Source organism: Rhizobium sp. CG5 (genome assembly GCF_023701945.1).
Taxonomy (GTDB): Bacteria; Pseudomonadota; Alphaproteobacteria; order Rhizobiales; family Rhizobiaceae; genus Allorhizobium.
This window is the reverse complement of sequence record NZ_JABAEF010000009.1, coordinates 113,772-171,442: the sequence shown is the minus strand read 5'-3', so window position 1 is coordinate 171,442 and position 57,671 is coordinate 113,772. Positions and strand designations below refer to the sequence as shown.

Here is a 57,671-nt window from a genome sequence, read left to right as displayed (position 1 = left end):
CCACCGGTCGCAGCCCCATCCTGGGCCTCGGCGAAATCGAGATAGACGAACTCAGCGCCCATGCTCTCGATCTGCTCGGCCACTTCAGGGCGAACGTCGAAGGCATAGGTGATGGCACCGAGCGAGGTGGCCGTGCCGATCGCCGCAAGACCGGCGACGCCGGCGCCAATGACCAGAACCTTGGCGGGCGGCACCTTGCCGGCAGCCGTCACCTGGCCGGTGAAGAAGCGGCCGAAATTGCTGCCGGCCTCGATCACGGAGCGATAACCGGCGATATTGGCCATCGACGACAGCGCATCCATCTTCTGGGCGCGGCTGATGCGTGGCACCATATCCATGGCGATCACATTGGCACCGGTCGACTTGGCCTGTTCGAGCAAGTCCTTGTTCTGGGCCGGATAGAAGAACGAAATCAGCGTCTTGCCGGACGAAAGCCGCTCGACTTCCGCCGGTTCCGGCGGACGCACCTTGGCAATCACGTCAACCGTTGCAAACAGCGCTGCGGCAGTCTCCACCACCTCTACTCCGGATGCACGATACGCATCGTCGGAAAAGCCGGCCGCTTTGCCGGCTCCCGTTTCGATGACGCAATCATAGCCCAGCTTCTTCAGCTGGACCGCGCTGTCCGGGGTCATGGCGACCCGCGCCTCCCCTTGAAAAATTTCCCTTGGCGAACCGATTTTCAAGCCAATCTCCCCTTAGTCCAAGACAGTCATTTCAGTGAACTTTAGTCATCATTTCAAAGCGGACACGATCAGAAGGCGCCCCGTCTGTCCAGCCCAATCCGCCCGCATAATGGCGGTTTTTCCCCGCCAACGGGACTGATTTAACAGGTTTACGGCGTCTGTCGCAAAAAATGCAGATTACGTCCGAAATGCGACGATGCGCCATGGCCCGCCCCCCGGTTTTCCGCGGCGACGGGATGGGCAAATGGCGCTGAAAATCCAATGCGCTTTGGATCCGTCAGGCCCCGTAACACTCACTCCCCACGCCGTGTCATGAACTCGTGCAGCACCAGATCGCAGAGCCGCTCGGCAACCGGCGTGCTGCGTTTGCCCTTGAGGGTGATGAGGTGATAGGGCGCAACGATGATCGGCGTGCGGATATCGAGCCGGCAGAGACCCGACCCCGTCGTATGGCGACAGAGCAGATCCGACACCTCGTTCGACATCGGCGCGATGGCATACGAGGTGGCGAGCATGGCGATCATCACCAGAAGTGACGTCGTGTTAACGATATCCGAAGGAATTGCCGCACCCGTTTCGATGAAGGCGTTTTCCACGGCCTGGCGCACCGGTGCACCAGGCCCCTGCATGACCCAGGAGAAATGCACCAGATCGTTCATCTCAAGTTTGGAGGCAAAGGCGAGCGGATGGCTCTGGTGCACAAGCAGGTCCACTTCTTCGATGCGGGCGTGGCGAACATCAAATTGCCGTGCATCCATCCCGGCCGGAATTCGCCCCAGAATGAAGTCCAGCTGGCCCGAGCGCAGGTCGGAAATCAGCTGACCGCTGGACCCCACGTCGACATGAATATCGGCAGTCCGGGCTTCGGCCTTCAAGGCCCGGATTGCCGGTACGATATAGCCGAGAGCCCCGCCGGTCACCGCTCCAACCCTAACCGAGCCGATCAGCCCGCGCTTGATCGCATCAATCTCGCGGGCCGCCTCGCGGAACTCTTCGAGAAGCCCATGCGCCCGTCTCGCAAGCGCCATTCCAACCGCCGTCGGCTCCATGCCTTTCGGCGTTCGGATGAACACAGCAGCGCCCACCAGCCGTTCGACATCGGCCAGCATCCGGGATGCCGCCGGCTGGGTAATCGACAGGTCGTGGGCCGCGAGACTGAGCTGGCCGGTCTCGGCAACAGCCTTGATCAAGCTAAAATGTTTGGGCTGCAAACGGCTGGCAAGCGTGTCGGTCATAGGTCACATATCAATGATGGTATGCAGTATGTCAAATAATTCATTTGATCGATATGCCCCGGACGATAAGAGTCGCGACCGGATCAAGCCGCACTGTCTGCGTGCTGGTTCTTTTTCGGGCGGCTGGCAGACGGAGCTGGGGTCGCCTGCAACATTGGGAGGTTCCTGTGAAAAAGTTCACCGCTATAATCGCGTCCATCGCTCTGGGCGCATCGCTTCTGTCCACCGCCGCATTTGCGCAGGACAAGGGCACCGTTGGCATCTCCATGCCGACCAAGACCTCGACCCGCTGGATTTCTGACGGTGAGACCATGGAAAAGCTGTTCAAGGAAGCCGGCTACACCCCGGACCTGCAGTTTGCCGATGACGACATCCCGAACCAGCTGGCCCAGATCGAAAACATGGTCACCAAGGGTGCCAAGGTTCTCATCATCGGCGCCATCGACGGCACGACCCTGTCCGACATCCTGCAGAAGTCTGCCGATGCCGGCGTCAAGGTCATCGCTTATGACCGCCTGATCCGCGACTCGGGCAATGTCGACTATTACGCAACCTTCGACAACTTCCAGGTCGGCGTTCTGCAGGCAACCTCGCTCGTCAAGGGCCTGAACCTCGACGCCGCAACTGAAGCCAAGAATGTCGAACTCTTCGGCGGTTCGCCGGACGACAACAACGCCTTCTTCTTCTATGATGGCGCGATGTCGGTTCTGCAGCCCCTGATCGATAGCGGCAAGATCGTCGTCAAGTCCGGCCAGATGGGCATGGACCAGGTCGGCACGCTGCGTTGGGACGGTGCCGTGGCCCAGGCCCGCATGGAAAACCTGCTGTCCTCGACCTACACCGACGCCAAGGTTGACGGTGTTCTGTCGCCTTACGACGGCCTGTCGATCGGCATCATCTCGGCTCTCAAGGGCGTAGGCTATGGTTCCGGCGACATGCCGATGCCAATCGTCACCGGCCAGGACGCCGAACTGCCGTCCGTCAAGTCGATCCTGGCTGGCGAACAGAATTCGACCGTGTTCAAGGACACGCGCGAACTCGCCAAGGTCACCGTCGGAATGGTGGAAGCCATCATCGGCGGCAAGGAACCGGAAATCAACGACACCAAGACCTATAACAATGGCGTCAAGGTCGTTCCGTCCTTCCTGCTGAAGCCGGTTGCCGTCGACAAGTCGAACGTCAAGGAAGTTTTGGTTGGCGCCGGTTACTACACCGAAGACCAGATCAACAACTAAGATCTGCAGTTTTTCCGGGGTCCGCGATCCGTCGCGGGCCCCTTTCTATCATGATGAGGGAGCTTGCATTGTCGGTCTGACCTGATCGTTAAGCAGGCTGGCGTGGAATTCTTGCACATGGACAAAATCATTCTCGAGATGCGGGGCATCACCAAGACGTTTCCGGGCGTCAAGGCCCTGGACAATGTCAATCTGAAGGTCCGCGAAGGCGAAATTCACGCGCTTGTCGGTGAAAACGGCGCCGGCAAATCGACCCTCATGAAGGTGCTGAGCGGCGTTTATCCAGCCGGCACCTATGACGGCGAGATCCACTTCGACGGCGAACTCCGTCGCTTCTCGACCATCTCCGACAGCGAACACCTCGGCATCATCATCATTCACCAGGAACTGGCGCTCGTCCCGCTCCTGTCGATTGCCGAAAACATCTTCCTTGGCAATGAAATCGCCACCAAGGGCGTCATCCACTGGCCGCAGACCTTCGCGCGCACCAAGACGCTGCTGGACAAGGTCGGCCTCAAGGATTCGCCGGCGACCCGCATTACCGATATCGGCGTCGGCAAGCAGCAGCTGGTGGAAATCGCCAAGGCGCTCTCCAAGAAGGTCCGCCTTCTCATTCTCGACGAACCGACGGCCTCGCTCAACGAAACCGATTCCGACGCGCTGCTGCAGCTGCTGATCGAATTCCGCAAGCAGGGCATGACCTCGATCATCATTTCGCACAAGCTGAACGAGATCAAGAAAGTCGCCGACAAGATCACCATCCTGCGCGACGGCGGCACCGTCGAAACGCTCGACTGTCACAGCGAAGATATCGGCGAAGACCGCATCATCAAGGGCATGGTCGGCCGCGAGATGGAAGACCGCTATCCGCCGCGGGTTCCCAATATCGGGGAAACGCTGCTGGAAGTGAAGAACTGGAACGTCTACCACCAGAACCATCGCGACCGGCAGTTCCTGCATGACGTCAATTTCAACGTCCGGGCCGGCGAAGTGGTCGGCATTGCCGGACTGATGGGTGCCGGACGCACCGAAACCGCCATGAGCGTGTTCGGCAAGTCCTGGGGCCACAAGATCACCGGCGATGTCTCGATGCGCGGCAAGCCGGTCGACGTCAGTACCATTCCGAAGGCGATCGACGCTGGCCTTGCCTATGTCACCGAAGACCGCAAACACCTCGGTCTCGTGCTGATCGATAACATCATGCACAATACAACCCTGTCGAACCTGAAAGACGTCTCGTCCAATGGCATCATTGACGACCGCAAGGAAGCCAAGGTCGCCACAGACTACCGCGCCAAGCTGCGCATCCGTTCGCATTCGATCTATCAGGAAACGGTCAATCTCTCGGGCGGCAACCAGCAGAAGGTCGTTCTGTCCAAATGGCTGTTCACCAACCCGGACGTTCTGATCCTCGATGAACCAACCCGCGGCATCGACGTCGGGGCGAAGTTCGAAATCTACTCCATCATCAACCAGCTTGCCGCCGAAGGCAAAGGCATCCTGATGATCTCATCGGAAATGCCCGAACTTCTGGGAACCTGCGACCGCATCTACGTCATGAACGAAGGACGTATCGTCGCTGAGCTTTCAAAGGAAGAAGCAAGCCAAGAATCCATCATGCGCGCCATCATGCGCTCCGGGGAGAAACATTAATGGTCACCGAAGCCAAATCCGAAACGTCCAAAACATCCGTCGGGGACTATCTGAGGAAGAACATTCGCGAATACGGCCTGCTTGTCGCACTCGTTATCATCATGGTGTTTTTCCAGATCGTGACCGGCGGCGTGCTGTTCAAGCCTGTCAACATCACCAACCTGGTGCTGCAGAACTCCTTCATCGTCATCATGGCGCTCGGCATGCTGCTGATCATCGTGGCGGGTCACATCGACCTGTCGGTCGGATCGATCGTTGCCTTCGTCGGCGCACTCTCGGCCATCATGCTGGTCAAATGGGGCGTGCACTTTGCCCTGGTCATTCCGCTATGCCTTATTCTCGGCGGCATGATGGGTGCTGCCCAGGGCTATTGGGTCGCCTATCAGAAGATTCCGGCCTTCATCGTCACGCTGGCCGGCATGCTCGTTTTCCGCGGCCTGACCTATCTCGTGCTGCAGAACCGTCCGATCGGTCCGTTTCCGAAGGAATTCCAGATCCTCTCGACCGGTTTCATCCCGGATCTGCTGTCCTTCTCGGATCCTGCGACCAGCCTGATCAAGAACTATTTTGCCCTTGTCGTCGTCCTGGTCCTCGTGGCTGCCGCCATCTATTCCGGCTTCCGCAATCGTCAGGTGAACGAGCAGCATGGCACAGAGAACGAACCCTTCGTGTTCTTTGCCGCGCAGATGGCGATCATCAGCATCGTTGCCGTCTTCCTCGGCTTCCAGCTGGCCACCTATCGCGGCCTGCCGAACGTTCTCGTCATCATGGGCGTGCTGATCGCACTCTATGCTTTCGTCACCACCCGCTCCACGATCGGCCGCCGTATCTATGCGATGGGCGGCAATGAGAAGGCGGCCAAGCTGTCCGGCATCAACACCGAGCGGCTGACCTTCTACACCTTCGTCAACATGGGCGTGCTGGCAGCCCTTGCCGGCATGATCATCGCCGCCCGCCTGAACTCGGCAACGCCGAAAGCCGGCGTCGGCTTCGAGCTCGACGTCATCGCGGCCTGCTTCATCGGCGGCGCCTCGGCGTCCGGCGGCGTGGGCAAGATCACCGGCGCGGTCATCGGCGCGCTCATCATGGGTGTCATGAACAACGGCATGTCGATCATGGGACTCGGCATCGATTACCAGCAGCTGGTCAAGGGACTGGTGCTGCTCGCTGCCGTGTTCTTCGACGTCTACAACAAGAACAAAGCAGTCTGAGGAAGCACGAACATGTATCTCTCGCAACTCAAGACCGGCGGCGTCATCAGCCGCGAAGGCGATGTCGCGCGGCTGGTGAACGGCGTGTCGAGCACCTATGATCTGGCGACAGCCGCCATTGCCGACGGCATCAGCCTTGCCCTCGCCGTCGAGCGGCGCGGCCTTGGCGAGACGGTCGATCTGGTAGCGCTGGCCGACAAGGGCGCGCTCGATTGTCCGGTGCGCCATCCAGACGCCGGCCACATGGCCCTGACCGGCACCGGCCTCACCCATACCGGCTCGGCCTCGGCCCGCGACAGCATGCATGCCGACACGGCCGGCATGAGCGACAGCATGAAGATGTTCCGCATGGGCATGGAGGGCGGCAAGCCCAAGCCCGGTGAAAAGGGCGTTCAGCCGGAATGGTTCTACAAGGGCACCGGCACGATGGCGGTTGCCCCAGGCGACCCCCTGGTTTCGCCGTCCTTTGCGCTCGATGGCGGCGAAGAGCCCGAGATTGCCGGCTACTATATCATCAGCGCCGACGGCACGCCGTTCCGCCTTGGCTTCTCGCTGGCCAACGAATTCTCCGACCACGTCACCGAGAAGATCAACTATCTGTTCCTGGCCCATTCCAAGCTGCGTCCGGCCTCTTTCGGTCCGGAAATGCTGGTCGGCGCCCTGCCGGACGAAGTGATCGGCACCTCGCGCATCTGGCGTGGCGGCGAAGTCCTGTGGGAAAAGCCCTTCCTGTCGGGCGAGGCGAACATGTCGCACACCCTCGCGAACCTGGAATACCACCACTTCAAGTACAGCCTGTTCCGCCAGCCGGGCGACCTGCACGTGCACATGTTCGGCACCGCGACCCTGTCGGTCGCCGACGGCATCACGACGCAAGCCGGCGATGTCTTCGAGATCAGCTCGCCGCAGTTCGGCCTGGCATTGAAGAACCCGTTGAAGATTGCGGAAGAAGACAATCTTCGCATCGAAATGCTTTGAGCTCCGGGCCGCCGTATCGCGGCCCATCACGACCGCATTGAACAGAATCGAGACACGCCATGAGCGCTTTCAAGCCAGCAGCCTGGCCCCGTAAACTCCGGTCGCAGCATTGGTATGGCGGCACGTCGCGCGATACCATCTATCACCGCGGCTGGATGAAGAACCAGGGCTACCCCCACGACCTCTTCGACGGTCGCCCTGTGATCGGCATCATGAACACCTGGTCAGATTTGACCCCCTGCAACGGCCATCTGCGCGACCTGGCCGAAAAGGTGAAGGCCGGCGTCTGGGAAGCCGGCGGTTTCCCGGTTGAGGTCCCGGTCTTCTCGGCCTCGGAAAACACCTTCCGCCCGACGGCGATGATGTATCGCAACCTCGCGGCCCTGGCCGTCGAGGAAGCCATGCGCGGCCAGCCGATCGACGGCGCGGTCCTGCTGGTCGGCTGCGACAAGACCACGCCATCGCTGCTGATGGGCGCCGCCTCGACCGACATCCCGTCGATCATGGTCACCGGTGGCCCGATGCTCAACGGTTATTTCCGTGGCGAACGGGTCGGCTCCGGCACGCATCTGTGGAAGTTCTCCGAAGCCGTCAAGGCCGGCGAGATGACCCAGGAAGAGTTCCTGGAGGCCGAAGCCTCCATGTCGCGTTCGACCGGCACCTGCAACACCATGGGCACGGCCTCGACCATGGCCTCGATGATCGAATCGCTCGGCATGGCGCTCTCCGGCAATGCCGCGATCCCGGCCGTCGACAGCCGCCGCCGCGTCATGGCGCAGCTCTCCGGCCGCCGCATCGTGCAGATGGTCAAGGACGATCTGAAGCCTTCCGACATTCTGACCAAGCAAGCCTTCGAGAATGCCATCCGCACCAATGGCGCGATCGGCGGCTCGACCAATGCCGTCGTGCATCTGCTGGCCATGGCCGGTCGCGTCGGCATCGACCTGACCCTCGACGACTGGGACCGCTGTGGCCGCGACATCCCGACGGTCGTCAACCTGATGCCATCCGGCAAATACCTGATGGAAGAATTCTTCTATGCCGGCGGCCTTCCGGTTGTCCTGAAGATGCTCGGCGAAGCCGGCAAGCTCCACAAGGACGCGCTGACCGTCTCCGGCGGCCCGATCTGGGACGAGGTCAAGGACGTGCGCAACTGGAACGAGGACGTCATCCGTCCCGTCAGCGAAGCCCTGACCCAGCAGGGCGGCATTGCCGTTCTGCGCGGCAATCTGGCGCCGAAGGGCTGCGTGCTGAAGCCGTCTGCGGCCTCGGTCCATCTGATGCAGCATCGCGGCCGCGCCGTGGTGTTCGAGGATATCGACGACTACAAGGCCAAGATCAACGACGAGGCGCTCGACATCGACGAGAACTGCGTCATGGTGCTGAAGAACTGTGGTCCGCGCGGCTATCCGGGTATGGCCGAAGTCGGCAATATGGGCCTGCCGCCGAAGGTTCTGCGCAAGGGCATCACCGACATGATCCGCATTTCGGATGCGCGCATGTCCGGCACAGCCTATGGCACGGTTCTGCTGCACACCTCGCCGGAAGCCGCCGTCGGCGGTCCGCTGGCGATCGTTCGCAACGGCGATATGATCGAGCTTGATGTCGCCAACCGCCGCATCCACCTCGACATCACCGACGAGGAAATGCAGCTGCGTCTGTCAGCCTGGCGTCCGTCCGTCGAGCCCCCGGCCAGCGGCTACGCCCGCATGTTCCACGATCATGTCGAAGGAGCCGATACCGGCGCCGATTTCGACTTCCTGAAGGGTTGCCGCGGCAGCGACGTCGGCAAGGATTCGCACTAAAGGATTGGCCTGGTTCCAAGTGAACCGGGCCAGCTTAAGCTTCTTTTGTTTTCGTTTGTCGTTTCGGGCAAACCGAACATCCCTGACAAACGCCAAGAACGGATTGGGATCATGACCGCAACGGATCGCATTGCACTGGCGCTGGCAGGCGTCGGCAAGATTGCCCGCGACCAGCACATTCCATCGGTAGAGAATGGCGGCGATTTCGTCATAGAGGCCGCCATCAGCCGCCATGGCAAGATCGACAGCGCCGAGAACTTCGAAAGCTATGACGCGTTCTTGACGGCACGGCCGGACATTCGCGCCATCTCGCTCTGCACGCCGCCGGAAGTGCGCTTCGACATGGCCAAGAAGGCGATCGCCGCCGGTCTCGACGTGCTGCTCGAGAAGCCGCCAGCTGCCACGATCGGCGAAGCGCAGGCTCTGGCTGAACTCGCCGACAGAGCCGGCGTCTCGCTGTTTGCCACCTGGCATTCGCGCTTTGCCAACGGCGTGGAGCCGGCCCGCGAATGGCTGTCCGACAAGACAATCGCCGGGATCGAGATCACCTGGAAAGAAGACGTGCGGCGCTGGCACCCCGGCCAGGCCTGGATCTGGGAAGCCGGTGGCTTCGGCGTTTTCGATCCCGGCATCAACGCGCTGTCGATCCTGACCGCCATCATTCCCGGCCAGACCCTTGTCGAAAAGGCATCGCTGTCCTTCCCCGCCAATCGCCAGCAGCCGATTGCCGCCAGCCTGCAGATGAGAAGTGCCGCAGGGGCGCCGATCACCGCTGAATTCGACTGGCGCCAGGAAGGGCCGCAGACCTGGGATATCGTCGTTACGACGGATCAGGGCACCCTGCGGCTCGCAAAGGGCGGTGCGGAACTCTATATAGACGAGACGCTGACCATCGAAGGGCCGGATCGGGAATATGCCCGCATCTACACGCGCTTTGCGGAACTGGTCCGCAGCCGGACCAGCGATGCGGATTTCCAGCCGTTGCGGCTTGTGGCCGACGCTTTCCTCACGGCAGAGCGTCACGAAGTCGAAGCCTTCATCGAGTAAAACGGCCCCGGCAGTCAGCCGGTGCCGGGGACCTTGATCGCAGACGAAGGCATTCGGCAGACGTGGCGGCCGACAAGGCCAGTCGCTCTGCGATAACCAAATGATTTGAAAGGATAGCAGGATGACGCTGAATTTGACCGGGAAACACCTGATCGCAGGAGAATGGGTCGAAGGCAACGGGACCTTCACCTCCAAGCCCGCCACTGGCGATGCGCACACCTTCTCCATCGGCACGCCCGACCTCGTCGACCGCGCCGTCAAGGCCGCCGAGCAGGCCTTTGCGACCTTCGGCTACTCGACCCGTGCCGAACGCGCTGCCCTGCTGGAAGCCATTGCCGAGGAACTCGACAAACGCGGCGAAGACCTGACCCTGATCGGCACGCAGGAAACCGGCCTGCCGGAAGCCCGCCTCAATGGCGAGCGCGGCCGCACCACGGGCCAGCTGCGCCTGTTCGCCTCGCATATCCTGAAGGGCGACTATCTGGACCGCCGCTACGATGCCGCCCTGCCGGATCGCCAGCCGCTGCCGCGCCCCGACATCCGTCTGATGCAGCGCCCGATCGGCCCGGTTGCCGTGTTCGGTGCCTCCAACTTCCCGCTGGCCTTCTCGACCGCCGGCGGTGACACCGCCTCGGCGCTGGCTGCCGGTTGCCCGGTTGTCGTCAAGGGTCATGAAGCCCATCCCGGCACCGGCGAAATCGTCGCCCAGGCCATCGACGCGGCCATCAAGCGCCTCGGCATCCATCCGGGCGTGTTCTCGCTCGTCCAGGGCGGCAGCCACGATGTCGGCATTTCGCTGGTCAAGCATCCGCTGATCCGCGCCGTCGGTTTCACCGGTTCGCTGGCCGGTGGCCGCGCCCTGTTCGATCTGTGCGTCAGCCGTCCCGAGCCGATCCCCTTCTTCGGCGAGCTGGGTTCGGTCAACCCGATGTTCCTGCTGCCGGAAGCGCTTTCCGCCCGTGGCGAAACAATCGCCAAGGGCTGGGCCGGATCGCTCACCATGGGTGCCGGCCAGTTCTGCACCAATCCCGGCATCGCCGTGCTGATCGAAGGCGCTGAAGCCGAGGCTTTCGTCGCCTCTGCCAAGGACGGTCTTGCCGGCGTCGCGCCGCAGACCATGCTGACCGACGGCATTGCCAATGCTTATCGCAAGGGTGCCGACAAGATTGCCGCGACTGCCGGCGTTCAGGCCGTGCTGACCTCCAGCTGCGACCTGCGCAATGCCACGCCCTATCTCTTTGCCACCACCGGCAAGGAATGGCTGGCCAATCACGAACTCGGCGAGGAAGTCTTCGGACCGCTCGGCGTCGTCGTCACGGTCAGCGACAAGGACGAGATGCTGAAGGTTGCCGAAAGCCTTGAGGGCCAGTTGACCTGCACCCTGCAGATGGACGATGGCGACACCGAACTCGGCCGTCGCCTGATGCCCGTTCTGGAGCGCAAGGCCGGCCGTGTGCTGGCCAATGGCTTCCCGACCGGCGTTGAAGTCTGCGATGCCATGGTGCATGGCGGTCCCTATCCGGCCAGCACCAATTTCGGCGCGACCTCGGTTGGCACCATGGCCATCCGCCGCTTCCTGCGGCCGGTCAGCTATCAGAACATCCCGGCCGCCCTGCTGCCGGAAGACCTGAAGTAAGGACGCCGCGACACGATGAGCGATCCGGCCGAAACCGCAGCGGGCACAGCTTATGTTGCGCTCGCAGACTGGGGAACCAGCAATTTCCGGCTCTGGCTGGTCGACCGTGACGGCCAAGTGCTCGGCGAATGCCAGTCGCCCGACGGCATGTCGGCCTGCGCCGCCGACAATCGTTTTGCCGCCGTGCTTGAGAAAAATCTCGCTGACCTGTCAGCACCTGCCTCCCTGCCGGTGGTAATTGCCGGCATGGCGGGTGCGCGCGCCGGCTGGATGGAAGCGGCCTATGTCGAGACCCCGGCACCGCTTGCCCATCTGCAGAACCATGCCGTCTCGCCATCCGCCTCGCGACCGGTCCATATCCTGCCCGGCCTCTGCCAGAAGGTGACGGGCCCGTTCGACGTGATGCGCGGCGAGGAAACCCAGCTTGCGGGCGCGGCCGCCACAGGCCATCCGACCGGCCTGTTCTGCCTGCCCGGCACCCATTCCAAATGGGTCGATATGCGCGACGGCACCGTATTGCGCTTCCGTACCTCGATGACCGGCGAACTCTACGAGCTGCTCAGCAAGCAGTCGATCCTGCGCCTGTCGATCGCGGCCACCGACCGCAGCACGCCAGACCATCCGGTGTTTGCCGAGGCGGTCCAGCAGGCGCTGGGCGAAGGATTTTCGTTGACGGCCAATCTGTTTTCCATCCGTGCTGCCGGCCTGCTGTCGACGCCGGTCGAAAACGAAGCCGCCGCCCGTCTTTCGGGCTTCCTGATCGGCGCCGAAATTGCCGCCATGCGCGATTTCTTCACGCCCGGCGATGCGGTTCACCTGATCGGCTCTGAGAGCCTGAATGCGCTTTACACCAAGGCCTTGGCTTTGGCCGGCGCAAAGCCTGAAACACTCGACGGCAGCGCCCTGGTGCGAAACGGCCTGTTTGCCGCCGCCCGTGCCCTGCTTGCGACCCACTGACAAAGGATAGTGCCATGACCCGCCAGACCATCGCTTGGCCGACGCTCGACCGCAATCTCGTCGCCATCCTGCGCGGCATAACGCCGGCCGATATCGAAAGCGTCGTGTCGGCGCTGCTGGAGGAAGGGTTCCAGGCCATCGAAGTGCCGCTCAACTCGCCGGAGCCTTTCACCTCGATCGAGATGGCCCGCAAGCTCGCCCCCTCGTCCATTCTGGTCGGCGCCGGAACCGTTCTGAGCCCGGAGGATGTCGATCGGCTGGCCGGCATCGGCGCCAACCTGATCGTCACCCCAAACACAGACCCGTCGGTGATCCGGCAGGCGGTCAGCCACGGCATGATCAGCATGCCGGGCGCCTTCACCCCAACCGAAGCGCTTTCCGCCATCAAGGCAGGCGCCTCGGCGCTCAAGTTCTTCCCCGCCAGTGTACTGGGTGCCGCCGGCATTTCGGCCATCAAGGCCATCCTGCCGGCAAATTTCCCGCTGGGGGCCGTGGGCGGCGTCGGCGAAAGCAATTTCGAGGACTATATGAAGGTTGGCGTTTCCTGCTTCGGCATCGCCACCAGCCTTTACAAGCCGGGCGAACAGGCAAGCTCCGTGCGCGCCAAGGCAAAGGCGCTGGTCGCCGCTTACGACCGCGCCAAAGCTGCCACGGCATCGAACGCCTGAAGTCTCCAGCGTCAATCGGCCCTGCCGCGGCAGGGCTGTTGCCCCTTGCCCTGATACCGCCAACCTGTTTGACTACAATCCCATGCCGCGCTCAGGACAGCGCGGCATTTGCCATCATCCCATGGAAGGAACGTGAAGATGCGGATCGTCCTTCTGGCTTTGGGATGGTTGATGGTGGCGATCGGCATTATCGGCGTCTTTCTGCCAGTCCTGCCGACGACACCTTTCATGATCCTCGCCGCCGCCCTCTTTGCCCGCTCCTCGCCGCGCTTTGAAAAATGGCTGCTGGATCATCCCAAATACGGCAAGCCGCTGACCGACTGGCGCAAAAGCGGCGCTATCTCACGCCCCGCCAAGATCGCCTCGGTATCGCTGATGAGCGTAAGCTTCGCCATCATGTGGTTCGCAAGTCCGCTTTCCGCCACCTGGCGCGGCGGCATCGGCCTGATCCTCATCGCCTGCGCGGCATTCGTGCTGACGCGTCCGGAACCGAGTGCCTGAACGCAAAAAGGGCGGCTCGATGGCCGCCCTCGTCAATGGATATCCGCAGTCTCAGTGATTATGGCGCGGCAGCTTTTCGGCCAGCTTGCGGAAATCGGCGGCACCTTCGATGACGGCGCCGTCGGACAACTGCGTCACCGTGCGACGATAGAGCATCTGCCACGGCGTCGCATCGGCGGGAACGGCCGGAATGCCGTCTGCCTTGCGCCGTTCGATCTCCTCCGGTTCGACCAGCATGTCGCAGCGGCCATTGTTGAAATCGATGCGGATAATGTCGCCGCTGCGCACATAGGCCAGACCGCCGCCGGCTGCACTTTCCGGCGAGGCGTTGAGGATCGACGGGCTGTCGGCCGTGCCGGACTGGCGACCGTCGCCGATGGTCGGCAGGCTGAGAATGCCTTGTTTGATCAGGTGATCCGGCGGCTGCATGTTGACCACCTCGGCCGAACCCGGCCAGCCGAGCGGGCCGGCACCGCGGATCACCAGGATCGTGCGCTCGTCGATATTCAGGTCCGGATCGTTGATGCGCTTGTGATAATCCTCCGACCCGTCGAACACCACCGCCTTGCCGTCGAACACACCTTCCTTGCCCGGCTCGCTCAGATAGCGTTCGCGGAAGCCGGCCGAGACGACGCTCATCTTCATGATGGCGAAATCGAACAGATTGCCCTTCAGCACCAGGAAGCCGGCACGCTCTTTCAAGGGCGCGTCGAACGGCAGGATGACCTCGCGGTCGGTGGATTCCCGGCCCTCCAGGTTTTCCGCCATGGTCTTGCCGGTGACCGTCGGACAGCCGCCGTCCAGCTTACCGACCTTGAGCAGTTCCCACATAATGGCAGGCACGCCGCCGGCCCGGTGGAAGCGCTCGCCGAGATAGGCGCCGGCCGGCTGCACATTGGCCAGCAGCGGAATGTCGAAGCCGTGGGTCTGCCAGTCCTCGGGATGCAGCTCGACGCCGGCATGTTTCGCCATGGCGGCCAGATGCGGCTGCGCATTGGTCGATCCGCCGATCGCCGAATTGACCCGGATGGCGTTCAGGAACGCCTCGCGTGTCAGAATGTCCGACGGCTTGATGTTCTGCTGCACCAGTTCGACAGCCCGCCGTCCGGTGCGATAAGCCATCTGGCCCCGTTCGCGATAGGCAGCCGGGATGGCAGCGCAGCCGGTCAGCGACATGCCGAGTGCTTCGGCCATGGCATTCATCGTCGAGGCCGTGCCCATGGTGTTGCAATGGCCGATCGAGGGTGCTGAATCGAGCGCCGACTGCAGAAATTCTTCGCGCGTGATCTCGCCGGCCGCAAACTTGCGCCGCGACCGCCAGATCACCGTGCCGGAGCCGACCAGGTCACCATCGTGCCAGCCGTCGAGCATCGGGCCGCCGGAAAAAACGATTGCCGGAATATCGACGGTCGAGGCCGCCATCAGCGCCGAGGGCGTGGTCTTGTCGCAGCCGGTGGTCAGCACAACGCCGTCGAGCGGGTAGCCATAGAGGATCTCGACCAGGCCGAGATAGGCGAGGTTACGGTCGAGGGCCGCGGTCGGCCGCTTGCAGTTTTCAAAAAGCGGATGGGTCGGAAACTCGATCGGTATGCCGCCGGCATCGCGGATGCCGTCGCGGACGCGCTTGGCAAGCTCGATATGGTGACGGTTGCAGGGATTGATATCGCTGCCCGACTGGGCAATGCCGATGATCGGCTTGCCGGAGCGCAGTTCCTCCGGCGTCGTGCCGTAGTTCATGAAGCGTTCGAGATAGAGCGCCGTCATGTCGAGATGATCGGGATTGTCGAACCAGTCCTGCGAGCGCAGACGACGCGGCGCCTTGTTGTCCTCAGCCATTATTTCCCCTCCCCGCCCTTGGCGGCATTCATTGCTTCCAGATGCAGCAGCAAGGCGCTGTGATCCGTATCACCGCCGCCACCCGCCACGAAATCGGAAAACTCGCGGCGCACCTGCTCGGTCAAAGGCAGGTCCAGCGAAAACAGATCGGCCATGGCCTTCACCGCATCGAGATCCTTCAGCTGGAACTTCGACGGTCCGCCGGGCACGAAATCGCGGTTGACCATGCGCGCACCATGCAGTTCGAGGATCCGGCTCTCGGCAAACCCGCCGCGGATCGCCTCGCGGAATTTTTCGCGGCTTGCTCCACCCGCCTCGACGAGCATCATCGCTTCGGCAACAGCGCCGATCGTGACGGCGACGATCTGTTGGTTGGCGAGCTTGCAGATCTGCCCGGCGCCGGACGGCCCGACATGGGTCACCCGGCCAAGCGCTGCAAACACGTCCGCAAGCCCTTCGATGACATCGGCATCGCCGCCAGCCATGATCGCCAACGTTCCGGCCTGCGCTCCGACCACGCCACCGGAGACCGGCGCATCGATATGGGCAATGCCAAGGGATGCGAGGCGGGTCGAATGGTCCTTGGCGACCGGCGGCGAGATCGAGCTGCTGTCGACGACGACGACGCCTCTGGCCAGAGCCTGCGCCACGCCGCCGTCAAACAGCACGGTCTCGACGGCCTTGCCGTCGCTGAGCATGGTGATGACGATGTCGCGCCCCTTGGCCGCCGCAGCGGCCGTGTCAGCAACGACAGCTCCGTCCGGAACGAGGGCCTGCGCCTTCGAAACATCGCGGTTCCAGACCGTGACCTGATGGCCAGCCGCCAGCAGCCGGCGCGCCATCGGCGCTCCCATCAGCCCCGTTCCGAGAAAGGCGATCCGCCGCGTTGGGCTTTGTCCCGGTCCTGCTTGGCTCACAGCTTTCCTCCCAGCTCATCCTCGATATGCACGCGGATGATCTCATCAAAGGAGGTTTCGGCGGTAAAGCCAAGCGCTTTCGCGCGCGTCGCTTCAAAGCCCGGAGCCCAACCGGCGACCATCTTGATGATCATCTCGTCCGGCTCGCGGCGGATCAGCGCAACGGCCTTGTCGCCGGCCACCCGGCGCAGAGCTTCGATCTGTTCGCCGACCGTGGCGCTGAGGCCCGGCATGGAAAGCGCCCGGCGCGGTCCGACCATGTCCAGATCGATCGTTGCCCCATGGATGAGGAAGCCGACGGCCGAGCGCGGCGAGGTGTGCCAATGGCGAACGTCTTCGGAGACGGGAAGGATCGCTTCCTTTCCGACCAGCGGCTCGCGCAGGATATTGGAGAAGAAGCCGGAGGCTGCCTTGTTCGGCTTGCCCGGACGAATGCAGATCGTCGGCAGGCGGATGGCGATGCCGTCGAAGAAGCCGCGGCGGCTGTAGTCGGACAAAAGCAGTTCGCAGATCGCCTTCTGGGTGCCATAGCTGGTCAGCGGCGTCGTATGATACTCGTCCGGGATCGGATAGGGCAGCGGTGCGCCAACGACGGCGATCGACGACGTGAAGACGACGCGCGGCGTGTAACCGTCCACGCCATGGGCCAGGCGAATGGCATCGAACAGATAGCGCGTGCCGTCGAGATTGATGCGGTAGCCCTTCTCGAAATCGAGTTCGGCTTCGCCGGAAACGATCGCCGCCAGATGGAAGATCACATCGGGCCGGGCCGCAACCAGCGATTCGGCCTCGCCGGGCGCAGAAAGGTCGGCTTCCTTGGCGTTGACCTTGCCGGTAAAGCCCGCGGGCGCTTCCGGCGTCACGACATCCACCAAGGTCATTTCGGTAATAGGCTTGCCGTCCAGCTGGCCGTCTGCGGTCAGCTTGGCTGCGAGTTTGCGGCCAACCATGCCGGCTGCACCGATGATCAGGATATGCATCAGGTCTCTCCTCCCTGGATTCGACCGCCCTGAAACGCTTGGTATCACCTCAACGAAAGGCGGACAAAATTTCTATTGTAAGGTTGTCTGATAACCTTATATGATCCGCTTGAAAACAGAATATTTGGAACGCCCACGAGAAATCTCCTGCCCTTTCGCAAGAAGGCACACGGTCTCGAAGCGGCAGTCCGGGAGGAAAGGCAAGACAATGGCGGACGTCATGAGCACTGCGGATCTGCAGACATCCCTGCGCGCGGCACTGGGCGACGATAGGGTGCTGGCGGACGCAGTCGAGATGCTGCGCTTCTGCCGCGACTGGCACGGCGACGTCACCAGCAGCGCCGTCGCCGTGCTGCGGCCGCGCTCCACCGAAGAGGTCGCCGCAGCCGTGCGTGCCTGTCGGGACCTCGGACTGTCGATCGTCCCGCAGGGCGGCAATACCGGGCTGGTGCTCGGCGGCATCCCCGATCACCCGGAAAACCAGGTGGTTCTCAGCCTCGAGCGCATGAGCGCCATCCGCAATATCGACGCCGACGACTTTTCGGCCGTGGTCGAAGCCGGCTGTATCCTGTCGGAGCTGAAAGACCGGATTGCCGAAAAGGACATGTACTTCCCCCTGGCGCTCGGTGCCCAGGGCTCCTGTCGCATCGGCGGCAATGTCTCGACCAATGCCGGCGGTATCAACGTGCTGCGCTATGGCATGACCCGCGAACTGGTGCTGGGCCTGGAAGTCGTGCTGCCCGACGGCACGATCTTCAACGGCCTGTCGACCCTGCGCAAGGACAATCGCGGCATCGACCTGAAGCAGCTCTTCATCGGCGCCGAAGGCACGCTCGGCATCATCACCGCCGTATCGATCAAGCTGATGCCGTTCCCGGACCAGGTGGCGACCGCCTTGCTCGGACTGAATTCCCTCGACGATGCCATCAAGCTCTATCGCCGCGCTCGGCGCGACTGCTGCGACCTGATGTCAGCCTTCGAATTCATGCCGCCGCTGGCCTTCGTGCTGGCGCGCGAGGCGATCCCGGATCTGCCCATGCCGATTTCGGGCGACTATCCGGCCTATGTGCTGATGGAAATTTCCGGCTCGGGCCTTGTCGATATCGCCGACCTGATGGAGCGCTTCCTCGGCGGCGTGATGGAGGACGGCCTTGTCGTCGACGGTGTGATCGCCGCATCCCAGGCCCAGGCCCGCAATCTCTGGCTGTTCCGCGAAGGCATGAACGAGGGTCAGGCCAAGCGCGGCCCGCATATGCGGACCGACATTTCCGTGCCGCTCTCCCGCCTTGCCGATTTTGTCCGCGACGCCGAACAGGCGGTGTCGGAGGCCCTTCCCGACTGCATCAGCGTGTCCTATGGCCATGTCGGCGACGGCAATGTGCATCTGAACGTCCTGCCGCCCTCCGGCAGCCCGCCGGACGAAGCCGCGGCCAAAATCTACAAGGCAAAGACCGTGGTGAACCAGGTGCTGGACGGCTACAAGGGCAGCATCAGCGCCGAACACGGTATCGGCCGCCTGAAGCGTGCCGATTTCGAAGAGCGGCTGGATCCGTCGCGACGTGCTCTGCTGACCGCCCTGAAACAGGCGATTGATCCGTCCATGGTGATGAACCCCGGCTGCCAATTGAATTCCCCCGACATATCGTAGAATAGTCTGGCATCAACAGGGGCGGGCAATAGAATGACGGCGGACTTCAGCCAGATTAGACGGATCGAGCATCTCCCGGCGCGTATCGCCGGCCATATCGGCAAGGAAATCGTCGAGGGCCGGATCGTACCCGGAGCAAAGCTGCCGACCGAGCATGTACTGGCCAAGACCTTCGGCGTCAGCCGCTCCGTGGTGCGCGAGGCGATCGCTCAATTGCGCAACGAGGGTTTGGTCGAGACCCGTCAGGGGGTCGGTGCCTTCGTGACGGAAACCCTTGGGCGCGGCTCCATTCGCATCGAGCAGACCGATTTGCACGATCGCGAGAGCTTTCGCAGCCTGTTCCAGCTGCGCATGCCGCTGGAGATCGAAGCGGCAGGCCTTGCTGCCGTCCACCACGACGAGGCCGATCTGAAAAAGCTCGATGAGTCGCTCGCCCAGATGACCGGCGCCGAGAAATGGACCGACGAAGGCATCGTTGCCGACCTGGTCTTTCACCGCGCCCTGGCCGCTGCCACCCACAACGAATATTTCCCGTTGTTCGTCGGTTTCATCGCCGAGCGAATCAGCGTCGCCATCAATGCCGCGCGCGCCACCGCCATTCTTGAGGAAATCGTCGAGATCACCATTGCCGAACACGTCGCCATCCGCGATGCGGTCGCGACACGGGATCCGCTCAAGGCCCGCACCGCGATGCGCCACCACATCATGGGGGCCGCGGCCCGGCTCGACCTGACACTCGAAAAATTCTGAAGGCGCTATTCCGGCTGATCGGCGCGGACAAGATACCTGCAGGTTTTTGTCGGCTTTGCGCCTTGGGCTCTGGACAGGTCGAATAAGTCATACTAGAACCGCAACTGGAGCGTTGTCAGACATCCTGACAATAGGGCAAGCAGTGCTGGAGGGCAGGCTTGGCGGATAATGTGGAGGACTACATTTGAATTCCAAACGTTTACTGCGTGCAGAGACCATCCTGCCGGATGATGCCGCTGATGCTCTTCTGGTCGGACGCGTCTGGTCGAAGGCAAGCGCTGGTCCCTGCCCGGTGATGATCTCGGGCGGCCGCGTTCTTGACCTGTCGGGCCTTGCCGCCACCATGTCGGCCCTCCTCGAGACAGAAAATCTCGCCGTCCTCCTGCGCACTGCCTCCGATCTGCCGGACCTTGGCGCCCTCGACACCTTCCTGTCTGGCGAAAATGGCATGGTGCTGGCTCCGGTCGACCTGCAGGCCATCAAGGCCGCCGGCGTGACCTTTGCCGACAGCATGCTGGAACGGGTCATCGAAGAGCAGGCCAAGGGCGATCCGCTGCGCGCCCAGGATATCCGCGCCAGGCTGGCGCCTGTACTCGGCGACAGCCTGCGCGGTCTGGTTGCCGGTTCCGAGCAGGCCGCCAAGGTCAAGAGCCTGCTGCAGGACATGGGCCTCTGGTCGCAATATCTGGAAGTCGGCATCGGCCCCGACGCTGAAATCTTCACCAAGTCCCAGCCGATGTCCTCCGTCGGTTGCGGCGCCCTGGTCGGCATCCATCCGATTTCGCAGTGGAACAATCCGGAACCCGAAATCGTGCTGGCGCTTCGCGCTGACGGCACGATCGTCGGCGCAACGCTTGGCAATGACGTCAATTTGCGCGATGTCGAAGGCCGCTCGGCGCTGCTGCTCGGCAAGGCCAAGGATAACAACGCGTCCTGTTCGATCGGCCCCTTCATCCGCCTGTTCGACGAGAAATTCACGATCGACGATCTTCGCCGCGTCAAGGTTCTGCTGCTGGTGCAAGGCGAAGACGGTTTTGAGATGGAGGGTGAAAGCCCGCTCGAAGCCATCAGCCGCTCGCCGGAAAACCTCGCGTCACAACTTCGCAACCGCAACCATCAATATCCGGATGGTGCCGTCCTGTTTCTCGGCACCATGTTTGCGCCCGTCAAGGACCGGCGCGGCGCGGGCCTCGGCTTTACACACGAGGTCGGCGATCGGGTGGAAATATCGACAAGCAAGCTCGGCCGCCTAGTTAACTGGGTAGAGCGCAGCGATGCCTGCCCCGAATGGACATTCGGTGTCGGCGCTCTCATTCGCAACCTGGCCGGCCGCGGTCTTCTGGACAAGGCGTGAGGACACCATGCAAAAGGCAATAAACCTTTTTTACCGCTTCCTTGAACTTCTGCTGATCCTCCTGCTGTCGGGCATGGCGATCATGGTCTTCATCAACGTGATCATGCGCTACGGCTTTAACTCCGGTCTGAACGTTTCGGAGGAACTGTCGCGCTACTTCTTCGTCTGGCTGACCTTCATCGGCGCCGTCGTTGCATTCCGCGAGCACGGCCATCTCGGCATAGAGACCCTGGTGATGTTCCTGTCGCGTCGCGGCCGCATCGTCTGCATGAGCCTTTCAAACCTGGTGGTCATCATCTGTTCGGCCATCTTCTTCTGGGGGACATGGAAGCAGTTCCCGATCAATGCCAGCATGTCGTCACCGGTGACGGGCATCTCGATGATCTGGATCTACGGCATCGGCCTCTTCACGGGTGCAGGGATGGTCATCATCGCGCTGGAACGCCTGATCCGTCTGTTGACCGGACGCGTCACAGATGACGAGATTGCCGCATTCGCCGGCGAAAACCTGACAATCGAACAGCTGGCGGAGCGTACCTGATGACACTTCTCGTATTTATCGGGTCCCTGCTCGGCGCCATGGCAATCGGCGTCCCTGTCGCCTTTGCGCTGATGTTCTGCGGTGTCATTCTCATGTGGTTCATGGGCATGTTCAACACGCAGATCATTGCGCAGAACATGATCGCCGGCGCCGACACCTTCACGCTGCTGGCCATTCCCTTCTTCATTCTGGCCGGCGAACTGATGAATTCCGGCGGCCTGTCGCGCCGCATCATTGATTTCGCAATCGCCTGCGTCGGTCACATCCGCGGCGGCCTCGGCATCGTCGCCATCATGGCCGCCATTATCATGGCCAGCATTTCCGGCTCGGCTGCGGCTGATACGGCAGCGCTTGCCGCCATTCTGCTGCCAATGATGGCAAAGGCCGGCTACAACGTGCCGCGCGCCGGGGGCCTGATTGCGGCCGGCGGCATCATTGCGCCTGTCATCCCGCCATCCATGGCCTTCATCGTCTTCGGTGTCGCCGCAAACGTCTCCATCACACAGTTGTTCATGGCCGGCATCGTGCCGGGCATCATGATGGGCGTGTCCCTTGTCGTTGCCTGGCTGATCGTCGTACGCAAGGACAAGGTGGAGCCGCTGCCCAAGGCGCCGATGTCGGAACGTTTGACGGCAACCGGCCGGGCGCTCTGGGCACTCGGCATGCCGGTCATCATCCTCGGCGGCATCAAGGCCGGCATCATGACGCCGACCGAAGCCGCTGTGATCGCGGCCGCCTATGCGATGTTCGTCGGCATGGTCATCTACGGCGAACTGAAGCCGAGAGACCTGCCGCGGGTCATCCTTCAGGCTGCCAAGACGACCTCGGTCATCATGTTCCTGGTCTGCGCCGCGCTCGTTTCGGCCTGGCTGATCACCGCCGCCAATATCCCGGCTGAAATCGCCGGTTATATCGAGCCCTTGATCGACCGCCCGATGTTGCTGATGTTCGTCATCATGATCCTGGTTCTGGTCGTGGGCACGGCGCTCGACCTGACACCGACGATCCTGATCCTGACGCCTGTTCTGATGCCGATCATCAAGCAGGCCGGCATCGACCCTGTCTATTTCGGCGTCTTGTTCATCATGAACAATTGCATCGGCCTGATCACCCCGCCGGTCGGCGTCGTGCTCAATGTCGTCAGCGGCGTCGGTCGCATCCCGCTCGGCAAGGTCACCGCCGGCGTTTGGCCGTTCCTGCTGGCTCAGACGCTCGTGCTTTTCATCCTGGTCCTGTTCCCGGACCTCGTGCTCGTGCCCGCCCGCTGGCTGCATTAGCAGCCGGCACCACCACAGTCTCACTCAACCATCCAGGGAGGATATTATGAGAAAACTGCTTCTAGCCACCACCGCCATCGCCTTCGGCCTGTCGGCTGCCGCTCCGGCCTTTGCCGAGTTCAACGACCGCAATATCCGCATCTCCAACGGCATCAACGCCGACCATCCCGTCGGCAATGGCATCAAGGCCATGCAGGCCTGCCTGGACGAGAAGTCCGGCGGCAAGCTGAAGATCACCGCCTTCTGGGGCGGCGCGCTCGGCGGCGACCTTCAGGCCACCCAGGCCCTGCGCTCGGGCGTCCAGGAAGGTGTCGTCACCTCGTCGTCTCCGCTGGTCGGCATCATCCCGGCGCTCGGCGTCTTCGACCTGCCCTTCCTGTTCGGCACGCCGCAGGAAGCCTACAAGGTGCTGGACGGCAAGTTCGGCGACATGATGAACGAGAAGCTGGCTGCTGCCGGCCTCGTCAATCTCGCCTACTGGGAAAACGGTTTCCGCAACCTGTCGAACTCCGTTCGCCCGGTCACCAAGTGGGAAGACTTCTCGGGGATGAAGGTTCGCGTCATGCAGAACAACATCTTCCTCGACACCTTCCAGAACCTCGGCGCCAACGCCACCCCGATGGCCTTCGGTGAAGTGTTCTCGGCTCTGGAAACCAACGCGATCGACGCCCAGGAAAACCCTTACGTGACGATCGATACCTCGAAGTTCTACGAGGTCCAGAAATACGTCACCGAGACCAACCACGCCTACACGCCTTTCCTGCTGCTGTTCTCCAAGGCAATCTTCGACACCTATACTCCCGAAGAACAGGCAGCGCTCCGCGAATGCGCCGTGGTTGGCCGTGACGAAGAGCGCAAGGTCATCCAGGATCTGAACCAGAAGTCGCTGGCCAAGATCAAGGAAGCCGGCCTCGCCGTCAACACGCTGTCGCCGGAAGAGCAGGTTCGCATCCGCGAGAAGTCGATGATCGTTTACGAAAAGCACAAGGCCGAAATCGGTGCTGACGTTGTCGACGCGATCCTCGCGGAACTGGCTGAAATCCGCAAGTAAGCAACGCGGTTCTAGACATGGAAAAGGGGACCGAGCCCAGCGCTTCGGTCCCCTTTTTTATGCACGGTCCAGATCTCGTATGATCCGGTTCAGCTCATTCCGGAACCGCCGGCAAGACCGTATCCCGCTTCTTCAACTGCCGTTCGCGGAAGAAGATGAACAGCCCTGAGGCGACGATCAGCGCTGCGCCGACCACCATGCCGAGCCGCGGCACATCGCCGAAGAACATCCAGCCGAACACCACCGCCCACAGCAGCAGCGTATATTGCAGCGGTGCCACGGTGGCCGCATCGGAGATTTTGAGCGCGCGGTTGACCAGCATATGGGCCGCCATCGCCACAATGCCCAATAGACCAAGCAGCGCCAGATCGAGACCGGACGCAATCGGTGCCCAGTCGAAGGGGGCGAAGATGAGACCCGCGACACCCGCCCCGGCCACCTGGAAGAATACCAGCGTCTTGTCCGGCGTGTTGCGCAGGCCGCGACCCGACAGCAGCATGAAGGCGAAGGCGCCGCTGCCGACGATCGAGATCAGCGCCGGCAGGGTGAACATCGCCCTGGACGGCTCCAGCGTGATGATGACGCCGACGAAGCCGGCAGCAATGGCGCACCAGCGCCGCCAGCCGACCTTTTCGCCGAGTAGCAGTGGCGACGCCGCCGCCACATAGATTGGTGCCGCCAGCCAGTAGGTCATGACGTCCGCCAGCGGCAGATACATCACCGCATAGTAGAAGCAGAACACCTCCATGGTGGAAAACGTCACGCGGGCGAACTGCATCCACGGCTGCTCCACCGAGATGATCGATTTCAGGCCCGCCTGCCAGATGAACGGCGCGATGATCATCAGCGCCGCAAGGCTGCGGATCAGGATGACCTGACCAAGCCCGTAATTGACCACCAGCCATTTGCCCATGGCGTCGTTCAGCGCAAACATCAGCATGCCGAGCAGCATGATCAGCGGGCCCGCCATCGCCGAAACTCCCAATCCGGCGGCGCGGGTTTCAATATTCGTCACGGAATGCCTCCCAGTTTGTCTTTTTGTTCAAGCCTTCAAAGGCTGGCCGCGTCCGACAGACGGCGGCTGACCGTGAAGGCGCGATCCAGGTCCGGATTGAGCTCCATGCCAAGGCCGGGGCCTGGCGGAACGGTGATCATGCCATTTTTCACCTCCGGCAGAGCCGTTACCAGATCCCGGTACCAAGTGCGATAGAAAGCCCGCACACTTTCCTGAACCAGTGCATTCGGTGCATTGAGGGACAGATGGGTCGAGGCGCACAGCACCACCGGTCCCGTGCAGTCATGGGGCGCCACCGGCAGGTGCCAGGCCTCGGCCATCGAGGCGATCTTGCGGGCCTCCGACAGGCCGCCGCACCAGGAAATGTCGAGCATCATCACGCCGGCCGCACCCGTTTCCAGGAGGTCGCGAAACGCCCAGCGCGAACCGAGCGTCTCGGACGCCGAAATCGGCGCCGGCGACACGGCGGCATAGCGGGCCAGGCTCGACAGGCTGTCCATCTTGATCGGGTCTTCGTGCCAGAAGGTCTGGTAGGGCGTCAGCGCCTTGGCGATCTGCATGGCCGGCAGAAGCTGCCACATGGAATGGAACTCGACCATAATATCCATCTTGTCGCCGACGGCCGAGCGTATCTTTTCGAACGGCTGCAACGCCTGCTTCAGGTCCGGCATCGAGATATACTGACCACGGGTCTTTTCGGCAGCCGCGTCGAAGGGCCAGATCTTCATCGCCGTAATGCCCTCTTCGAGCAGCGAATGGGCCAACTCGTCGGCATTGTGCAGGAAGCCGTTGAGATCGTCGTAGTCGCGACCTTCCGACAGACCGTAATTGGCCGTCGTCTGGCCGGTCGCCTTCTTGATATATTCGGTGCCGGCGCAGGTATTGTAGGTGCGGATTTCCTGACGGGTGAAGCCGCCCAGCAATTGCGCGATCGGCATGCCCGTCGCCTTGCCGAAAATGTCCCAGAGCGCGATGTCGAAGGCCGAATTACCGCGCACCTCGGCACCCGACGAGCGGAACCCGAGATAGCCGACCAGGTCGGCAGCCAGGAGATCGATCTGCAGCGGATCGCGGCCGATCACCCGTGGCGCGATATATTCGTGCACATAGGCCTCGACGGTCGCGGCACCGAAAAACGTCTCGCCCAGACCCGTGATACCCTCGTCGGTATGAACCAGCAGCCAGAGAAGATTGGCGCGTTCCGCAACGCGCACGGTTTCAAGTCCGGTGATTTTCATGGAATTATCCTCGTTGGATGGTCAGATGAGGCCTGCCGTCAGCAGCGCCTTGATGCTTTGATCGAAATGCCGGTTCATCAGTGCGGCGGAACCTTGCGGATCGCCATCGACGATGGCCTGGGCGAGTTCGACATGCAGGGCATTCATCGCCCGGCGCTCGTCGTCACTGGTGCGGCTTTTCCAGCCGATCGGCCAGGTCTGGCGGGTCACACCCTGAAAGGCACCGATGATCAGCGCGAAGACCGGATTGCGCGAGGCGCGGGCAATCGCGACATGAAAGGCCAGATCATGTTCCATGATCTCGACCGGATCGCCGAAGGCCTGCTCCATCGCCTGGGCATGGCCCAGAATCAGCAGCGCTTCCGCCTCGGTGCGCCGCAGTGCCGCAAGCGTTGCCGTGCGCACCTCGATGGTGCGCCGCACGTCGTAGATCTGCTGGATGTCGATCTGGTCGGTGATCACGCCATGCTCGATCATCAGCGCCATCGAGGCATCGTCGAGCTGGGCGACCGTTGGCCGCCTGCCGACACCGAGATCGACGAGACGAAGGGCGGCCAGCGAGCGCAGCGCCTCGCGGATCACCGTGCGCGAGACCTGCAGCTGCTCCGACAGAGCCGCCTCGGCCGGCAGACGATCGCCCGGCTTCAGATCCTTGTCGCGGATCAATCGCGTGATCGAGGCAATCGCACTGGTGACGAAATCGCCTGAGGGAAGCGACCCATCCGGACTCGGCTGCATATGGATATCTCCTAGCTTCCCAAAAGCTATAATACAGCTCTTGGGAAAATGAAGCTGTCTTTTGCCGCCTCCTACAGAAAAATCGGATTCCCGAATGAAGAAAGGCAAATATATTGACCAAGTCATCCGATGACTTTATCAATTCCCCATGCAGCCCCTGTTCAAAGTCAATCTGGCCGATACGGCCGTCACGGCCATCAAGGCCGAAATCCTCGCCTGTCGCTGGCCGGTCGGGGAACGCCTGCCCAACGAGGCCCACCTGTCGGCCATGCTCGGCGTCAGCCGCGGCACGGTTCGCGAGGCTGTGCGGGTTCTGGTGTCGCAAGGCTTCCTGGAAACCCGCCAGGGCTCCGGCACCTATGTCCTGACCACCACCGACGCAACCCTACCGCTCGACCGGGCGCGCCAGGCAAGCCTGCGCGACCGGCTGGAGGCGCGCTGCGCGCTGGATGTGGAAGCCGCACGGCTTGCCGCCCTGCGACAAACCCCGGCAATGATCGCCAGGCTGCGCGCCCTTCTCGACCAGCGCGGCAATTCCGATGCCGATGCGGACAAAGCCGGTTTCATTGCCCGCGACATCGCCTTCCACAAGGCGGTGATCGCCGCCTCCGGCAATCGCGCCATGGTCGAGATCTATGACTTTTTCTCCGCATCGATCATGCAGACGATCGAAGCGACCACCGGCGGCGGCCTGCCCGAGCCGGATATGGCTGCCCATATTGCCATTGTCGATGCCATCGCCACCGGCGACCCCCAGATTGCCGACACCGCCGTGCGCGCCTTCATGGCGCCGGTGCTGGACCATCTCGACCGGATGCTGCAGCCATGACCCTGCAATCTTCGCCACCAACGGCCGGCGCCACCCATCCCATGGGTCTTGCCGACGAGTTGTTGATCGACGCAGAAGATCCACCACCCCAGCCGGCCATCCTGCCGCAGGGGCCGATCGGCCGGATCGTTCTCGGTCTCAGCCTGGTGCTGATCGCCTTCAACCTGCGGCCGGTCTTTTCCAGCGCCTCGGCTCTGCTCCCCGAAATCCGCAGCGAACTCGGGCTCTCGGCCATCGGTGCCAGCCTGCTGACCACGCTGCCGGTGGTCTGTCTCGGCCTGTTCTCGCCGCTTGCTCCCCGTCTGGCAAACCGCATAGGCTCGGAGCGCACACTTCTGGCGGTCATGCTGCTGCTGGCGCTCGGCACAAGCCTGCGCGGCCTGTCCTCCGTGCCGCTGCTGTTTTTCGGCACGGCACTGGCCGGCGCCTGCATCGCGGTTGGCAATGTCCTGCTGCCGGGCCTGGTCAAACGGGATTTTGCCGATCGCGCCGCCTTGATGACCGGTCTTTACACCATGGCGCTATGCGGCGGCGCGGCTGGCGCGGCCGGCCTGACCCTGCCGATCGAGGCCGCCCTTGGTGGCTCCTATGCGGCAGCGCTGAGCGCCTGGGCCCTGCCGGCCCTGGCCGTCGGCCTGATCTGGCTGCCACAGACCTTCAGCGCCGGCGCCAGGACCAAACGCGGCGGCTTTCGCGTCGAAGGCCTGTGGCGCGATCCGCTCGCCTGGAAGGTGACGCTGTTCATGGGCCTGCAATCGGCGCTGGCCTATTGTGTCTTCGGCTGGCTGGTGCCGATCCTGCGCGAACGCGGCCTGGATGGCGTCACGGCCGGCGGCATCGTCTCGCTGTCCGTCATGGTGCAGGCCGCCTCCTGCATCGTCGCCCCGCAGGTCGCCGTGCGCGGCAAGAGCCAGAGCCTGATCAACGCGTCGATGGCCGGCATCGCAGTCATCGCTCTCCTCGGTCTTCTGTTTGCGCCGCTGTCGACCGTCTGGGTCTGGGCCATACTCCAGGGCATCGGCCAGGGCAGCCTGATCGCACTCGCCATGACAGCGATCGTGCTGCGCTCCGCAAATCCGCATGTCGCCGCCCATCTCTCCGGCATGGCGCAATGCGTCGGCTATTCGCTCGCCGCCATCGGCCCGCTTCTGGTCGGGCTGATCAAGAGCTGGACCGGCAGTTTCGCCATGAGTGCCGTGCTGTTTGTCGCCCTTGGCGTCGGCGTCGCCGTCAATGGCTGGGGTGCCGGGCGGCCGCTCCAGGTCAATGTCCGCACCATTGCCGACGACGCCCCATAAAGGCCGCGCGGAGCATAACGGACCACGTTGACAAGCGAGCGCTAACGCAGAAGAGTGCCCTCCAGCACAAAAAAGACAGCGTGGGGGGAGACCAATGTCTAAGCGCCGGTCTATCGTTTTTTCCGCACTCGCATCGATCATGATCGCTTTGGCGCCACCGGCGACGGCGGCCGACACCGAGCGCAGCATCGTCACCACCCAGGACGGCGATTATTTCGGCTTCGACCTGCGCACCGAGCAGAATGTCTCGCTGGAGCAATGCGAAAAGAGCTGCATTGGCGACAAGTCCTGCAAGGCCTTCACCTATAATCCCAAGGTCAAATGGTGCTTTCTGAAATCGGATTTCAGCCAGCTCAATAGCTTTGCCGGCGCCATCGCTGGCAAGATCGTCGAAACCACGACCAAGCCCGATATCGGCGCGCCGGCCCGGCTCGACTTCGTCTCCGACGACCTGCGCCAGCAGGCACGCGAAGCCAAGGCCAATCTGACCATAACCGAAGAGCAGCAGGCAATCGGCCTCGACGGCCTGGTCGCCCAGGCCTATTCGGAACTCGCCGTCGGCAATGTCGATGCCGCCTTCGTCACCTTCAAGGCGGCGCTCTCCATCGAACCGGACAACCAGGCCCTGTGGATCAAGGTCGCCCGCGCCGCCAATACCGTGACCGGCAACGGCACCGTCGCATCTGATGGGCTTCTCGCCGCCATCAACGGCTATGAGCTCAGCCGCACCAAGCAGAGCCGCGCCGATGCGCTGGCCGTGATGGCCAAGGCCTTTGAAAACGGCGAGAACTACCGCCCTGCCCTCAGCGCCTACAAGGCGAGCCTTGCCCTTGTTGCCACCAAATCCGTGAAGGTGGCCTATGACGACCTGCGCTCGCGCCGCGGCTTCCGCATCGTCGAAAATACCATCGATTCCGATGGCGTGACGCCGCGCGCCTGCGTTCAGTTTTCCGACCCGCTGGTCAAGCGCGGCGTCGACTACACGCCCTTTGTGCTGCTGAACGGCACCGCCCCGAAGGCTGTGGAAGCCAAGGACAACCAGATCTGCGTCGAGGGTCTGGCGCACGGCGAGCGTTACAAGCTGTCGCTGCGCGCCGGCCTGCCCTCCTCCGTCGAGGAAAACCTGCCGGAGCAGGTCAACCTCGACATCTATGTCAAGGATCGCTCCGCCTCGGTGCGCTTTACCGGCGACAGCTTTGTGCTGCCGTCAACGGCCCGTCGCGGCATTCCGCTGGTTTCGGTCAACGCCGCAAGCGCCGACCTGAAGCTCTACCGCATCGGCGACCGCAATATCGCGCCGCTTTTGACCTCCTCGCAATTCCTGACGCAGTTGGACGGCTATAGCGCCGACCGCATCGAAGCCGAATCCGGCGAACTGATCTGGCAGGGCGCCATCGATATCGCCACCGATCTCAACAAGGATGTGGTCACCAGCTTCCCGGTCGACGAGGCTCTGCCGAAGCGCCGGCCCGGCGTCTATGTGCTGACGGCCGCCGTGTCGAACACCAGCAATGACGACTGGAACGCGCGCGCCACGCAATGGTTCGTCGTCTCGGATATCGGCCTGTCGACCTATGCCGGCACGGACGGACTGAACGTCTTTGCCCGGTCGCTCGCCACCGCCAAACCGCTGTCCGGCGTAGAGCTGCAATTGCTCGCCAAGAACAACGAGGTGCTGGGCACTGCCACCACCGATGCCGACGGCCGGGCAAGCTTTACCGCCGGACTGATGCGCGCCAGCGCGGCGCTAGCCCCGGCCGTCATCACCGCCAAGAATGGCGACGAGGACTATGTCTTCCTCGACATGACCCGCGCCGGCTTCGATCTCTCCGACCGCGGCGTCACCGGCCGCCCTGCCCCCGGCGCCATCGACATTCTGGCCTGGACCGAGCGCGGCATCTACCGCCCCGGCGAAACCGTGCATGCCGCGGCACTTGCCCGCGACATCGAGGCCAAGGCGATCGAGACCCTGCCGCTGACCTTCATCTTCAACCGTCCGGATGGCGTCGAATATCGCCGCATCGTCAGCAATGGCGAGGCCCTGGGCGGCCATGCGCTCGACCTGCCGCTCCTGGCCAATGCCATGCGCGGCACCTGGACCATGGCGATCTACACCGATCCGAAGAAGGCGGCGATCGGCGAAAAGCAGTTTCTGGTCGATGATTTCGCCCCCGACCGGATCGAGTTCAATCTTGCAAGCGACGCCACCCATGCCGAAATCGGCGCGTCGCTGCAGGTCAGTGTCGATGGGCGTTATCTCTATGGTGCGCCGGCCGCGGGTCTCACGATCGAAGGCGAGATGAACATCAAGCCGACCCGCACCAGCCCCGATTTCGAGCGCTACCAGTTCGGCCTGGCCGACGAGGAAGCCGTCGATGACACGCGCATCGCGCTGGACGGCCTGCTGCCCCTCGACGATGACGGCAAGGCGACTGTCGACATTCTCGTCGACGAGGTGCCTTCCACGACGCAGATGCTGGATGCCGAAGTGGTGATCCGCATGCGCGAGGGCGGCGGACGGGCCGTCGAGCGCAAGCTGACCCTGCCGATCCGCTCCGAAACGCCGATGATCGGCATCAAGCCGGAATTCACCGGCGATCTGGCGGAAAACTCCATCGGCAAATTCCACGTCATCGCCGTCGATCCGCAGGGCCAAAAACAGGCCATGTCGGGCCTTGGCTGGAAGCTCGTCAGCCTGGAGCGCAATTATCAATGGTATCGCGAAGGCACGTCCTGGCGCTATGAACCAATCGTCACCACCAAGCAGGTGGCCGATGGTACGCTCGATCTGACCCAGGACGGCGGCGAGATATCGGTTCCGGTTACCTGGGGTCGCTACCGGCTGGAAATCGACACCACCGAGGTCAACGGACCGACCAGCAGCGTCGAGTTCGATGCCGGCTGGTATGTCGAGGCGACATCGACCGAGACCCCCGATGCGCTCGAAATCGCCCTCGACAAGGAGAGCTATGCGATCGGCGAAACGGCGAAGCTGAAGGTCTCGCCGCGCTTTGCCGGCGAACTGCTGCTGACCATCGGCACCGAGGATCTGGTCACCACCAAGACCGCGACCATTGCCGCCGAGGGCGGCGAGGTCGATCTGCCGATCACCGCCGATTGGGGTGCCGGCGCCTATGTCACCGCGACGTTTTATCGTCCCGGCGAGGCTCAGGAGAGCCGCATGCCGATGCGCGCCATCGGCATCACCTGGCTGACAGTCGATCCGGGCGACAACAAGCTCGCTGTCACTCTGACGCCGCCGGAAAAGACCCTGCCGCGCCAGCCGCTGACCATTCCGATCTCGGTGAGCGGCGCCGGTGTCGGCGATGAGGCCTATGTGACGCTGGCCGCCGTCGATGTCGGCATTCTCAACCTGACGCGCTACGAGGCACCCGATCCGGATGGCTGGTATTTCGGCCAGCGCCGTCTCGGTCTTGAAATGCGCGATCTCTATGGCCGCCTGATCGACGGTTCGCTCGGCGCGACCGGCCGGCTGCGCACCGGCGGCGACGGATCGGAAATGCCCCTGCAGGGCAATCCGCCGAAGGAAAAGCTCGTCGCCTTCTTCTCCGGCCCGGTCAAGCTCGACGCCGACGGCAAGGCGGAGGTGAGCTTCGACATTCCACAGTTCAACGGCACGGCCCGCATCATGGCGGTTGCCTGGTCGAAGACCGGCGTCGGCCATACGGTGACCGACGTCATCATCCGCGATCCGGTTGTCGTCACCGCCAGCCTGCCGAAATTCCTCGCTCCCGGCGACACGTCACAACTGCGCCTCGAACTCGCCGCAACGGATGCGCCGTCCGGCGATTACGAATTGCTGGTCACCAGCAATTCCATGGTGAACGTGGCGGAGGAGTCCGCTGCCCAGACGGTGGCGCTGACCCAAGGCAAGACGCTGGCCCTGACCCTGCCGCTGACCGCCGTCGAAGCCGGCGCCGGCACGATTTCCGTCACCCTGTCGGACAAGGCCGACATGTCGCTGGAACAAGCGCTCGACATCCCCGTCCGGCCGGCATCGCTGCCGGTCACCCAGCGCCGGGTTCTTGACCTTGCTAGCGGCAGCAGCCTGACGGTGGACGGCGAACTGCTGGCCGACAGTCTTCTGCAGGATGCCGCCGTCAGCCTCAACGTCACCCGTGCCGACGGCTTCGACATTCCGGCTTTGCTGATGAGCCTCGACCGCTATCCGTATGGCTGCGCCGAACAGACCACCAGCAAGGCGCTGCCGCTGCTCTATTTCAGCGAACTCTCGGCCGTCTCGGGCCTGCCGGAGCGCGATGAGGTCAAGAAGCGCGTGCAGGATGCGATCTACCGCGTCCTGTCCTTCCAATCGTCGAGCGGCAGCTTCGGCCTCTGGGGCCCCGGCTACGGCAATATGTGGCTGGACGCTTACATTGGCGACTTCCTGACTAGGGCCCGCGAGCAGGGTTATCTCGTGCCCGACCAGGCGATGATCCAGACCCTGGACAACCTGCAGAACCAGGTCGGCTACGACACCAATGTGAGGGATCGCGGCAACGAGATCGCCTATGGTCTCTATGTCCTGGCCCGCAACAAGAAAGCCGCCATCAGCGATCTGCGCTACTATGCCGATACGATGCTGAACGACTTCCCGTCACCCTTGGCAAAGGCGCATCTGGCCGCCGCCCTGTCGCTCTATGGCGATGCCCAGCGCTCCGAGGCGGTCTTCCTGGAAGCCGCCCAGATGTCGGAACAGGCAGTCCTGACACCCGTCAGTTTCTCCCGCACCGATTACGGCTCGTCCTTGCGCGATGGCGCCGCCGTGCTGGCGCTGGCGGCCGAAAGCCGCCCGGTTCCGCCAATCGTGCCGATGCTGACAAAGATCGTCGCGAAGGAATGGCAGCAGAAGGACTATACCAGCACGCAGGAACAGACCTGGGCGCTGCTCGCCGCCCGTGCCCTGGAAAAGGGTGACGACGGCATCAGGCTTGACGTCAACGGCGCCGACTATACCGGCAGCTACAGCGCCCGCATGACCGGGGAAAGCCTGCTGGCCCACCCGGTCGTTCTGACCAATCGCAGCCCGGATCCGGTGTCGGCAGCGGTGACCACGGTTGCGGCCCCGGCCATGCCGCTGCCGGCCGGCGGCAACGGCTTCGATATCGTCCGGACCTATTACACGATGGACGGCGAAGAGGCGAATGTCAGCGAAGCCGCACAGAACGAACGTTATGTCGTGGTCATCCAGGTGACGGAGACCGACAGCTGGTCGCAGCAATTGCTGATTACCGACCTGTTGCCGGCCGGTTTCGAAATCGACAATCCGAGCCTCGTCGACAGTGCCCAGTTGACCAATTTCGACTGGATTGGCGAGACCGAGACCGCCCATCTCGAATTCCGCAACGACCGTTTCGTCGCGGCAATCGACCGTCCGGCCGATGACAACAGCGAAATCACGCTGGCCTATGTGGTGCGTGCTGTGACTCCCGGCGCCTACGATCACCCCGCCGCCCATGTCGAGGACATGTACCGCCCGCAATTCTATGCGCGCTCGGCAACGGGCCGCATGGAGGTTCGGGTAGCCGACTGATGCGGACCTGGCTGAAGATCGGCACCGGCATCGCCGCAGCCCTGGCGCTTGCAGTCGGCGGCCTCATCGCGCTTGAGGCCGCCGACCGGGCCTTTCCGCCGCCGCTCGATGGTGCCGCCACGGTCTCGACCGAGGTCCTGGACGCCGAAGGGCAATTGCTGCGAGCCTTTGCCATGCCCGACGGGCGCTGGCGGCTGAAGACGGTCGCCGCCGATGTCGATCCGCAATTCCTCGCCATGCTGGTCGCCTATGAGGACCGGCGGTTCGAGCGCCATTCCGGCGTCGACCTCTTGGCGCTTGGCCGCGCCGCGTGGCAATTGCTGGGCAATGGCCGGATCGTCTCAGGGGCTTCGACGCTCACCATGCAGGTAGCGCGGCTGATCGAACCCGGCCGCGAGCGTTCGTTCCTGACCAAATTCATCCAGATCGCCCGCGCCATCCAGATCGAGCGGCGCCTGAGCAAGCCCGAGATCCTCGACCTTTACCTGACCCACGCGCCTTACGGGGGCAATCTGGAAGGGGTGCGGGCCGCAAGCCTTGCCTATTTCGGCAAGGAACCGCGCCGGTTGTCGGTCGCCGAGGCAGCCCTTCTGGTTGCCCTGCCGCAACTGCCGGAACTGCGCCGGCCGGACCGCCACCCGCAGAACGCCACGCTCGCCCGCAGCCGCGTGCTGGAGCGCATGCGCTCGGTCGGCCTGATGGACGCAAGCGAGATTGCCCGCGCCGAACGGGCGGATATCCCGTCGCGGCGCCTGCAATTGCCCGCCTTTGCCGCCCATCTGGCCGAAGCAGCCAGACGTCTGGACAAGGCGGCGACCGTGCATCGCTCGACATTGCGCCGGAGCGTGCAGCAGGAGCTGGAGACGGTCGCCCGCCAGGCCGCCGAAAAGCTCGATCCGAAAGTGTCGCTGGCCATGGTGATGGCCGACGCGACAACCGGCGAGATCATCGCCGAACTGGGCTCCGCCGATTATTTCGATGCCGCCCGGTCCGGCTGGATCGACATGACCCGCATCAACCGCTCGCCGGGCTCGACGCTGAAACCGTTCATCTACGGCCTTGCCTTCGAGGAAGGCATGGTGTCGCAGGAAACCATCATCGAGGATCGCCCGGCCGATTTCTTCGGCTACCGGCCGAAGAATTTCGACATGACCTACCAGGGCGATGTCAGCGTTCGCCAGGCCCTGCAGCTGTCGCTGAACGTGCCGGCCGTGCGGCTGCTCGACGCCGTTGGCCCGACCAAACTGATCGTGCGGCTGCGCCGCGCCGAGGTGGCCATGCAATTGCCGAAGAACGAGGCGCCGGGCCTGGCCATTGCGCTTGGCGGCGTCGGCATGACCCTGAAGGATCTGGTTCAGGCCTATGCGGCGCTCGCCAATCGCGGCAGGCCGGTGCGGCTCGGCGATGGCGTACGCGACACGGCCGCCCCGATCGACGGCCCGCCTTTGATTGAACCCGTCGCCGTCTGGACCGTGACCGACGCGCTGGCCGGCGTGACCCCGCCGCTTGGCAGCCGGCCCATGGGCATCGCCTACAAGACCGGCACCAGCTACGGCTACCGCGATGCCTGGTCGGTCGGTTTCGATGGACGTTATGTGCTGGGCGTCTGGGTCGGCCGGCCGGACAACGCCGCCATTCCCGGCCTGACCGGCTATGCCACCGCGGCACCGATCCTGTTTGAAGCCTTTTCGAGATCGGGCGTTGCCGGGACACCGCTGCCGCCCGCACCGCCCGGCGCATCCCGGATCGCCCTTGCCGAACTGCCGATCAGCCAGCGCCGCTTCTCGATCGATCCGAACGGCCTGCTCAGCGCCTCGACCCGCGAAAAGCCGCCGCAGATCATCTATCCGCCGGAAGGCGCCCATGTGGAACTGGGCCTCAGCCCCGACGGTTCACCGCTGCCTCTGGTGCTGAAGCTCCAGGCCGGCCGGGCGCCGTTTCGCTGGCTTGCCAACGGAAAACCACTGGAAGGCTCGACCCGCACCCGCACCAGCCAATGGACACCGGAAGGTGCCGGCTATTCGACCCTGACCGTCATCGACGCTGTCGGACGGGCGGCGAGCGTCGGGATCTTCGTGCAATAGTCAGAGGCGCATTCGCGGCCACGCTGCGGCCGCCACCGATGTTCGACCCGAAATCGGCGGCGCGCCGTGTAAGCCGAGCAAGCCCACCAAGGTTACACACGCACCTTCCATCCTGGAACATTCCCGAACAAAAGGAGTTTGCCCTCTATCACAATGGGAGGACGACTGACATGAAACGAAACGCTGTATTATCGATGATTGCCTTTCTCATGGCCACACCCGCCATGGCGGCCTGCCCGGATGGCGGAATTTCCAAGGATGGCACCCACACGCCGTTGGAAACGCAGGATCAAGCACAGGCACAGCCTGGTGGCGCGGTGGGAACGACCACGCGGAGCAGCGAGCCCAATGCCATCCAGAAGGACGGAACAACGGTGCCGATGGCGCAGGATCCCAATCTCGCAACCTCTGCGCAAGATACGACCGCGCAGCAGAAAGGCGACCGAACTGCCGCCGCCAGCTCTGCCGACGCTTCGTGTGATTAGGATCGGCGATCAGGCCCGTGGCTGAGCAGGCTCGTGATTGTATTATCGTCGGGGGTGGGCCTGCCGGATTGACCGCCGCGATTTATCTAGCACGCTATCACCTCCGGATATTGGTCATTGAGGATGGCCGAAGCCGTGCCGCGACCATACCGCTTACCCGCAACCATGCCGGCTTTCCGGACGGCATCAGCGGTGTCGACCTCCTTGGCCGCATGCGGGCACAGGCCGAACTGTACGGCGTCGCCTTTCGCCATGGATGTGCGAGCGCCCTTGTGAAAGATACTGATGGGTTTTCCGTCGCGTTGGACGGCGAACGCATATCCGCCAGGACAATCCTGCTGGCCACCGGTGTCGTCAATCGCCGCCCGGCCATGAACATGGCTCTGCATGACGAGGCGGTCGCCAACGGGCAGATCCGATACTGTCCGGTTTGTGATGCCTACGAGATCACCGACAAGTCCGTGGCGGTGATCGGCACCGGCGATCAAGGGGTCGAGGAGGCGGTCTTTCTGCGCAGTTACACGGATGACGTCACCCTTGTATCGCCGAATGCAGACCACCGGCTTACCGCGGACCACGTTGAGCGTCTGAACCGATTTGGTATCCGGATCCTGACGGGTCCTGTCGAACGGTTCGAGCTTGGCAAGAACTTTATCACCGTGTCGCACGCAGAAGGCCGGAGTACCTTTGCGTCCATCTATCCAGCCCTCGGGTCCGACATCCGCTCGGAACTGACCACCGACCTCGATCTTGGGCGAACGGCCGCGGGCTGCCTCAAGGTCGACAGCCATCAGCGAACCGATATTCACGGCCTCTATGCGGCAGGAGACGTTGTGCTGGGTCTGGATCAGATGAGCCATGCAATGGGCCAGGCCGCCGTGGCAGCGACCGCAATCCGCAACGATCTGAGCGAGACAACAGCGCTCCTGCGTCGCCGCGCCGTCGGTCGTCCCTCCGGGCCTCGCTAGGTCCGAGCCAGCACTTTCTTACGCGCTATTTGCGAAGCGCCGTTCACGGCAGTTTTGTGGCACGGATTCACATTTTAGCGACAAATGAAAATTTTCCCGCCTGCCCGCTGTTTGGCCATCGAAAGACGGGGTTGATGCGGTTTTGGCAAGACCTGGTTAAGGTTTTCTTTCTATTAACGGGTCTGGCGTGACAACTCGTTTGATGGTCTTGCGTAACATGCAGTTTCCCCCTTCCCGTATTGCACCTTCCCTTCTGCCGACCGATCCCAATAGCGACCAAACGCCCGAGCCCCGTCCGGAGCAGGGCGTGACGTCGCAGCAGGTTGCGCAACCGTATCCCGACGGAGTCGTTCTCGATCCGGAGAAGCTTCCCGTCTGGCAAAGAGCGTTTGTCCTGGGGCCAAACGTGCGGTTTACCCGCACTCCCTCGACAGCCCATGTCCAGCCCCAGATCGAGGCGCAACAGGGTGCATCGGCAGCGGCTCAAAATCTGCAGACCTCTGCTGACGCAGCCTATATCATCGGCCGTGGCAACCCGGCTTTCCGGTCGAGGTCTGAGACCGCCTCGCCGGTCGGGGATCTGCAACAGCAACTCGGCCAGGCCCTTCAGGGCACGCCGGAGCAAGACCTGAGAGAGGCAACGTCTCTCAAGGCCCAGGCCGCCATACCGCAGATCCGCACCGGGGCGCCCCTGATTGTCCCCAAGCGTCCCGTGCCGCAACCGCGCAACTCCGGCTTTGTGCAGCCGACCCTCGGTCACGACGACCGGGCGGCCACCAGACCGATCGCCGCGACAGCCTTGCCAACGGCAAGACCGGCCATGACATCCGTCCTACCTGTGGAGGCACCGCTGCCGCAACCGACATCCGTCCTGACGCCCGCTCAACCGATCGTCTCCAAACCTGCCGCAACGCCTGCGCGCCTTGCCACCACCATTCCGGATCATCTCATCTGGGAAATGATGAGCCTGGGCGCCTCTGACGGTGCAGAATTGCGGTCCGCTGCCCAGGCACCGGAGAGGCACGCACCCGTGAATCTGCCGCAGCCGGCAACGGTCCCAAGTGCCACGGTCGCACAAGCGCCAGCAATCCCGGCGGTGCGCCACGATCTGAAACCTCTTGCGGTTTCCGCCAAGCCGCCCGAAACGACGCCGGCCTCGCCTGAGGCGCCTTCGGCCGTGCACCTTTACCGGCAGGTCACCCTGCACCGCGCGGTTCCCCTCGCCGAGCCCGTGAGTCTCCCTGACGCGGTGACGCAACCGATTGAAATCTGCGAACCGGCTCTCGCTACGGTGCCTGTTCCGTCCACCCGGCTCACCGCCAAGCGCACCCCCGGACCGCTGTCCTTTGTGCAGACAGACGACTACCTCTTCCCCGACGTCGATCTTCTGCAGACCGGTGCGCCGCGCCAGGTCGGCATGATGAGCCAGGAGGCGCTGGAGCAGAGCGCCGGTTTGCTGGAGAGCATTCTCGAAGATTTCGGGGTCAAGGGCGAGATCATCGACGTTCGTCCCGGTCCCGTCGTCACGCTCTACGAATTCGAACCGGCACCCGGCGTCAAGTCGTCGCGCATCATCAACCTGTCGGACGACATCGCCCGCTCGATGTCGGCCCTGTCGGCCCGCGTCGCGGTGGTGCCCGGTCGCAATGTGATCGGCATCGAACTGCCCAATGCCGAGCGAGAGACGGTCTATCTGCGCGAACTGATCGAAAGCGGCAGCTATGTCGGCACCGACCATCGCCTGCCGCTCTGCCTTGGCAAGACCATCGGCGGCGAGCCGGTGATTGCCGATCTTGCCCGGATGCCGCATCTGCTCGTCGCCGGCACCACGGGATCCGGCAAGTCGGTCGCCATCAACACGATGATCCTGTCGCTGATCTACCATCTTCGGCCCGAGGAATGCCGGCTGATCATGGTCGATCCGAAAATGCTGGAACTATCGGTCTATGACGGCATTCCCCATCTGCTGACCCCCGTCGTGACCGACGCCAAAAAGGCCGTGCTGGCGCTGAAATGGGCGGTGCGCGAGATGGAAGAGCGCTATCGCAAGATGTCGCGGCTCGGCGTGCGCAATATCGATGGCTTCAACGCCCGCGTCGCCCAGGCCAGAGCCGGCGGCGAGACGATCATGCTGAGTGTGCCGAGCGGTTTCGACCGCGCCACCGGCGAGCAGACCTTCGAGGATCAGGCCCTCGACCTGACCGCCCTGCCCTTCATCGTCGTCATCGTTGACGAGATGGCCGACCTGATGATGGTCGCCGGCAAGGAGATCGAAGGCGCTATCCAGCGGCTTGCCCAGATGGCACGCGCCGCCGGCATCCACCTGATCATGGCAACCCAGCGCCCGTCGGTCGATGTCATCACCGGCACGATCAAGGCGAACTTCCCGACCCGCATCTCCTTCCAGGTCACCTCGAAGATCGACAGCCGCACGATCCTGGGCGAACAGGGCGCCGAACATCTGCTCGGCCAGGGCGACATGCTGCACATGGTCGGCGGCGGCCGCATTGCCCGCGTCCATGGTCCTTTCGTCTCCGACCGCGAAGTGGAAAATGTCGTCAAGCACCTGAAGACCCAGGGCCAGCCGGCCTATCTCGGCAGCGTTACCGAGGATGACGACGAGGCGACGGCCGAAGAGGATACGCCCGTTTTCGATGACACCGCCATGGGCGGCGACAGCGACGGCGACGAACTCTACGAGCGCGCCATCAAGATCGTCCAGCGCGACAAGAAATGCTCGACATCCTATATCCAGCGGCGCCTGTCGATCGGCTACAACCGCGCCGCGTCCCTGGTCGAGCGCATGGAAAAGGACGGCCTGGTCGGTGCGCCCAATCACGTCGGCAAACGCGAGATCCTCGGGCAGCGTCCGATGGACGTCAAGGACGGCGAACACCAGATCGGATGAAGGGCATCCGCCGCCAGGCGGATCCCTTTGGCATGCGCGGGTAAGGAACCGGCGCAGCCGATCCGCGGCGCCCTGTTGCAAATCGATCGGCAGGAATGATGCGAAGGCCGACCTGCCCGCAGGTCGCGCGGCGTGCTGCACTGTTCGAACCATGCCGAGCCACGGAAGCAAGAGGCACGCTCTTGCTCTGGGCAAACCTCATCGCTCAATTGGCAGAGCGACCCTATCCCGGAATTGAAACCACACGATCCTGAAAAGCAAAAAGCCTGCCGCGGGAGGAGGTGCGGCAGGCTTTTCGAAAAGAACTGGAACAACGACTGGGAGGAGGAGCGCCGCTGTTCCGACAGACGCCCCTTTGGGAGGAGGAGTGGGCCGTCTGAAACCGAAGCTCTGCGGGAGGAGGTGCATTGCTTCGATAAAAATGACAATACTGGATTTCGGTGAACAATAAACAGACATTGCTGCACTGCAGCTATGCAAAAAGACGAGCACTCCATCCCGGATGGAACCTGTCACGGAAAGAGGCCCCGATAGCCTGTCCGACACAGAAACGCCCGCGTCGTCAGCGGGCGTCACACAATCGAGGCCGATGGAAAATCGTCGCTTAGCGGGCAACCGAATGGCGGGCAATGCTGGGGATGTCGGCGCGATTGATCCCGAGATCCTGCAGTTCGCGCGATGTCATGCGACCCAGTTCCGTAACGGTTTGACGATATTTGCGCCAGGTATTGAAGGAGCGTGCTACGTTCATGATAATCCCCTTTCAAGAGGTCTCTTGACGCCAGCAACCTTGCTTCGGTTCCAACGTCGTTTCGATGGTTGGAATATAGATCCTTGCCCGCCTTTCGATAAGACACAGGAGTTCAGGTCGGCCATGCACACGATGCATGGATAGGCGTTGCGCCCTGCCTATTCAAAAGGGCGCCGGCAAAGTCAAAGTCACTTTTCGCAGGCGCCACCGGGTTTGTGGTGAGACAGGGGGCGGCAAGCCCCCTGCTGCAACGCTCAGTCTTACTTGATTGTCTTGATCGGGTCCTTCGGAGCCGGATCGAAACCAACGAGATCGGTCGTCAGCTTGGCATAGGTGCCATCGGCATTCATGTCGGCCAGTGCCTTGTTGACCGCCTCGACGAGGTTCGGCTTGCCCATCTTGAAGGCAAAGCCCTTCTGGACATGGCTGACATAGTCATCGGTCATCTTGAGCGGCATATTGGCGGACTTGATGGCATAGGCAGCGGCGATCGAGTCGGTGATGACAGCATCCACGTTGCCATTGACGAGGTCCTGCATGGCGTCCGATTCCGCCTTGTAGCCCTTGACCGCTGCACCCTTTTCCTCGGCGATCTTGGTCCAGCTGGAGGCAACCAGAGCCCCGACCGTCTTGCCTTTGATTTCGGCCGAGGTCGCAATCTTGGAATCCTTTGCGGTCACGACGCGGCCGCCGGACTCCAGCCAGCCATTGGAGAAGGTGACCTGCTTCTGGCGCGCTTCGGTGATGTCCATAGCTGCACTGATGACATCGTACTGATCGGCCTCAAGGCCAACAAGAAGCGAATCCCACTTGATCAGAACGGGGGTGTATTCAAGGTTCAGGCGCTTTGCGACCTCCTGCATCACACGAATTTCCAGGCCGTCGAGCTTACCGTCGGGCGCCCGCATGCTGAACGGTGCATAGGTGCCCTCCGTTGCGACCATCAGCTTGCCGGGCTCCAGCAGCTCCAGGTCGGCAGCATTGGCGATCGGGTGAATGGCCAGGCCGGCAAAGGCGGCGGCAGCGATAATCAAAGACTTCAGCTTCATGGTTCAGTTCCCTTTTTGGTGACGGATGAGGTCGTTCGGTTTCTTAGGTTTGCAGTAATTTTCAACCCGGGGCGCAGGATCACCGGGAAGCAGGCAGGGCCGCAAATCGGCCAACGGAACGGTCATGGCCGCCTTACCCAAGATTGGCATAACGGCGCTCCAGCCACGACGCGACGAAGGTGAGCACCGTTGTCAGGACAAGATAGATCACCGCCACCGCGATATAGAACTCGAAGGGCCGGAAGGTTGAGGCGATCAGGGTCTGTGCATAAAGCGTCAGTTCGACGACGGTAATGGTCGACAGAAGCGAGGTGTTCTTCAGGGTCGAGATCGCCTCATTGGTGATCGACGGCAGGATGATGCGGAACACCTGCGGCAGGATGATCGTCCGCATCGTCTCGGCAGGGCTGAAGCCCAGAGCAAGCGCCGATTCCGTCTGGCCGCGCTGGATCGCCGTCAGGCCGCCACGGACGATTTCGGCGACATAGGCGCCGCTGTTGATCCCGAGCGCCAGGACACCGGCGGTAAAGGGGGAAAGCCGAATGCCGATCTGCGGCAGGCCGAAATAGATCAGGAACACCTGGATCAGCGTCGGCGTGCCGCGGATGAACCAGATGTAAAAGCCCGCCGACAGGCGCACCGCCTTCCAGTCGGAACGCTGCGCCAGCGCCGCCGCGAGGCCGCAGACCCAACTGACCGCGATGGTCAGGATGGTAATGCCGAACACCGTCCAGGAGGCTTCGAGGAAGCCTGGACCGTAGATCTTGAACTCGTTGAAGACATTGCCCATCACGCCTGCGTTCCCCGGCCGCTGTCGTTTGAAATGGCATGACCGACCTTGTCATGCAGGATGCGGTGCAGGAACTGTTGCAGCCTTTCGCTTTCGGGATTGCGCAGGATATCCGGCGATCCCGTTTCCGCAATCACGCCCTTGTCGAAAAACAGCACCCGCGAGGACACGTCGCGGGCAAAGGCGATCTCATGGGTGACCAGCAGCATCGTCATGCCGTCCGATGCCAGCGACGCCATCAGCACCAGCACGTCGTGCACCAGTTCCGGGTCGAGGGCGGAGGTCACCTCGTCGAACAGCATCAACCGCGGCTTCATCGCCAAGGCACGGGCAATCGCCACCCGCTGCTGCTGGCCGCCGGAAAGGCGTGCGGGATAGCTATGGCGCTTTTCGTAAAGCCCGATCCGCGACAGCAGCGCTTCCGCATCCTGAATGGCCTGCCCTCGCGGCAGTTTCAAAAGCTTGGTCGGCGCATGGGTGACATTTTCCAGCACCGTCATGTGCGGCCAAAGATTGTAGCTCTGGAACACCATGCCAACGCGGGCGCGCAGGGATTGCAGCTGCGCCGGCGTCGGAAAGAAGCGCGAGTCCGCACGGAAATCGAAGGACAGATCCTCGAAATCCATGAAACCCGCCTGCGGCATTTCCAACGCGTTGATGGAACGAAGAAAGGTGCTCTTTCCAGAGCCGCTGGCGCCGATGATCGAGACCACCTCGCCGGCTTGCACATCCAGCGAAACGCCCTTCAGCACTTCGTTGTCGCCGAAACTCTTGCGGATGTCGCGCAGGTGCAGGAGCGGAGCGCTCATCGGACCTCCTCCAGCGGAAACGCACTTGCGATGCAGACCGCGACATCCTTCGGCGTGCGGGCCGCACCGTTGATCGGCGTGATGTCCTGCGGACAGGCCGACAACACCAGCAGAAGATCGATATCGGCCCTCAGCACCACGTAATCGCCGGCAGCCGTTGAAGGTGGCACACGATCGACGCTTCCATCCGCTTTGACCGGGACGTTCATGAACAGGTTGAGCGAGGCCGGCGTGAAGTCATGGCTGATGCTCTCTACCGAGAGAGCCTCGTGGTAATTGTCGGTGCAGCTGCGGTGATATTCGGTGCAGCCGAGCTGCCGATAAAGGTCTGCACTGCAGGGGCAGAGCAAGGTGTCATGGCGAACCTTGGCGCTGTCGGCAACCATGGTCAACATCGAACGCCGCCGCGAACTCTGCAGGCTCATTCCTTCGGTGAAGAAGATATTGCTGTTGACGGACCGGGTGTGGTCCATTGAGGAGACCTCGCAGGGATCACTTTCGGCAATCGCCCAGGTGTCGACGACCTGATTTCCGTGCGTGTTGACGATACGGGCAAATTGCCCGGCCTTCATCCGGAATGCGCGCCCCAGGGTCGCGGGTACAGCCTGTGTCTGGAAATCCATGTCTACTCGTCTTCGCGGTACGATCTGCGCCTGTCCCGGCGTGCTTGGGCACAAGGGAGAACCCGGACTTACTTGCCTTCCTTAAAGCCTATTCAGTATACCAGTGGAATTCAAGTAGCGATTTCAACATTTTATGGCCCATATAATAATCCGATTGCCCTAAAATTAGGTCGCAGATGCTTACTTTTTACGCATTTCGGATCAGAACCGCTTAATATTTCGCAGCCCCCTGCAAACAGGGTACGCGCCCGATTGACGATAGGATACAGTCGGTGTACCGAAATTCAACAGCTGGTTTTTGGGCCTATTCTTGTCAGCGCGGCGATCAAGACGGCCGACACGACAGCCACGGCATCTGGAGTGACATGATGGATCGTTATTTTCCGCTCGACGAATATCAACAGCGCTGGGACCGCCTGCATGACGAGATGAAGGCGCGCGGCTTTGAGACGGCCGTGGTCTTCTCACGCGCCGGCGGAACCACCGACAACTGCGGCGACGTTCTCTACCTCTCCAATCACTACGCCATCAGCAGCGGCATGGACTCCAGCATCTGGACCGCACGCTCCTTTGCCGGGGTGATCCTCCAGCAAGGACGCGCGCCACAGCTGCATATCGACGAGCCGGAGGTGCGGCGCGACCTCGTCTCGATCGAGGACGTCCACTGCAGCAACCATCCGTTCGAAAGCGTCGCAAAAGCTCTGGTGGACCGCGGCGTCAAGGGACGGGTGGCGCTGGTCGGTACGAATTTCATTCCGGTCAAATACTACCGCCAACTCGAGGCAACGGCACCGGACATCGAATGGGTGCCGGTCGACGATCTGGTTCGCTCCGTGCGGCGCATCAAGAGTGCCCGCGAGCTCGACTGTTATCGCATCGCCGGCGAGACCGCGACCGCCGGCATGACCGTCCTGATGCAAAGCCTGGTCAGCGGCATGTCGGAGCGCGAGGCCGCCGGCGAAGCGGCGCGCGAGACGGTGCGGCGCGGCGGACGGATCCAGATGATCGGCACCAATCACGGCGAGACGCTCGGCTTCGACCAGCGTTTTCCGCTGACCGGATATAGCGCCGACACGCCTGCCGTCGGCGACATCGTCACCGGCACGCTGCATGGCCCGCTCTACCAGGGCTACTATCTCGATCCGGGGCGCACGGCCGTCCGCGGTCCGGCCAATCCCGAGCAGCGGCGTCTGATCGAGGCTGCGAGCGGCATCGTGCATCGCCTCTCCGACATGCTGCGGCCGGGCGTGAAACTGCTGGATGTCGCCGCCGAAGGCGATCGCATGACCGCCGCCTTTGGCGGCTCGATCTCGGCGATCATGAAGAACTTTCCGTTCTACGGCCACGGCATCGGGCTGGGCTTCGAACTGCCGCGTATTTCGACAGTCATGTCGATGCCGGACGATATCGTCGAACAGAACATGGTGTTCGGCGTCGAGGCATTTCTGTCGCTGGACGGCGTCGGCGCTGCCTTTTACGAGGATATCATCATCATCGGCGAGAATGCCAACGAGCTGCTGACGCGCTCCCCGAGCATGTTCTGATATCGTCCGATTGGATCAAGGCGGGGATGGTACAGGCCGGTTCAATCGCGCCCCAGCCAGCCCAGGAAACGCGCCTTCACGCTGTCGAAATGCATTTCCATGGCCGCCTGTGCGGCATCGCTATCGCCGGCCTCGATCGCATCGACAACCGCGATATGCTCGCGGGCCTGTTGATCAAACCGGTCATGCGTCCGGGTAATGGTGCAACGACGCGCGATGCTGCGCATCTCCGTCAGCATGGTCGAAAGCAGGGGCAGCTCGGCGGCCTGCGCGACGGCCAGGTGAAACGTATCGTCGTCCAGCCAGAAATTGTCGAAGGCGATATCGCCACCCTTAGCATAGGCGCGCATCCGTTCACGGGATTCGACAAGCTCCGGCGTCATTGCGAATGTCGCAGCCTTCGCCGCCGCCGCTCCTTCGAGCATCCTGCGGATCTGCACGATCTCCAGCAGCTGTTCCACGGTGACGGTGCGAACCATCAGGGCGCCGTTCGGGAGTCGCGAGATGACGTTCTCTTTTTCCAGGCGGGAGATCGCCGCCCGCAAAGGCGTTCTTGAGATCCCGAACTCCAGCGCCAGAGTCCGCTCCGTCAGCATCTCCTCGGACGAGAAGCGGCCTTCGAGAATGCGCTGCTTGAGCGCGCGGTAGAACTGCTGCGCCAGGGTTTCCTTGTCGCTCATCGCCTCACCTGCCCTTCTTCCAAACGACAACGACCCGCATGGATAGGTTGGACGATCGAATACTTCATCACTGGCTTCTCTGGCTTGAAAGACGAAGGCGCGCGAGGATGGCGTCGCGGGCATGAACGATGTGGTCGTCCATCAAAACAGCGGCACGCTCGCCATCCCCACCACGCAAGGCCTGTATGATCTCGAGATGCTCCTGGCAGCTTTTTCCGAAACGCTCCGGGACCTGGCTGTGGTCGAACATGCAGGTCCGGCGGCGCAGATCGCTGATGGTGCGCACCAGCATCTGGTTGCCCGCAACCCGGGCGATCGCGCCATGAAACATATCGTCCACCTGCCGCTGCTCTTCCTCTTCGCCGGGACCTTCCTGCTGCAGGTGCAACACACGCTGCTCCAGACCGTCGAGGATGGCCGGGGCGATCGTCACCGCTTGACGCGCGCATTGGCGCTCCAGAACCCGCCGCAGGTAGAAGATCTCCTCGACCTCGGCGATCGTCAGGGTGCGGACCTTGAGGAACCGTCCCTCCTGGACCGCAAGCCCCTCCGCCTCCAGCCGCTTGATCGCCTCACGCACGGGGGTGCGCGACATGGCGAGCTCGTCGCCGAGCTTGCCCTCCTGCAGCAGATCACCCGGCGTCAAGGCACCCGAAAGGATCATCTCGATGATGCTGCCATAGGCCTGTTTGGCGAGCGGTTTACTCATCGCGCAATTCCCTTCCAGGAGCCTCCATCAAGCTCGGCCCCGCAGATCCGTGTCCTATCGGCGCCCTGACCGAGACACCGACCAATCTTTTCGATCAAAATACCATGGCAAAGCACACCGTCGGCAAGCCCTATGACGCTTCGCAACCATCCCGTCATTCCAGTACACCAACTGTATGTCAAGACTGCCGCGTCGTTTTTGGCACTCCGAATGAGACAATCACCACGGCACGCGCAGCGCCCATGACAAAGTACAATTCGCGGCATGGATGTGAAGCGGAAAGCTCCGGATAGGAGGCGACGGCAAAGGACAGTCCGTACACCGACGAGAATCAAGTCTCGATGAGAGAACCTATATGATGTATTGGTCCCAGCATGTCGCCGACGATGTGCGGCGTATCAGGGATACATTGGAAAGGAAGCTTGGCGATCAAGGGCGTGATGCACGAGGACGACGCGGAAATTGCCATGCGTTACGGAGCGGACGGGTTCATTTTTTCCAATCATGCTGGGCGCCAGTTGGACGGAACGATCTGATCGAAGGCTCGCATAGATGCAATCGACCATGTCGTGCTGTTCACCCCCTCAATGCAGTCCAAACAGCCCGAGCAGTTCCTCTCGCTGTCGGACAAAGCCGGAGGCGCTGCGATCTCGGGGGCGCGGCAGGTCGATGTCGATCAGCCTGGGCTCGCCGCCCTTCTCGCGCGGCAGGATCAGGATCCTATCGGCGAGAAAGATCGCCTCTTCAAGATCGTGGGTCACAAGCACCGTCGTCACGTCCTCCTCCTTCCAGATACGGGCCAGTTCCTGCTGCATGCCGATCTTGGTCATGGCATCGAGCGCCCCCAGCGGTTCGTCGAGCAGCAGGATTTCCGGTTGGACGGCGAGCGCGCGGGCGATGCCGACCCTTTGTGCCATGCCGCCAGAGAGCTGCCGCGGATAAGCTGTTTCGAAGCCCTTCAGGCCGACGAGGTCGACATAACGCTTTGAGATGAAACGCGCGTCGTCGCGGGACAGGCCTCTCGTCTCAAGCCCAAAGCCGATGTTGTCGATGACGGTCAGCCAGGGCAGAAGGCGCGGTTCTTGGAAGATGACCGCCCGTTCGGTGCCGACGCCACGGACACGACGGCCGTCGATCAGCACCTCGCCGCTATCTGCCTCCTCGAGGCCCGCGAGGATCCTGAGAAGCGTGGTCTTGCCGGAGCCGCTGGCGCCGACGATCGCCAGGCTCTCGCCGGAGCGGATGGTAAGATTGAGGTCTTTCAGAACCGGCAGCAGTTGTCCGTTGAGCGTGAAGGTCTTGGAGAGGTGACGGATCGTCACCTCTCCGCGAATGGTGTTGGAGCGAGCGAGCGCCATGGATCAGTTGCTCGCCGTCTCGGAGGAATAGAGAATGTCGTCGGTCGACAGTTGGCCTTCCTTCAGCTTGCCCTCGCGCACCAGGACATCGATCCAGAACTGCAGATCGCGCTCGACGGCCTTGCCGCCCGGACGGACACCATACCCCCGGAAGTACCGGGCGATGTCGGCGTTCTCGCCGCGTTCGGCCAGCGCCTTGGCGAAGATCGCCCTGGTTTCCTCTGGATGTTCGCGCGCGTAGTCGAGGGCTCGTTCGGACTGCTCGACGAAGGTCTTTGCCGCCTCGGGATGTTTTTCGATGAAGTCGCGTCGCAGGACGATGAAGCCACCGGCGATTTCGCCGAGAACATCGGTGTCGTCGAAGATCGCGCGCAGGCCGCCTTTCTGTTTGGCCGCACCCTCGAAGGTCGTCTGCCAGTAGCCGAAGGCCGACACGTCCACCTGGCCCGAGCGCAGGACCTGTTCGAGCTGCGGGCCCGGCACGACGATCTGGTTGGCGGCGTCCGTGGGCAAACCGACGGAGTGCAGCGCTTCCCGGATCGTGTAATCGAGATGGGCGCCGAGCGTGTTTACCGCGATGCTCTTTCCGGCAATGTCCTTGATGTCGCGGATCGGGCTGTCTTCCAGCACGTAGAAGATCGACTGGACCTCGTCATTGATGCCGTTCGACGGATAGGCGGCGACGAAGTCGTTGCCGCCGATGATCGAATTCAGCACGGCAGATGTGGCGGCACTGCCGATTTCGACATCGCCCGAAGCGAGCGCAATGAGCGAGGCCGGACCGCCCGTGGCGTAGCCGACGTTCTCGATGGTGATGCCGGTGCCATCGAAGTATCCGAGCTCGGCGGCAAGTTCATGGGCGGACAGTCCGCCCTGGCTGGCGAGATACCGGAACTTGACCTCCTCGGCGGCAAAGGCCGAGCCCGACAGGGTGAATGCGAGGGCCGCGGAGAGGGCGAGCTTACGAGGATGGAATGTCATGCGAGTTTCCTTTGAATGACGAGAGATGAGGGACGAATGAGATGTCGGCTCAGGCCCAGCGGCAGAGACGTCGCTGCAGCAGGACGAGGGCGGCATTGGCGGCGAGACCGAGCAGCGCCAGAAGCAGAATGGCTGCGAACATCAGCGGGATCTGGAAGTTGTACTGGGCATTCATCACCTGGAAGCCGATGCCCTTGTTGGCGCCGATCATCTCGGCCGCGATCAGCAGCAGCAGCGCCGTCGTCGCAGAGAGGCGCAAGCCGACGAAAATGGCGGGAACGGAGGCCGGCAGAACCACCCGGCGGAAGATCTGCAGCGACCCGGCACCATAGGTGCGGGCCATCTCGATCAGTTTGCGATCCACCTCTTTGACGCCACCAATGGTCGACAACAGGATCGGGAAGAGCGTCGCCCAGAAGATGACGAAGACCTTGGATGTCTCGCCCAGACCGAGCAGAAGGATGAAAACGGGATAGAGGGCCAGCGCCGAGGTCTGGCGAAAAAACTGCAGGAGAGGATCGAGCGCCCGCTCGACCGCCCTGACCTGCCCCATGAAGAGACCAAGCGGAACGCCGAGCCCGACGGCAGCGACGAAGGCTATGCCCGATCGCTGCAGGCTAATGGCGATGTCGTCGACGAAAGCACCCGAGGCGATCGCGGTCCACAGGGCGCTAAGGATCTGGTCGAGCGGCGGAAAGATGGATGCGTTCACCCATCCGAAGGTGGATGACGCCTGCCAGAGAGCCAGGAAGGCGATGACGAGACCGTAGCGCGACAGAAACGGCGTGATTGCCGCTGTCGCCTGGTTGAGCCAACGCGGCTCATGAACCGCATCAGGCGAGAGGTCGAGGCCATAGGCCTTTCCGTGATGGATATCTTCATAGGACATGGCGGACCTCACTCGGCAGCCTGCACGACCGAGCGGTCGGCGGCGTAGCGGTTAATGGGGAACGGCAAGCCGAGGTTTTCGCGGAGCGTCCGGCCCTCATAATCAGTGCGGAACAGGCCGCGGCGCTGCAGTTCGGGAATGACCAGGTCGACAAAGTCGTCGAGTCCTGTCGGCAACCATGGCGGCAGAATGTTGAAGCCGTCCGCCGCTTCGCTCTCGAACCATTGCTGCAGGGTGTCGGCGATCTGCCCGGCCGTTCCAACGATGGTGAAGTGCCCGCGGGCCGAAGCGACCCATTCGTAGAGCTGACGGATCGAGAAATTGTTCTCGTCGGCAATCTGGCGGATCAGCGCCTGGCGGCTCTTCATGCCTTCCGTTGGCGGAGCAGGCGGAAGCGGACCATCAAGATCGTAACCCCTGAGATCGAGCGTGCCACCTGTCAGGCCGTTCAGCAGACCGATGCCGTCTTCTTCCAGGATGAGCGAGGTCAGGCGATCGTATTTCTCGCGCGCTTCCTCTTCGGTGCGACCGACAAAGGGCGAGACGCCGGGCATGATCAGGATGTGATCGGGATTACGCCCAAGGCCACGGGCACGGTTCTTGATGTCGCGGTAGAATTCTTGGGCTGTCTCGATGTGCTGGTGCGCGGTGAAGATCACTTCTGCCGTTGCTGCTGCAAGACCGCGCCCGTCGTCGGACTGGCCCGCCTGGACGATCACCGGATGCCCCTGGCGCGAGCGAGAGACGTTCAGAGGTCCCTTGACCTTGAAGTGCTCGCCCTTGTGGTTGGTATCGTGCAGCTTGGTCTGATCGAAGAAGACGCCGGTCTGCTTGTCGCGGATAAAGGCATCGTCCTCGAAACTGTCCCACAGCTTTTTCACCACCTCGACATATTCGGCGGCGCGCTTGTAGCGATCGGCATGAGGCAGTTGCGTGTCGCGGTTGAAGTTCTGGGCGGTGGCATCGCCCGTCGTGGTGACGACATTCCAGCCGGCGCGACCATCGGAGATCAGATCGAGCGACGCGAATTTGCGGGCGGTGGTGTAAGGTTCTTCGTAGGTCGTCGATGCTGTCGCAATGAAGCCGAGATGAGTGGTGAAGGGTGCGAGCGCCGAAAAGAGCGTCACCGGCTCGAAGCCTGCCACGCGCGCATTGCCACCTTCTCGCGCGCTGCCGTAACCGATGGCAAGATTGTCAGCCAGGAAGTAGGCGTCGAATAGGCCGCGCTCCGCCGTTTGCGCCAGTTGCTTGTGAAACTCGAGGCTGACAGCACCGTCGACCGGCTGATCCGGATGCCGCCAGGAGGCGATGTGCTGTCCGCCACCGGGAAGGAATGCTCCTAGTCTGATCTTGCGTGTCATGGCTGGTCCTCTCACAGTCGATGATTGAATGAGTTAAGTCTATATTGTCTATAATTTATATATAGAAATAGAATTGCGAAGATTCAGCAGGACGGCAAATGAATTTGCGAATCTCGGGCCTGTGTGAGGCATCTCCGACGACGACGGGACACGGCTGAGGGCGTTGGCTGTCTCTGACCCGGAAATGGCTTGAACGCTTCGTTCATGAAAATGAGACGCGCGAGACTTTCTGCATTTCTCCGCGGACAGACTAAAGTCAGGGTGGACCGTCAGATCCGACGTGGCGTGTTCGTCGCGCAATGACAGCCGCGCGTGGCCCAGGATGGCGGCGACCGGTTCAGAACCGGTGCGAGATGCTCTTACGACTTTCCAGTCAGCCGAAGTGATCGCGAGATCCGGTCCACATGCTCCAGAGCGACGGCCAGACCCGACCGAAGCAGCCCCGGCGGTGCAGAGCCTCCGCGTTGGATGGCGAGGTCCAAGGCGACAAGATACCGGAGCAGTCGCTCGGCCGCTGCGGTGTTCCACGTCACGAGCCGGCTGACGGTCTCTGCAACGATCAGGTTCGATATATCCGCTCCACCGAAGCTCGCGGGAATAGACATGGCGAGGAGCCCGCTTGCGGGCAGAATGGATGCCTGGCCTGGATTGCGACGGGTCGCCAACGTTCCCAAGCGATCGAATGCGGCCAAGATATTGCCCTCCCTTGTCAGAACAGGCGGCACGGGTCGCAATCGATCAGCTGTCGAGACCCTCAAGCAGGCTCTCCTCCACAAGGACAGATGTCACGTCACCGCGTGGTATTTGCCATTCTGATACAGCAGTGAACTGCCACCGCCGAGGCGTATCGAAAGCACTCGGCCAATCAAGATGATATGGCTATGTCGCTCGATTGCCTCTTCGACCTCGCAGTCGAGTGCTGCAACCGCATCTTCCAGGACTGGCGCTCCGCTGGCAAGCCTCGTCCATTCGGCCCCGACATAGCGCTCCGGCCCTTTCAATCCCCCGACGCCCGCAAACCGGTTTGCGACCTCCTGATGGTCGGCACCAATCACATTGACCGCGAAATGGCGAAAGCGCTCGACAACAGGCCAGGTGGAGGAGGATCTGTTGAGCGACACCAGCATGCGCGGAGGATCGACAGACAATGCGGTGGCGGACGTGACCGTTGCTCCAGAGCGTTCTGCGCCCTCACCTGCCGTGATCACACTGACACCGCCGCCCAGCGTTCTCAACGCTTCCTTCAAACTAGCCGCGTCGGCAGGACGATCTGACACAGGGCGATTGCGGCTCTCACTGAACTCGCTCGCGATAAAAACGTTCATCTTACCTCTCCGTACAGACTGCATCTAAGGAATGGATAACAGCCGGAGAACTCACGCAGTAGACAAGGGTTTTTAATATCAATATATTTTATAGAAAATATGTTCGACTCTGTCCCGGAACCGGAAGGAAGACTGCGATGTTGAAGATCAGGATGTCCTCGCCGAGACAGCAGGCGCAAACGAAACGCCCCGCCTCCAGCGTCGCGATCATCGGCGGCGGATATACGGGTGCCATCATTGCCAAGCTTCTGGTCGAGCGCGGGCCGCGCCACATCGAAGAGGTCACCGTCTTCGAACCTCGGGAGCATCTGGGGGGTGGCCTTGCCTATGATGTCGAGGACGCCGATGTCCGCCTTAACGTCGCAGCCCATAGAATGCGCGCGATTCCAGGCGCCCCGACAGCCTTTCTCGACTGGTTGCAGACCAGCGGAACACTCACCGTCGATCCGCAGGCGCTGACACCGGAAGGCATCTTCGCCCGCCGCAGGGACTTTGGGCGCTTCATGCAGGCACAACTTGTGCCTCACCTAGACAATGGCGCGATCCACCACGTTCAGCAGACCGTTCGGGCCGTCGATCGCCAGAACGAGCAGTGGCAAATCACTGGCTCCAGCGGCGCTGTGATCCTCGCCGACATCCTGATTCTCGCCACAGGGCATCCTCCCGCTTCGCGGCCAAACGTGATCGACCGGCTCGATCCTCTTACGGCCGTCCGGGTGAGCGATGTCTTTGCCCCGAAAGCGTTCCATGGCATCGGCAAATCCGATGCGATCCTGATCGTCGGTTCAGGCCTTACCGCTCTCGATGCACTCACCCGTCTGGACGCGCTGGGCCACGATGGGGAGATCACGCTTCTTTCTCGTTCCGGCCTGATGCCGAGACCCCATGCCGGCGGAGGCTTTTCCCCGTTCGGTGACTTTCGCGGCGCCGACCTCACCTCCGCCAGAAAGCTTCTGGCGGAGGTGCGAGCAACAATCGCAGATGCGGAAGCGCAGGGCATTCCCTGGCAATCCGTTTTCGATGCCGTGCGTCAGCATGCGCAGGAGCTATGGCAGGGTCTGCCCATGCGCGAGCGGCAGAAATTTCTGCGACGCCTTCGCCGCTGGTACGACGTCCACCGCTACCGCATGCCGCCGCAGGCCGCCGCGATTCTGGCAATGGGACTCGACACAGGCCGCGTCATGGTGGAGCAGGGCGATCTTGCATCCATCATTCGAGATGGTGACGACCTGCTGGCGGCAATCGAAACCTGCACCGGAGAGGCTTCGGTTCGCTGTCGCCACATCCTTCTGGCCACAGGGCCGGAATACCGGGACTATGCAGCGCACCAGAGGTTTTTGCTGGCAATGCAAAGAGAAGGCTTGATCCAGTCGGACCCGCTCGGTCTGGGCCTGGCCTGCGACACGGCAGGCCGATCACTCACCGTCGCAGGAACCCCGCAAGCCACCCTCTTCGTCGCAGGTCCACCCGCCCGCGCCGCGCTGGGCGAACTCACCGGCGTGCCCGAGATTGCGACCCAGGCTGCGAATATGGTGGACAGGATCATCCGCTGTTGCGCACGCGAGACGAGGACCATCGTCATCAGCCCATCGGAGTGAGGGGTGGCGCCTGCTATTAGATGAACGATGAACGGCGGTAGATGGTCGTAATGGTGAAGGCGCTTAGCGGGAATTACATGGGCCCGATGAGGTGGCAGGCTCTCCTTACGGCGCCTAACAACCGCTTCATAGCACACTTCACGCGCCGGGGCAGGAGCCCGTCCACATCGTCCAAGCCGGTGCGGAAACAAACGCCGCATCGGATTGGACGTCAGTCGCCATCGCCTTGAGACGATACGAACGGCCAACCTGGTGATGTTGCAGATATGCCGCATCTCAAGGCTTAGCCGAAAATTGCTCCGGGCGTGACTTGGCCTGCGCGCCGAACCGATCTAGGATTGATCATCATCAACACGGTTCTAGGGAGTTTTCGATGGCTGTTTTTTCAAACTCCCCAGTGGCTTGCGCACAGATTGCCTAAAGCCGGCAGCGTTTCCCAACGCGACAGAACCTGATCGGCTCGCGCCAACCTTTCCGTCGATCGTTCCTCACCAAACCATTTCGCGCGGTTTTGCGCGGACATTTTTTTCCTTATGACGGAGCCGGCGAAAGCCGGATACATCAATGGCTCTTGGTTTCAAATCCCGCCGCGGCGGTGCTTTTCGCAGCGTTTTCCTCTATTGCTGGGCTCATTGGAAGCATCAGCCGGGCCGCGCCTCCTTCATGTTGTTCACAGCAATGCTGTCCACCCTTGCGGATGTGCTCACGCCCCTGTTCTCCGGCCGGCTTGTCGATGCCGTGGTATCCGGCCCCGCCAGCGACGCGGCAAACTGGAACAATGCCTTCAACGCCTTTTGTTGGCTGATGGCACTGTCGGTCGGCGCCGTCATCCTGCGGCATGCCACCTTCACCGTCATCATCGGCTTCACGCTGAAGTCGATGGCGGAGATCGCGGCGAACTCCTTCTTCCATATCCAGCGCTTTTCGAGCGATTGGCACGCCAACAGCTTTGCCGGCTCCACCGTTCGCAAGGTGACGCGCGGCATGTGGGCACTCGACCTGCTCAACGACACCGTCTTCGTCGCACTTTTCCCATCGCTGGTGATGCTCATCGGCTCGACCATCCTGATGACATGGTATTGGCCGATGATGGGATTGCTGGTCGGTGCCGGGTCCGTATTCTTCATCGCCTTCACCGCCACCATGGCCTTGCGCTATGTGGCGCCCATGGCCAGCATGGCCAATAGCTGGGATACACGCCTTGGCGGCGCGCTCGCCGATGCGGTGACCTGCAATGCCGTCGTTAAGGCCTTTGGCGCTGAAGACCGGGAGGACGATCGTCTGTCATCGGTCACCCGCAAGTGGCGGGATCGCACAGGGCGGACCTGGATGCGGAGCACCCTGAACGGCACCTCGCAGAATGCGCTGCTCAGCCTGTTGCGCGGCTGCGTCCTGGGCCTTGCCCTTTGGCTCTGGGCCAACGGCAAGGCCAATGCGGGCGACATCACCTTCGTCCTGACCGCCTTTTTCATCCTCCAGGGCTATCTGCGTGAAATCGGCATGCATATCCGCAACCTGCAGCGCTCGGTCAACGACATGGAGGAACTCGTCACCATCCATGCGCAGCCTTTGGGCGTGGAGGACATTCCCGGCGCGCCGGCTCTCCATGTGAAGGCCGGCCTGATCACCTTCGATCATGTCACCTTTCACTACGGCAATCACCGTGCGCCGCTCTACAAGGATTTCTCGGTCACCATCAAGCCGGGCGAGCGGGTTGGCCTCGTCGGCCATTCCGGCTCTGGAAAGACGACCTTCATCAAGCTGATCCAGCGCCTGCATGACGTCAACCACGGCACGGTCTCGATCGACGGGCAGGATATTTCCCAGGTGGCGCAGACCTCTCTTCGCCGCCAGATCGCCATTGTGCAGCAGGAACCCATCCTGTTTCACCGCTCACTGGCGGAAAACATCGCCTATGCCAGGCCGACGGCCACGCTATCGGAGATCAAGACGGCGGCGCGGCTTGCCAGCGCCCATGATTTCATCGAGGCGCTGCCAAAGGGCTATGCAACGCTTGTCGGCGAACGCGGCATCAAGCTGTCCGGCGGCGAACGGCAACGCATCGCCATCGCCCGCGCATTCCTGGCCGATGCGCCGATCCTGATCCTCGACGAGGCGACC

At 62.4% G+C, this 57,671-nt stretch carries 47 protein-coding genes (2 of these 47 cut by a window edge); 27 read left to right on the top strand and 20 right to left on the bottom strand.

What is annotated here, in order from left to right; genetic code table 11:
• Together HGO38_RS16505 and HGO38_RS16500 are read right to left on the bottom strand one after the other, a co-directional pair.
• Positions 1 to 686, bottom strand: the beginning of a protein-coding gene (locus HGO38_RS16505) for a Re/Si-specific NAD(P)(+) transhydrogenase subunit alpha (RefSeq protein ID WP_250956993.1). The gene continues 886 nt to the left of window position 1, outside the view; 686 of the gene's 1,572 nt are visible here — the first part of the coding sequence; the start codon lies at positions 684 to 686; its stop codon lies off the left edge, out of view.
• A gap of 293 nt (positions 687 to 979) precedes the next feature.
• Entirely contained in the window at positions 980 to 1,921 is a 942-nt protein-coding gene (locus HGO38_RS16500) for a LysR family transcriptional regulator (protein WP_250956992.1), read from the bottom strand.
• Between the two features lie 185 nt (positions 1,922 to 2,106).
• Here HGO38_RS16500 and chvE point away from each other — a divergent pair, with 185 nt between their 5' ends.
• The 10 genes from chvE to HGO38_RS16450 all read left to right on the top strand — a co-directional run bounded on the left by chvE (position 2,107) and on the right by HGO38_RS16450 (position 13,612).
• Positions 2,107 to 3,156, top strand: coding sequence for a multiple monosaccharide ABC transporter substrate-binding protein (gene chvE / locus HGO38_RS16495; protein ID WP_502941584.1), 1,050 nt, complete (start codon positions 2,107 to 2,109; stop codon positions 3,154 to 3,156).
• A 117-nt stretch (positions 3,157 to 3,273) separates the two neighbouring features.
• Entirely contained in the window at positions 3,274 to 4,809 is a 1,536-nt protein-coding gene (mmsA, locus tag HGO38_RS16490; RefSeq protein WP_250956990.1) for a multiple monosaccharide ABC transporter ATP-binding protein, read from the top strand.
• The gene (gene mmsB, locus HGO38_RS16485; RefSeq protein WP_250956989.1) at positions 4,809 to 6,020 is read left to right on the top strand and encodes a multiple monosaccharide ABC transporter permease; all 1,212 of its coding nucleotides are present in this window, start codon (positions 4,809 to 4,811) and stop codon (positions 6,018 to 6,020) included. The genes mmsA and mmsB overlap by 1 nt, the downstream gene beginning before the upstream one ends.
• A gap of 12 nt (positions 6,021 to 6,032) precedes the next feature.
• Complete coding sequence (araD1, locus tag HGO38_RS16480; RefSeq protein ID WP_250956988.1) at positions 6,033 to 6,998, top strand: AraD1 family protein; 966 nt, start codon at positions 6,033 to 6,035, stop codon at positions 6,996 to 6,998.
• 59 nt (positions 6,999 to 7,057) lie between these two features.
• Entirely contained in the window at positions 7,058 to 8,803 is a 1,746-nt protein-coding gene (araD, locus tag HGO38_RS16475) for an L-arabinonate dehydratase (RefSeq protein WP_250956987.1), read from the top strand.
• Between the two features lie 111 nt (positions 8,804 to 8,914).
• Entirely contained in the window at positions 8,915 to 9,850 is a 936-nt protein-coding gene (locus HGO38_RS16470) for a Gfo/Idh/MocA family protein (protein ID WP_250956986.1), read from the top strand.
• Between the two features lie 121 nt (positions 9,851 to 9,971).
• Complete coding sequence (locus tag HGO38_RS16465; protein ID WP_250956985.1) at positions 9,972 to 11,486, top strand: aldehyde dehydrogenase (NADP(+)); 1,515 nt, start codon at positions 9,972 to 9,974, stop codon at positions 11,484 to 11,486.
• 15 nt (positions 11,487 to 11,501) lie between these two features.
• On the top strand, positions 11,502 to 12,443 hold the full coding sequence (locus HGO38_RS16460) for a 2-dehydro-3-deoxygalactonokinase (protein WP_250956984.1): 942 nt from the start codon (positions 11,502 to 11,504) through the stop codon (positions 12,441 to 12,443).
• A 14-nt stretch (positions 12,444 to 12,457) separates the two neighbouring features.
• On the top strand, positions 12,458 to 13,111 hold the full coding sequence (locus HGO38_RS16455; RefSeq protein WP_250956983.1) for a 2-dehydro-3-deoxy-6-phosphogalactonate aldolase: 654 nt from the start codon (positions 12,458 to 12,460) through the stop codon (positions 13,109 to 13,111).
• A gap of 138 nt (positions 13,112 to 13,249) precedes the next feature.
• Positions 13,250 to 13,612, top strand: a complete 363-nt coding sequence (locus HGO38_RS16450; RefSeq protein ID WP_250956982.1) for a YbaN family protein — start codon at positions 13,250 to 13,252, stop codon at positions 13,610 to 13,612.
• A 51-nt stretch (positions 13,613 to 13,663) separates the two neighbouring features.
• Here HGO38_RS16450 and HGO38_RS16445 read toward each other — a convergent pair whose 3' ends face one another.
• The 3 genes from HGO38_RS16445 to denD are packed head-to-tail and all read right to left on the bottom strand — an operon-like array spanning position 13,664 to position 17,345.
• Entirely contained in the window at positions 13,664 to 15,448 is a 1,785-nt protein-coding gene (locus tag HGO38_RS16445) for an IlvD/Edd family dehydratase (RefSeq protein ID WP_250956981.1), read from the bottom strand.
• Complete coding sequence (locus HGO38_RS16440; RefSeq protein ID WP_250957075.1) at positions 15,448 to 16,302, bottom strand: NAD(P)-dependent oxidoreductase; 855 nt, start codon at positions 16,300 to 16,302, stop codon at positions 15,448 to 15,450. The genes HGO38_RS16445 and HGO38_RS16440 overlap by 1 nt, the downstream gene beginning before the upstream one ends.
• 59 nt (positions 16,303 to 16,361) lie before the next feature.
• The gene (gene denD / locus HGO38_RS16435; RefSeq protein WP_250956980.1) at positions 16,362 to 17,345 is read right to left on the bottom strand and encodes a D-erythronate dehydrogenase; all 984 of its coding nucleotides are present in this window, start codon (positions 17,343 to 17,345) and stop codon (positions 16,362 to 16,364) included.
• A 208-nt stretch (positions 17,346 to 17,553) separates the two neighbouring features.
• On the opposite strand from denD, the gene HGO38_RS16430 reads away from it, so the two are divergent.
• The 6 genes from HGO38_RS16430 to HGO38_RS16405 all read left to right on the top strand — a co-directional run bounded on the left by HGO38_RS16430 (position 17,554) and on the right by HGO38_RS16405 (position 23,966).
• Positions 17,554 to 18,993, top strand: coding sequence for an FAD-binding oxidoreductase (locus HGO38_RS16430; RefSeq protein WP_250956979.1), 1,440 nt, complete (start codon positions 17,554 to 17,556; stop codon positions 18,991 to 18,993).
• Between the two features lie 33 nt (positions 18,994 to 19,026).
• Positions 19,027 to 19,743, top strand: coding sequence for a FadR/GntR family transcriptional regulator (locus HGO38_RS16425; protein WP_250956978.1), 717 nt, complete (start codon positions 19,027 to 19,029; stop codon positions 19,741 to 19,743).
• Between the two features lie 184 nt (positions 19,744 to 19,927).
• Positions 19,928 to 21,097 (top strand): fumarylacetoacetate hydrolase family protein, encoded by a 1,170-nt coding sequence (locus HGO38_RS16420; RefSeq protein ID WP_250956977.1) that lies wholly within the window; start codon positions 19,928 to 19,930, stop codon positions 21,095 to 21,097.
• 7 nt (positions 21,098 to 21,104) lie between these two features.
• Positions 21,105 to 21,638 (top strand): TRAP transporter small permease, encoded by a 534-nt coding sequence (locus HGO38_RS16415; protein WP_250956976.1) that lies wholly within the window; start codon positions 21,105 to 21,107, stop codon positions 21,636 to 21,638.
• Positions 21,638 to 22,915 (top strand): TRAP transporter large permease, encoded by a 1,278-nt coding sequence (locus tag HGO38_RS16410; RefSeq protein ID WP_250956975.1) that lies wholly within the window; start codon positions 21,638 to 21,640, stop codon positions 22,913 to 22,915. The genes HGO38_RS16415 and HGO38_RS16410 overlap by 1 nt, the downstream gene beginning before the upstream one ends.
• 46 nt (positions 22,916 to 22,961) lie before the next feature.
• Positions 22,962 to 23,966 (top strand): TRAP transporter substrate-binding protein, encoded by a 1,005-nt coding sequence (locus HGO38_RS16405; RefSeq protein ID WP_250956974.1) that lies wholly within the window; start codon positions 22,962 to 22,964, stop codon positions 23,964 to 23,966.
• A gap of 94 nt (positions 23,967 to 24,060) precedes the next feature.
• Here the strand turns inward: HGO38_RS16405 and HGO38_RS16400 are convergent, their stop codons facing one another.
• From HGO38_RS16400 to HGO38_RS16390, 3 genes are all read right to left on the bottom strand, one after another.
• A complete protein-coding gene (locus HGO38_RS16400) occupies positions 24,061 to 24,936 on the bottom strand; it encodes a DMT family transporter (RefSeq protein WP_250957074.1) in 876 nt (291 codons plus the stop codon).
• 80 nt (positions 24,937 to 25,016) lie between these two features.
• Complete coding sequence (locus HGO38_RS16395) at positions 25,017 to 26,219, bottom strand: mandelate racemase/muconate lactonizing enzyme family protein (protein ID WP_250956973.1); 1,203 nt, start codon at positions 26,217 to 26,219, stop codon at positions 25,017 to 25,019.
• Positions 26,220 to 26,240: 21 nt separating this feature from the next.
• Positions 26,241 to 26,957 (bottom strand): FadR/GntR family transcriptional regulator, encoded by a 717-nt coding sequence (locus tag HGO38_RS16390; RefSeq protein WP_250956972.1) that lies wholly within the window; start codon positions 26,955 to 26,957, stop codon positions 26,241 to 26,243.
• A gap of 148 nt (positions 26,958 to 27,105) precedes the next feature.
• Here HGO38_RS16390 and HGO38_RS16385 point away from each other — a divergent pair, with 148 nt between their 5' ends.
• From HGO38_RS16385 to HGO38_RS16355, 7 genes are all read left to right on the top strand, one after another.
• On the top strand, positions 27,106 to 27,786 hold the full coding sequence (locus HGO38_RS16385; protein WP_250956971.1) for a FadR/GntR family transcriptional regulator: 681 nt from the start codon (positions 27,106 to 27,108) through the stop codon (positions 27,784 to 27,786).
• Positions 27,783 to 29,084, top strand: coding sequence for a CynX/NimT family MFS transporter (locus tag HGO38_RS16380; protein ID WP_250956970.1), 1,302 nt, complete (start codon positions 27,783 to 27,785; stop codon positions 29,082 to 29,084). Before HGO38_RS16385 ends, HGO38_RS16380 begins: the two co-directional genes overlap by 4 nt.
• Positions 29,085 to 29,178: 94 nt before the next feature.
• A complete protein-coding gene (locus tag HGO38_RS16375) occupies positions 29,179 to 34,638 on the top strand; it encodes an alpha-2-macroglobulin family protein (protein WP_250956969.1) in 5,460 nt (1,819 codons plus the stop codon).
• Positions 34,638 to 36,722 carry a penicillin-binding protein 1C gene (gene pbpC, locus HGO38_RS16370; protein ID WP_250956968.1) on the top strand — a complete coding sequence of 695 codons (2,085 nt, stop codon included), beginning with the start codon at positions 34,638 to 34,640 and terminating at the stop codon, positions 36,720 to 36,722. Before HGO38_RS16375 ends, pbpC begins: the two co-directional genes overlap by 1 nt.
• 170 nt (positions 36,723 to 36,892) lie before the next feature.
• Positions 36,893 to 37,207: a hypothetical protein gene (locus HGO38_RS16365; RefSeq protein WP_250956967.1), complete on the top strand. Its 315-nt coding sequence runs from the start codon at positions 36,893 to 36,895 to the stop codon at positions 37,205 to 37,207.
• Positions 37,208 to 37,224: 17 nt separating this feature from the next.
• Positions 37,225 to 38,175, top strand: coding sequence for an NAD(P)/FAD-dependent oxidoreductase (locus tag HGO38_RS16360; RefSeq protein ID WP_352230494.1), 951 nt, complete (start codon positions 37,225 to 37,227; stop codon positions 38,173 to 38,175).
• 307 nt (positions 38,176 to 38,482) lie between these two features.
• Positions 38,483 to 41,083 (top strand): DNA translocase FtsK, encoded by a 2,601-nt coding sequence (locus HGO38_RS16355; RefSeq protein WP_502941583.1) that lies wholly within the window; start codon positions 38,483 to 38,485, stop codon positions 41,081 to 41,083.
• A 604-nt stretch (positions 41,084 to 41,687) separates the two neighbouring features.
• On the opposite strand, the gene HGO38_RS16350 is transcribed toward HGO38_RS16355, so the two are convergent.
• From HGO38_RS16350 to HGO38_RS16330, 5 genes are all read right to left on the bottom strand, one after another.
• Positions 41,688 to 41,834, bottom strand: coding sequence for a DUF1127 domain-containing protein (locus tag HGO38_RS16350; protein ID WP_250956964.1), 147 nt, complete (start codon positions 41,832 to 41,834; stop codon positions 41,688 to 41,690).
• A gap of 260 nt (positions 41,835 to 42,094) precedes the next feature.
• Entirely contained in the window at positions 42,095 to 42,883 is a 789-nt protein-coding gene (locus HGO38_RS16345) for a transporter substrate-binding domain-containing protein (protein WP_250956963.1), read from the bottom strand.
• A 133-nt stretch (positions 42,884 to 43,016) separates the two neighbouring features.
• The gene (locus HGO38_RS16340; protein ID WP_250957073.1) at positions 43,017 to 43,673 is read right to left on the bottom strand and encodes an amino acid ABC transporter permease; all 657 of its coding nucleotides are present in this window, start codon (positions 43,671 to 43,673) and stop codon (positions 43,017 to 43,019) included.
• Positions 43,673 to 44,482 carry an amino acid ABC transporter ATP-binding protein gene (locus HGO38_RS16335; protein ID WP_250956962.1) on the bottom strand — a complete coding sequence of 270 codons (810 nt, stop codon included), beginning with the start codon at positions 44,480 to 44,482 and terminating at the stop codon, positions 43,673 to 43,675. The genes HGO38_RS16340 and HGO38_RS16335 overlap by 1 nt, the downstream gene beginning before the upstream one ends.
• A complete protein-coding gene (locus HGO38_RS16330) occupies positions 44,479 to 45,105 on the bottom strand; it encodes a DUF1989 domain-containing protein (protein WP_250956961.1) in 627 nt (208 codons plus the stop codon). Before HGO38_RS16330 ends, HGO38_RS16335 begins: the two co-directional genes overlap by 4 nt.
• A gap of 368 nt (positions 45,106 to 45,473) precedes the next feature.
• On the opposite strand from HGO38_RS16330, the gene HGO38_RS16325 reads away from it, so the two are divergent.
• On the top strand, positions 45,474 to 46,649 hold the full coding sequence (locus HGO38_RS16325; RefSeq protein ID WP_250956960.1) for a M24 family metallopeptidase: 1,176 nt from the start codon (positions 45,474 to 45,476) through the stop codon (positions 46,647 to 46,649).
• Between the two features lie 41 nt (positions 46,650 to 46,690).
• On the opposite strand, the gene HGO38_RS16320 is transcribed toward HGO38_RS16325, so the two are convergent.
• Positions 46,691 to 47,452 carry a GntR family transcriptional regulator gene (locus tag HGO38_RS16320; protein WP_250956959.1) on the bottom strand — a complete coding sequence of 254 codons (762 nt, stop codon included), beginning with the start codon at positions 47,450 to 47,452 and terminating at the stop codon, positions 46,691 to 46,693.
• Complete coding sequence (locus HGO38_RS16315; RefSeq protein ID WP_250956958.1) at positions 47,397 to 48,038, bottom strand: GntR family transcriptional regulator; 642 nt, start codon at positions 48,036 to 48,038, stop codon at positions 47,397 to 47,399. The genes HGO38_RS16320 and HGO38_RS16315 overlap by 56 nt, the downstream gene beginning before the upstream one ends.
• Before the next feature lie 374 nt (positions 48,039 to 48,412).
• On the opposite strand from HGO38_RS16315, the gene HGO38_RS16310 reads away from it, so the two are divergent.
• On the top strand, positions 48,413 to 48,574 hold the full coding sequence (locus HGO38_RS16310; RefSeq protein WP_352230493.1) for an alpha-hydroxy-acid oxidizing protein: 162 nt from the start codon (positions 48,413 to 48,415) through the stop codon (positions 48,572 to 48,574).
• A gap of 48 nt (positions 48,575 to 48,622) precedes the next feature.
• On the opposite strand, the gene HGO38_RS16305 is transcribed toward HGO38_RS16310, so the two are convergent.
• The 5 genes from HGO38_RS16305 to HGO38_RS16285 all read right to left on the bottom strand — a co-directional run bounded on the left by HGO38_RS16305 (position 48,623) and on the right by HGO38_RS16285 (position 53,952).
• On the bottom strand, positions 48,623 to 49,396 hold the full coding sequence (locus tag HGO38_RS16305; protein ID WP_250956956.1) for an ABC transporter ATP-binding protein: 774 nt from the start codon (positions 49,394 to 49,396) through the stop codon (positions 48,623 to 48,625).
• Positions 49,397 to 49,399: 3 nt separating this feature from the next.
• Positions 49,400 to 50,377, bottom strand: coding sequence for an ABC transporter substrate-binding protein (locus HGO38_RS16300; RefSeq protein ID WP_250956955.1), 978 nt, complete (start codon positions 50,375 to 50,377; stop codon positions 49,400 to 49,402).
• Positions 50,378 to 50,426: 49 nt separating this feature from the next.
• Positions 50,427 to 51,266, bottom strand: coding sequence for an ABC transporter permease (locus tag HGO38_RS16295; RefSeq protein WP_250956954.1), 840 nt, complete (start codon positions 51,264 to 51,266; stop codon positions 50,427 to 50,429).
• An 8-nt stretch (positions 51,267 to 51,274) separates the two neighbouring features.
• Positions 51,275 to 52,627, bottom strand: coding sequence for an LLM class flavin-dependent oxidoreductase (locus HGO38_RS16290; protein WP_250956953.1), 1,353 nt, complete (start codon positions 52,625 to 52,627; stop codon positions 51,275 to 51,277).
• Between the two features lie 785 nt (positions 52,628 to 53,412).
• Complete coding sequence (locus HGO38_RS16285; protein WP_250956952.1) at positions 53,413 to 53,952, bottom strand: flavin reductase family protein; 540 nt, start codon at positions 53,950 to 53,952, stop codon at positions 53,413 to 53,415.
• 137 nt (positions 53,953 to 54,089) lie between these two features.
• Between HGO38_RS16285 and HGO38_RS16280 the strand changes: the two genes are divergently transcribed.
• The gene (locus tag HGO38_RS16280) at positions 54,090 to 55,550 is read left to right on the top strand and encodes an FAD/NAD(P)-binding protein (RefSeq protein WP_250956951.1); all 1,461 of its coding nucleotides are present in this window, start codon (positions 54,090 to 54,092) and stop codon (positions 55,548 to 55,550) included.
• 564 nt (positions 55,551 to 56,114) lie between these two features.
• On the top strand, positions 56,115 to 57,671 hold the 5' portion of the coding sequence (locus HGO38_RS16275; protein WP_250956950.1) for an ABC transporter ATP-binding protein. It continues 264 nt past the right edge of the window; 1,557 of the gene's 1,821 nt are visible here — the first part of the coding sequence; the start codon lies at positions 56,115 to 56,117; the stop codon falls past the right edge of the window.

Coding starts and splice junctions, on each gene's coding strand:
- HGO38_RS16280 (WP_250956951.1), top strand. CDS start 54,090: ATGTTGAAGATCAGGATGTCCTCGCCGAGACAGCAGGCGCAAACGAAA.
- HGO38_RS16450 (WP_250956982.1), top strand. CDS start 13,250: ATGCGGATCGTCCTTCTGGCTTTGGGATGGTTGATGGTGGCGATCGGC.
- HGO38_RS16305 (WP_250956956.1), bottom strand. CDS start 49,396: ATGGCGCTCGCTCGCTCCAACACCATTCGCGGAGAGGTGACGATCCGT.
- HGO38_RS16285 (WP_250956952.1), bottom strand. CDS start 53,952: ATGAACGTTTTTATCGCGAGCGAGTTCAGTGAGAGCCGCAATCGCCCT.
- mmsB (WP_250956989.1), top strand. CDS start 4,809: ATGGTCACCGAAGCCAAATCCGAAACGTCCAAAACATCCGTCGGGGAC.
- araD (WP_250956987.1), top strand. CDS start 7,058: ATGAGCGCTTTCAAGCCAGCAGCCTGGCCCCGTAAACTCCGGTCGCAG.
- HGO38_RS16330 (WP_250956961.1), bottom strand. CDS start 45,105: ATGGATTTCCAGACACAGGCTGTACCCGCGACCCTGGGGCGCGCATTC.
- HGO38_RS16405 (WP_250956974.1), top strand. CDS start 22,962: ATGAGAAAACTGCTTCTAGCCACCACCGCCATCGCCTTCGGCCTGTCG.
- HGO38_RS16365 (WP_250956967.1), top strand. CDS start 36,893: ATGAAACGAAACGCTGTATTATCGATGATTGCCTTTCTCATGGCCACA.
- HGO38_RS16415 (WP_250956976.1), top strand. CDS start 21,105: ATGCAAAAGGCAATAAACCTTTTTTACCGCTTCCTTGAACTTCTGCTG.
- HGO38_RS16445 (WP_250956981.1), bottom strand. CDS start 15,448: ATGGCTGAGGACAACAAGGCGCCGCGTCGTCTGCGCTCGCAGGACTGG.
- HGO38_RS16315 (WP_250956958.1), bottom strand. CDS start 48,038: ATGAGTAAACCGCTCGCCAAACAGGCCTATGGCAGCATCATCGAGATG.
- HGO38_RS16455 (WP_250956983.1), top strand. CDS start 12,458: ATGACCCGCCAGACCATCGCTTGGCCGACGCTCGACCGCAATCTCGTC.
- HGO38_RS16430 (WP_250956979.1), top strand. CDS start 17,554: ATGGCGGACGTCATGAGCACTGCGGATCTGCAGACATCCCTGCGCGCG.
- pbpC (WP_250956968.1), top strand. CDS start 34,638: ATGCGGACCTGGCTGAAGATCGGCACCGGCATCGCCGCAGCCCTGGCG.
- HGO38_RS16465 (WP_250956985.1), top strand. CDS start 9,972: ATGACGCTGAATTTGACCGGGAAACACCTGATCGCAGGAGAATGGGTC.
- HGO38_RS16380 (WP_250956970.1), top strand. CDS start 27,783: ATGACCCTGCAATCTTCGCCACCAACGGCCGGCGCCACCCATCCCATG.
- HGO38_RS16310 (WP_352230493.1), top strand. CDS start 48,413: ATGTCGCCGACGATGTGCGGCGTATCAGGGATACATTGGAAAGGAAGC.
- HGO38_RS16335 (WP_250956962.1), bottom strand. CDS start 44,482: ATGAGCGCTCCGCTCCTGCACCTGCGCGACATCCGCAAGAGTTTCGGC.
- HGO38_RS16400 (WP_250957074.1), bottom strand. CDS start 24,936: ATGGCGGGCCCGCTGATCATGCTGCTCGGCATGCTGATGTTTGCGCTG.
- HGO38_RS16340 (WP_250957073.1), bottom strand. CDS start 43,673: ATGGGCAATGTCTTCAACGAGTTCAAGATCTACGGTCCAGGCTTCCTC.
- HGO38_RS16440 (WP_250957075.1), bottom strand. CDS start 16,302: ATGGGAGCGCCGATGGCGCGCCGGCTGCTGGCGGCTGGCCATCAGGTC.
- araD1 (WP_250956988.1), top strand. CDS start 6,033: ATGTATCTCTCGCAACTCAAGACCGGCGGCGTCATCAGCCGCGAAGGC.
- HGO38_RS16395 (WP_250956973.1), bottom strand. CDS start 26,219: ATGAAAATCACCGGACTTGAAACCGTGCGCGTTGCGGAACGCGCCAAT.
- HGO38_RS16390 (WP_250956972.1), bottom strand. CDS start 26,957: ATGCAGCCGAGTCCGGATGGGTCGCTTCCCTCAGGCGATTTCGTCACC.
- denD (WP_250956980.1), bottom strand. CDS start 17,345: ATGCATATCCTGATCATCGGTGCAGCCGGCATGGTTGGCCGCAAACTC.
- HGO38_RS16410 (WP_250956975.1), top strand. CDS start 21,638: ATGACACTTCTCGTATTTATCGGGTCCCTGCTCGGCGCCATGGCAATC.
- HGO38_RS16320 (WP_250956959.1), bottom strand. CDS start 47,452: ATGCCCGCGACGCCATCCTCGCGCGCCTTCGTCTTTCAAGCCAGAGAA.
- HGO38_RS16295 (WP_250956954.1), bottom strand. CDS start 51,266: ATGTCCTATGAAGATATCCATCACGGAAAGGCCTATGGCCTCGACCTC.
- HGO38_RS16345 (WP_250956963.1), bottom strand. CDS start 42,883: ATGAAGCTGAAGTCTTTGATTATCGCTGCCGCCGCCTTTGCCGGCCTG.
- mmsA (WP_250956990.1), top strand. CDS start 3,274: ATGGACAAAATCATTCTCGAGATGCGGGGCATCACCAAGACGTTTCCG.
- HGO38_RS16425 (WP_250956978.1), top strand. CDS start 19,027: ATGACGGCGGACTTCAGCCAGATTAGACGGATCGAGCATCTCCCGGCG.
- HGO38_RS16470 (WP_250956986.1), top strand. CDS start 8,915: ATGACCGCAACGGATCGCATTGCACTGGCGCTGGCAGGCGTCGGCAAG.
- HGO38_RS16290 (WP_250956953.1), bottom strand. CDS start 52,627: ATGACACGCAAGATCAGACTAGGAGCATTCCTTCCCGGTGGCGGACAG.
- HGO38_RS16325 (WP_250956960.1), top strand. CDS start 45,474: ATGGATCGTTATTTTCCGCTCGACGAATATCAACAGCGCTGGGACCGC.
- HGO38_RS16350 (WP_250956964.1), bottom strand. CDS start 41,834: ATGAACGTAGCACGCTCCTTCAATACCTGGCGCAAATATCGTCAAACC.
- HGO38_RS16375 (WP_250956969.1), top strand. CDS start 29,179: ATGTCTAAGCGCCGGTCTATCGTTTTTTCCGCACTCGCATCGATCATG.
- HGO38_RS16500 (WP_250956992.1), bottom strand. CDS start 1,921: ATGACCGACACGCTTGCCAGCCGTTTGCAGCCCAAACATTTTAGCTTG.
- HGO38_RS16300 (WP_250956955.1), bottom strand. CDS start 50,377: ATGACATTCCATCCTCGTAAGCTCGCCCTCTCCGCGGCCCTCGCATTC.
- HGO38_RS16460 (WP_250956984.1), top strand. CDS start 11,502: ATGAGCGATCCGGCCGAAACCGCAGCGGGCACAGCTTATGTTGCGCTC.
- HGO38_RS16385 (WP_250956971.1), top strand. CDS start 27,106: ATGCAGCCCCTGTTCAAAGTCAATCTGGCCGATACGGCCGTCACGGCC.